Below are 55,952 nucleotides of genomic sequence, written 5' to 3'. Positions count from 1 at the left end.
ATCCAGAAGCCCTATGGCCGCGTTGGAACCGGCCTTTTGGATCAGCCCCGGCAGCATCATGTCATCGGAAACAGCGGCCTGAACCAGCACGGGACGCTGGGTGCCGGCCTCTTCCAACAGATGCAGGCGCGAGGCGGGCGTGCGGATACCCGCGAGGCTGAGGCAATCGATGTAGGCGTCGTGACGACGGGCCAGCGCTTCCTGTACGTCGGGATCGCGGCCGCCACGATACACCGTCAGGATATGGCCCGCCAAAGGGCCGGTCCGCGGGCGCATCGGAACGCCAAAATCCCTTGCTGGCAGCTGGGTCGTACCGTCATCGACCATCGCCGCGCGGATCCAACCGTTCAATTCACTCACGGGTCACCCAATGCAAATCCGTCACAAGACTAACGTGTGCTTTTGGGGGAATTCTGATGTGGGCAATACGCCATTCAAAGCGCATGCAGCCTGTTGCAGCAAAGCCGTTTTCAGCGATTCCCCCAGAATCTCTTTTGGCTTGGGCCGAGCATGACGGGCGCTCTGCGGACCGGGCAAGCGGCGTTAGGGGTTTGTTAACGACATTTGGGCCTAATCTCCTTATGCGTTGCGGAAGCGTCACGGTTTGGGCCCTTGGTGGCTTGGCCGCCCTTGAGGGCGCGCCAGCGAGCGCTGGCCCTTGGGCGCGCGAAGCGGGCGATCTCTTCATCTCATTCCAGATCTCGGCCGAACAAGACCCGTCACAAGTGATCGAACAGGGCCTTTGGGAACCGGAGGCCTACGCCAGCCTTTACACCGAATACGGGCTTGGGCGCAGCCTTACGCTTGGTGCAGATATCGGCCGCGGAGAGGTCAGCCAAAGCGGTGTCGCCTTCCTGCGCTATACGCTGACGCCACCGGATGCGACCTGGCAATGGGCTGTGGACGGTGGTCTCGGCGTGCGGCAGACCGGCGAAGGCCAGTCCAACGGATTGGTGCGCCTTGGTGCCTCGGTCGGGCGCGGGCTTGGCGAACACGATGGCGGCTGGCCGATGCTCCTGCGCCATCAGGGGGGCTGGATCGCGCTGGATGCGGCACTTCTATACGATCTCGAGGTGGAGGATGTGATCTGGCAGACCGAAGGGACGCTTGGCCTGTCGCTGACCGATCGGACGACCGCGATCTTCTCTCTGAAAGCCGAGGAATGGCCCGGCGCCGATCTGGTGGTCACCGCAACCCCGTCGCTGGCCTTCGACATCCTGCCCGACACGACCCTTCGCATCGGCGCGCGCGGTGCGCTGACCGGAAGCTCGGATGTGGGTGTTTTGTTGTCGCTTTGGCACACGTTCTGAGGCACGGGCGGGGCCAGCGGAGTGATTTCGCGATTTCCCGACGCGACGGCGTAGCTTAACCTGCGCCTATGTCCGACAAGAAAATTGACCCGATCCGACCCGCCGATGATGACGCCCGCGCACTGGCCCGCGGCCTGATTGCACAGGCCCGGTTTGCGGCCCTCGCCGTGATCGACCCGGACACGCAAACCCCGATGGTCACGCGCATCGCCTTGGTGCCGGGGCACGACGGCGTGCCATTGACCCTGATTTCGACTCTATCGTCGCACACAGCCGCGCTTGATGCCTGCGCGACCTGTTCGCTTCTGATCGGAGAGCCGGGGCCGAAAGGCGATCCGCTGACCCATCCGCGCCTGAGCTTGCAGGCGACGGCTGAAGTGGCCGACAAGGCTGGCTTGAAGGCGCATTACCTGTCGCTCTATCCCAAGGCGCAGCTGTACTACGATTTCGGCGATTTTCGCCTGTTTCGATTCTCGCCCCTGGGCGGTCTTTTGAACGGTGGCTTCGGCAAAGCCTTTCGCATCACGCCCGACGATATTGTGGCCTGACGGACTCAGGTCGCAGCGCAGCGTGTCAAACCGCGTAGGCAGATCGCGATTTCCGTGCCATTCTGCACCCCATGAGTGAGATGCGTATTGATCCAAACCTCGTTGGTATCTGGCTCTTGCCCGGCCAGCCGCAGACCTACGAGATCACCGAAACCGGCGATTACCTGATTGGTGAGCCGGAGGAACCGTTGCAATTCGAGGATGGCAGCCGGTCGATGACCTGGGGCGCACGCAGGTTCCGACGCGCCGACAAATACGGTATCGGCCTGATCGGCACTTGGATCGAAGAGGGCACGGGAGACGCCTGGGACTTTGCCGACGGGCAGGCATTAACCATTCTGACGGCACAGGAAACGCTGATCACCGGCGTATGGGCCTTGCGGGATCAGGGGCGCTGCTTGTGGCATTGTGAAAAGCGCGCCACCGTGCAGACCGATGGCGCACATCTGGAATTCCGGTTTCTTGCGGGCGATACGGCGCGCTATGGCTACACCGTCACGGGCGATGTCTTGAGCCTGCTGGATCCGGCAAGCTGGACGGAATTGACCCGTTACGTCAGTTCTTCGCTGTATCTCGAAACCGTCGCCAGCTAGGTCGCAATCCCCCACGCGCCCCCTACCAATGCAACGTGCCCACCGCACCCTTGATGCGCCCGGTCAGGTTCGGCGTCACCCATCCGCCATAGAAATCCCCAGGCTGCGGCTGCACCTTGATCGCGCCGACGAAGGCCTCGTCCAGCGATGTCGCATAGAAGGCCAGGTGGTCACGGATCGCCTCGAACCGAGCCGTCGGGGCCGGATAGGACCAGGCGGCATGGGTCGAACGCCGACCGTTGACCACCAGATCGTAGTAAACCGCCCGCCCCTTCCATTCGCAAAACGTTTCGCGTGCGGCGGGGACCAGCGCCGACATCACGACGTCGCCCGGCGGGATGTAATATGTGGGCGCATGATGCGTCTCCAACACGCGGAACGCGGCCTCGCTGTCGGCGACGGGCAGGTCCGCGAAAACGGCGCGCAACCGCTGCGACACGGGCTCAAGCGCGGGTGGACGCGGATAGGACTGGACATCTTCGACAGGCAGCATGGTGTTCCCTTTTGATCGCGACGTAGCCCGCACGCGCCACAAGGAAAAGCCCCCGAACCAGTGACATCTGGTCCGGGGGCAATCGGCCTAAAGCGGCAGGCGCACCTAGTTATCGCAACGCGCCGTCACCATCACCGCCCCGCGCACGGGCTGCGACCACCCGATGTTGAGGCTGGTGCCACCGATCCCCTGCAACCCTTCGGTCCAGGGGGCCTCGAACTGCATCACGTTGGCGGCGTTGCGGATCGGACCGTCGGGCAGCACCGAAAGCCCATATTTCACCGGCGCGCCGAACGGGGTGTAATCCGACATATCCACGACCCAGGTTTGCGCCGCGGTGTTTTCGGTCGCCCGGATATAGCAGGGGTTTTCCGTCCGCTTCGCGATGCCGTGAAACGTGTTGCCGTCAAACTGCAAATCGCCCGTGCGGTCGAGATCGAGCGTCGCGATGGAATCGTCCACGCCCTCGACCTGCTCCAATTGTGCGCCGCTCGTCTTCTTGAACAGGTTGCCGGTGATCGAGAGGCCGTTGATGAAATGATCGTCCCCGTAGGGCTTGATCGAAATGAACCGCATCCAGGGCGCGGTGTTGGTGGCAAAGAAAATGTTGCCCTGCACCGACAGCCCGTGGAACGACAAACCGCCCGTGAAATCCGGCTCGGGATCCTTTTCGTTCGTCCATTCGATATAGCAATTGTCGACGTAATTGCCGTGCAACGTCATCTTCGCGTTGGCGTCGGAAATCACCAACCCGGGCGAGCGTACGCCTTCGACGATGCTGTCGCCCTGGAAGAAGTGGTTGCCGGTGACGATGTTGCCCGGCCCGCAAATCACCCCGAAATGCAGGAACTTGTTGGCCCGGTTGTCGCGGATCTTGCAGTCCGACGAATTGACGTTGAAACAGATCGACTTTCGGTCCGGCACATTGAGCGATTGCTCGTTTGACAGAAACTGACAGCGGTCAATCTGCATCCCCTGACAGCCTTCGTCGGCGGACGTGATCCCCCGGTCTTTCGGGCCGGTGAAGAAGCAATCCTGGATCTGGAACACCAGCCCATCCAGCGGCAACATCAGCGCCGAGCATTGCCCCCCACACAGGAATTCCACATCCGAGACGATGAAGCGCTGCAGGTTCAGCCAGCCCATGAAATCCAGCATGTACTTGAATTTCGTGAAGGTGTAGGTCTGGTTCGACGGCGCGGCACACAACGGCGCCGACAGCGTCACCTTGCTTTGCGCGGCATTCTTGGCGCTGACGTAGATCTCACGGCCGACGCCCTGCGGCGCGGTCACAAGGGCACCGACGGGGATCGCGTCCACATTCGACATCCCCGTGATCTCGCGCGGGTTCGAGGCCACCCATGCGCCATCGCGCGTTGTCACCTCGTCGTCCCAATTGGTCGAGGATGCGGCAGCAAACTGCCCGTTCCGCAGGACGCGACGGTTGGCATATGTGTTGCGGTTGCCAACCACCGCCTGGACGTCCAGCGGCTCGTCCAGAACGATACGCCGCCCACACAGATCGAAGGCTTCGAACTCGGATTGGTTGAAGAGCTGTTGAAGGCCCTTCTTGAGGCCAAGCACCTCATCCCCGAAGCATTCCGCGTAGCCATCGAGATCAAAATTCTGATCCAACGCGACGCGGACATTGTCCGGGGTAACGATGCGCCCTTCGAACCGCGCGGGGTTGGTGAAGGTGACGTTCGAGCCCACGAAGAAATCGCCCGCGGGCACCAGAACTTCGCGCCCGTTGGCGGCCGCGTCGGCGGCGGCAATCGCCGCTCTGGCATCGGTGACGCCATCGCCCACCGCGCCGAAGTCACGGATATCGACCCAATCCATCAGCTTGCGATGGAAAACGGACGTGATGTCTTCGACGGTGATGCTTTCGATACGCACTTGCCCGCCGTTCGCCCCGGTCAGGTCCAGGCCGACATGGGCGTAGGTCGGGTCGGTGCCCCAAACCATATCCACGCCACCCCGGTCGCCGGTGCCGATGATCGCCGAGACGGTCACGACCGAGCCGTAGGACGTCAGGCTGACCGATGGGCCAAACTCATCCAGGCCCGACACATGGGCGTTTGAGGCATTGCCCGGCCAAGCGCCGATCCGCACGTCGGCCAAGTTGCCCGACAGCGCCTTCACCCGCGCCGAGATGCGCAAATACGTGCCCGGCAGGATCGGCGTCTGTGCCATGGACCGAAGGCGCGTTGTCGCCTCGGCCTTGAGGATTTCAAGGCAATCGCCAAAGTCGGCATCCGCCGCCACAAGGGCCGCGTTCGGCGCGCTCGCCCATGTGTCGCTGCCCGGTGTGCCATCTTGGCGCGACCAGGCGTCAAGCCCGTCAGAGAAAGCCGGTGGCATCAGGAGAAGGCCGTCGGTGATCACCTGGTTCATGTCATACCCCTTCGTTCGCGCGGGTCCGGCGTGTCGCTGGATCGCGTCGCGTGTCATGCGTCGACCGAACAAGGGAAACCGAGGCGCCCTGAACGGTCACCTCGGTTGTGTTTGCAATGTCTGTAAACGGCCCGGGACCGGCTGACTGGGGCAGCCACACGTCCCGGATTGCATCGCCATGATTAAGCCCGAAGAGTTAACCAAAGGTTAATGCGACCCGAAGAATTCTCCCGGCTTGGTGCGGTATGGCGCCTAGGGACCCGATATTTGCAAAGGCCAAAGGCCGCGCAGCAGCCCCCGCAATGGCCCCCGCATTGGCCCGTCTCACGCCCCAAGTATCGGCGCCTCCAGAAGCTGCACCCCGTTGATCCGCCAGCCATTTTCCGTCTCGACCATGGCGTAGCCAAGGTAATGCAGCGTGCCGTTCTGGTCGATCACTTCGACCCGTTGCACGATCAATCCGCCGAAAGCCTGCAGGTCGATGAAATTCACCTCTCCGGGGTTCCAGACCATCGGATAGCCCTGCTGCACCATGCTGCCGAACCGTTCGGGACTGCCGAAGAGGCCCTGAATGTTGGGGCTCGCGAATTCCCAGGCTTCCAGCACGTCATCGGCGCGGAACGCATCGAATTGGCCCCCGATCACCGCTTCGATGTCCGGGTTGGGGGGCAGCAGTTCCTGCGCGTGCACAGGGCGAGGCGCGGCAAGTAAGGCGACAAGCGCGAGGCTCATCGCAAGGAAAACCGATGCGGCGACGGCACGGATCATGGGGCGACTCCTTCAGGGCATTTGATCACTCATGCCCTTAGGCACGTAGCCCGCACCGGAAAAGTTTCAGCCCAAAAGTCGACCAGCCAACCCGTCCTCGAGCAGCGCCTTGGTCTCTTCGATGCCATACAGTGCAATGAACCCGCCGAACCGGGGCCCCTGACTTGCCCCCAGCAGCACCTCATAAAGGCCCGAGAACCAGGCCCGCAGCGGGTCAAACCCATGCGTCTTGCCGATGGCAAACACGATGCTCTGCAGGAACTCGTCGTCGTGCCAATTCACTTCGGGCAGGGGCATGTCCTTGCCTTCCTGCGCGTTCTTCCGGGCGATGACGTCCAGCGCCTTGTCCGCATCGCCAAGGCAGGCCACCAGTTCTTCCATCGCGCCGCGTTCCTGATCGGTCGCGGCCCGGAACACCCGGGTCGGCTTGACGAAATCGTTGTAATACCGGATCGCAAATCCCGCCGCCTGGTCCAGATCGGGGTTCGCATCGGGGCTCGCATCGGGCGCGTAGCGGTTGATGAACCCCCACAATTTCGCCTTTTCCTCGGCGCCGGACACGCTCACCAAATTCAACAGCATGGCAAACGGCACCACCATCGTGGAGGCAGGTACATTGTGTCCGTGGATGTGGAACACCGGGTTCGCCAGACGCGCGGCGGCGTCCTGATCCGCATAGGCGCGCAGTTGTTGATGGTATTCATCGACGGCCTTCGGGATCACATCGAAGTACAGTCGTTTGGCCGTCTTCGGCTTGCCGAACATGAAATACGACAAGCTCTCGGTCGAGGCATAGGTCAACCATTCATCAATGCTGATGCCGTTTCCCGAAGACTTCGAAATCTTCTGCCCGGTCTCATCAAGGAACAGCTCGTAATTATATGTCACCGGTGCGGGCGTGCCGAGGATCTCGCAGATCCGGCTATAAATCGGCGTGTTCGTCGAATGATCCTTGCCATACATCTCGAAATCGACCCCAAGCGCGGCCCACCGGGCGCCGAAATCGGGCTTCCACTGCAATTTCACGTTGCCGCCCGTCACCGGGACCGTCCATTCGCGGCCCTCTTCATCGTCAAAGGTGATCGTGCAATCGGAGGCGTTCACGGATTTCATCGGCACATAAAGCACCCGCCCCGTCTCGGGATGCAGCGGAAGGAAAATCGAATAGGTCTGCTGCCGTTCCTCGCGCAGGGACTTCAGCATCACCTTCATGATGTCGTCATACCGCTCGACCGCGCGCTTGAGGGTTTCGTCGAATTGCCCGGTCTTGTAGAACTCCGTCGCCGAGATGAACTCGTACTCGAACCCGAACGTATCCAGAAACCGACGCAGCATCGCGTTGTTGTGCGCGCCAAAGCTGTCATGCGTCCCGAACGGATCGGGCACAGAGGTTAGTGGTTTTTGCAAATGCTCGGCCAACGCGTCCCGGTTCGGCACGTTGCCCGGCACCTTCCGCATTCCGTCCATGTCGTCGGAAAAGCAGATCAGCTTGGTGGGGATGTCCGAAATCACTTCGAACGCGCGGCGCACCATCGTTGTGCGCAACACCTCGCCAAAGGTCCCGATATGCGGCAGGCCCGAGGGGCCATAACCGGTCTCGAACAACACGTAGCCCTTCTCCGGCGGACCCGCCTTGTAACGATCCAGCACGCGCCGCGCCTCTTCAAAGGCCCAGGCCTTGGAATTCATCGCCACGTCCCGCAAATCGCTCATGTCTTTTGTCCTGATACCGGTGGGTTGCGAGGCACCTATTGTTTACCGCCGGTGGCGTCAATAAATGTTGGCTACGGCAAGCAACGGAGCACGACCCATGACAGATCATCCCTTCACGCCCGAAGATTCGCTGGTGGCCGTCATGGTTGGCATTTCGGTGTCTGACGAAACGATCCGCACGTCCGAGCTTCTGTCGATCGAACAGATCGTGAATTTCCTACCGGTGTTCGGAAATTACGATGCCGACCGGATGCGCCGCATCGCCAATGTCGTGTTTGAGCTGTTCGAAGATGAAGACGGTCTCGATGCGCTGTTTGGATTGGTCAAAGAAGACCTGCCCGAGACGCTTTTCGAGACCGCCTATGCACTGGCGTGTGACGTGGCCGCCGCAGATGGCGCGATTGCACAAGCCGAATTGCGCTTCCTCGAAGAATTGCGCCATGTGCTCAACATCGACCGCCTGCATGCCGCCGCCATTGAACGCGGCGCGCGGGCGCGGCATATGACGCTCTGAACCGCGCGTGCCGCGGCGGGTGCCTCAGGCGACTGTCCGCACCACCCGGCGCAGGTTTTCATCCACAAACGCGCGTTCCTCGGAACTTACCATTGTTGCGCGTGGGTAGATCGGGGCGGCGCGGTCATCAAGCACCGGCAAATGCCATCCAGCCGTGGTGTCGAAAAACGCGCACGCGCCCGCTTCGCCGAATTCCGTCAGATACCCCTGAATGACCGTATCCAGGTAGCTCAGAAGGATCGGATGCGCGCCGGGATCCCGATGCACCGGCTCCACCGCATAGATCTGAATCTGCGCCGTAGGGATCAGCCCGTGGTCGCTGGCCGTGACCGGATGCCGCTCGTAGGCGCGCTCACGTTCATCCAGCGCGCCCCAATCCGCACCGGGCACGGCGGCGACCAGACCCGCGATTTCACCGGTCGAATCGGGCACCGCCGTCAGGAAGGCCACCTGGCGCAGGGAGGTGCCCTGCCACGCCCGCCGCCACCCCTGTACACGGGCGCGGCGTGCGTCGGGAAAGTTATGGGTTTGACGGTTCACAAGGCTGCCGTAGCCAAAGAAATAAGGATCGCTCATGGCGCAGCAATGGGGCAATTCAAATACCCTATCAAGCCCTCTTGATCCGCCATTGCGCGCCTGTATGCTTGCGCATGCAACCACAGGGAGACATGCGGGAACGCCGATGGCGCCCCCGTGGGCCGAAGGAGCAACCGCCCCGGTAATCTCTCAGGCAAAAGGACCTGCGGCTGCGCGCAGATACTCTGGAGAGTGAGGGTGACAGCCCCTCCGCCGAAGGGATAACGATCTCAGGCCAAAGGACAGAGGGGGCGTCGTTTCACACCGTTTTCGGTGTGCAAGTGATGCCGGGGTTTCGTCCCGGAGAAGGGATATGATGGACGGGGTTTCCAATCCGAAGGCTTTGCCACTGGCCGCTTTGCATGCGGAATTGGGGGCGAAATTCGTGCCCTTCGCAGGTTGGTCGATGCCGGTTCAATATGGGCTTGGCGTGATGGGGGAACACAATTGGACCCGCGCCCATGCGGGTCTGTTCGATGTTTCGCATATGGGCCAGGTCTTGCTGCCGGGGGATGCGGATGCCGCGCTGGAAGCGCTGGTGCCCGTCGATGTTCTGGGTTTGGCCGAAGGGCGGCAACGCTACGGCTTTTTCACCAATGATACGGGCGGCGTGTTGGATGATCTGATGATCGCACGTGCGCCGGACGGGCTGTTCCTCGTGGTAAATGCCGCCTGTCGTGACGCGGACATCTCGCATCTGCGCGCCCATGTCGAGGGCGTGCACGTGGTGACAAACCGCGCCTTGCTGGCCTTGCAGGGCCCGGAGGCCGAGGCCGTGCTTGCGGCGCTCATCCCCGATGCCGCGGCGATGCGGTTCATGGACAGCCAGCGCCACGGTTGGGCGGGGGCGGAACTTTGGATCAGCCGCTCGGGCTATACCGGCGAGGACGGGTTCGAGATTTCGCTTCCCGAGGCCGCCGCCGACGCCTTCGCGCGTGCCGTGCTCGCCGACGACCGGGTCGAACCCATCGGCCTTGGCGCCCGCGACAGCCTGCGCCTTGAGGCCGGGTTACCGCTTTACGGGCAGGAAATGACACCCGACATCAGCCCTGTGGAGGCCGGACAGGCCTGGGCCATCGGCAAGGTGCGCCGCGATGGCGGTGATCGTGCGGGCGGCTTTCCCGGTGCGGAAGAGATCCTCGGCCACATCGCCAACGGCGCGCCACGCCGCCGCGTCGGCCTGCGCCCCGAAGGCCGCGCCCCGATGCGCGCAGGCGTTGAGGTTTTCACCTCCGAAGATGCGCACACCCCGATCGGCACCGTCACATCCGGTGGCTTCGGTCCATCGGTCGGCGGCCCCGTCGCGCTCGCGCTGATCGACGCGGCCACGCCGCCCGACGCCCGGCTTTTCGGCGAGGTGCGCGGCAAACGCCTTGCCGTCACCCAAACGCCCCTTCCCTTCACGCCCCACGACTACAATCGCTAAACGACGGAGATCACCCATGAAATTCACCGAAGACCACGAATGGCTTGTCGCCGATGGCGATGTTATCACGGTCGGCATCACCCAACATGCATCTGAGCAACTGGGCGACGTCGTGTTCGTGGAACTGCCCGAATTGGAAACCCAGGTCGCAAAAGGCGACGAGATCGTCGTGATCGAATCCGTCAAAGCAGCCTCCGACATCACCGCGCCGCTCGATGGGGAGATCGTCGAGGTCAACGAGGCGCTCGTCAACAAGCCCGCCCTGGTGAACGAAGATCCGACCGGCGACGCGTGGTTCTTCAAGATCAAGGTCGAAGACCCGACCTCAATCGACGATTTCCTGACCGAGGATGAGTACAAAGATCACATCGGGGAGTAAGCCATCGGCACGGGATTGGGGGGCGCCGCCCCCCGTCCTGACGGACTCCCCCCGAGGTATTTCCGACCAATGGAAGACAGGGGTGAACGACCCCCAGCGAGGAGCGATCATGCCCTGGACGACCACCGACTACGACCCGACCGATTTTGCCAACCGCCGCCATATCGGCCCCTCGCCCGCAGAGATGGAAGAGATGTTGCAAGCGGTCGGCGCAGCCAGTCTCGAGGCCCTGATCGACGACACGCTGCCGGCCTCGATCCGGCAGGATCGCCCGCTCGATTGGCCCGCTCTGTCGGAGGCCGAATTGCTCGACCATATGCGGGGGCTCGCCGCCAAGAACAAACCGATGACCTCCATGATCGGCCAGGGCTATTACAACACCCACACGCCGCCGGCGATCCAGCGCAACGTGTTGGAAAACCCCGCCTGGTACACCGCCTACACCCCCTACCAGCCCGAGATTGCGCAGGGGCGGCTCGAGGCCTTGCTCAATTTCCAGACCATGGTGGCGGACCTCACCGGCCTGCCGGTGGCCAATGCCTCCCTGCTCGATGAAGCGACCGCTGCGGCGGAGGCGATGGTGATGGCGCGTCGTGTCGCCAAATCCAAGGCCAACGGCTTCTTCGTCGATGAAACCTGCCACCCGCAAACCATCGCCGTGATCGAGACGCGCGCCGCGCCGCTTGGCATCAATGTGATCACCGGCCCCGCCGATGCCCTGCAACCGGACCGGGTCTTCGGCGCGATCTTTCAGTATCCCGGCACCTTCGGCGCGCTCAACGACCCCAGCGCTTCCATCGCGGCCCTGCATGATGCAAAGGCCCTCGCGATCCTCGCCACCGACCTGCTTGCGCTCACGCTTGTGAAGGAACCCGGCGCGATGGATGCCGACATCGCCATCGGCTCGGCGCAACGGTTCGGCGTGCCGCTTGGCTACGGCGGGCCACATGCGGCCTTCATGGCCTGCCGCGACGCCTACAAACGCTCCATGCCCGGCCGGATTGTCGGGGTCAGCGTCGACAGCCACGGCCACAAGGCGTTCCGCCTGTCGCTGCAAACCCGCGAGCAGCACATTCGCCGCGAGAAGGCGACCTCCAACGTCTGCACCGCGCAGGCGCTTTTGGCCGTTATGGCCAGCTTTTACGCCGTTTTCCACGGCCCCAATGGCCTGCGCGCGATAGCCGAACGGGTGCACCTGCGTGCCAATCGCCTGGCCGCATCCCTTACCACGGGTGGCTTTCCGCCAGAGGCCGACCATTTCTTCGACACGCTCACCGTACCTGTCGGCGACAAACAAAGCCGCATCATGGCCGCCGCCGTCGCGCGTGGCATCAACCTGCGCGATGTGGGCAGCGACCGCATCGGGATCAGCGTGGATGAAACAACCACCGATGTGCAGATCGAGGCCGTCTGCCGCGCCTTTGGCGTCCTTGTCGCCCCGGCCACCAAGACCCCCGCGATCCCCGACGCGCTGTTGCGAACGTCGGATTACCTGACCCACCCGATCTTTCACATGAACCGCGCCGAGTCCGAGATGATGCGCTATATGCGCCGCCTGTCGGACCGTGACCTTGCCCTCGACCGCGCGATGATCCCGCTTGGGTCGTGCACCATGAAGCTGAACGCCGCCGTCGAGATGATGCCGATCACATGGCCCGAATTCGGCGGTCTGCACCCCTTCGCGCCCGCCGATCAGGCCGAAGGTTATGCCAACATGCTCGAAGACCTTTCGGCGAAGCTTTGCGACATCACCGGCTATGATTCCATGTCGATGCAGCCCAATTCCGGTGCGCAGGGCGAATATGCGGGGCTTCTGACCATCGCCGCCTATCACCGCGCGAACGGCGAAGAGCACCGAAACATTTGCCTCATCCCGCTCAGCGCCCATGGCACCAATCCCGCCTCCGCTCAGATGGCGGGGATGCAGGTCGTCGTCGTGAAGGCCGCCGACAACGGGGATATCGACCTTGAAGATTTCCGCGCCAAAGCCGAAGCGGCGGGCGATGCCCTTGCCGCCTGCATGATCACCTATCCCTCCACCCATGGCGTTTTCGAAGAAACGGTGCGCGAGGTCTGCGATATCACCCATGAGTTTGGCGGGCAGGTTTACCTTGATGGCGCCAATCTCAACGCAATGGTTGGCCTGTCGAAACCGGGCGATCTGGGCGCGGATGTCAGCCATTTGAACCTGCACAAGACCTTCTGCATCCCCCATGGCGGCGGCGGTCCCGGCATGGGGCCCATCGGCGTGAAGGCGCATCTCGCGCCGCATTTGCCCGGCCATCCCGAAAGCGGCGGGCGTGAAGGCCCTGTTTCCGCCGCGCCCTATGGGTCTGCGTCGATCCTGCCGATTTCCTATGCTTACGTGCATCTGATGGGCGGCGAGGGCCTGACCCAGGCCACCAAAGTTGCGATCCTGAACGGCAATTACATCGCCAAACGGCTGGAGGCGGATTACGATGTTTTGTTCAAAGGGCGAACGGGCCGCGTCGCGCACGAATGCATCCTTGATACCCGCCCCTTCGCCGGGGCCGGTATTACCGTCGATGATATCGCCAAACGTTTGATGGATCACGGTTTCCACGCCCCAACGATGAGCTGGCCTGTGGCGGGCACGCTGATGGTCGAGCCGACGGAAAGTGAAACCAAGGCCGAACTGGATCGTTTCATCACCGCGATGCAGGCGATCCGTTCCGAGATTGCCGAGGTAGAGGCCGGAGAGATGTCGGCCGAGGCCAGCCCCCTGCACCACGCGCCTCATACGATGGAAGATCTGATCCGCGATTGGGACCGCGCCTATTCCCGCGAACAAGGCTGTTTCCCACCGGGCGCGTTCCGGGTCGACAAGTATTGGCCTCCGGTCAACCGCGTGGACAATGTCGCAGGCGACCGAAACCTCGTGTGTACCTGCCCGCCGGTGGAGGAATACCTCGACGCGGCAGAGTAAGCGCATCGCAGGAAAATGTGGCCAATCGTGGTTAGCCAAATGCAAACAAGATCATCTTTTTCGTTAGAAAGCAGCCGCTTAACCTAGGGTTGCAACCTTGCAACCCTAGCCCTTTGGCCCCGTTCAGCGCGCCCGCCCGAACCGTGTATAGAGCCCATCGAGGGAATAGCTCTCGGCCACCGGACCGTGCTCTTCGGGGAAGAAATTCGGGTCCTCCGGAAGGCACCCGCGCCCGCAATGCTGCGTCATCGTGCCGGTCGTGCCATTGACGAACCAAAGCCGTCCGCCCGGCGTTCCGACCCAGCCGTTCACCCCGAACCGCATGTCGCCTTCGACATCCTGGATCGACGGCACTTCCCCATCGTACCCAAGGCCCCAAGCCGCATGGGTGTGCCAGGACGACACCGCGCGTATCCCCGGCTCCAACGGCATTGACGCGCAGCTCGCCTCCCCACCCCACGACGCTTTCGTGGAAGAATAATTGCCCTCGTTGTCCTGCAACACGAAGCCACAGACCTCGCGGTTGAAGGTGACGGAAAGGCGGTTCATCTGCTCCATCAACCCCATCACAAATTCGGCCTCTGCCACGTCCTGCGCCTTTGCAGTCGGGCTAAGCGTGACGACGAGGGCCAGTGCGGTGAAAGGAATGCGCATGGGTTGGTGGGCTCCGTATCGAAAATGTCAGAAGGAGGTTAGCGTAGACGGCGCATCAGGCAACGCGAAAGATCATGGTGCCGCTCTGGAAAATGCGCGCCGGTGGACTAGGTCTAAAGAAGTCATTTTTTTGGAGGCGTAATATGGCGAGCCTGGAAGAAAAGTTCAAAACTATTACCAACAAGATGGTCAAGGGAACTTCGATCGAGCGCATCAGTGACGATGACGACGTGCGCGAGTGGCTTCTTTTCGGACGCATGGCGATGGTTTTCACCATCTGGGCGGTGATGATTTCTGTCATCGCACTGGTGATTTCGGTCCGCTTCTAAGTTCAAGCTCCGCGCTCAATTGCCAATACCGGCTTTGTGCAAGCTGTGAGCCTGTGACAATCGTATGTTAGATTGCGGCCCAATCGCGGAACCGGAACGGCGCGGGACGTGGCTTTCGCTGATTGTGTGGTGCGGATGGACGTTGTTTCATCGGACACCTCCTTTCGCCGTCAAAGATAGCGGCTCGTCGGCTTCGCGTCTGTGGGCGTTACACTGACTTGACAGTCAAAATATGCCTGTTGCGCGGCGGGTGTTTTGATGTCAAGTCGGTTTCTTTCCCGGTGCTGCCTTTGTTGGAGGCATGTTAAACTCTCGATCATCGGGGCAAGCCGCCTCGGCCAATGACCAAGGGAGTGAACCATGAGTGTAGCCCGCGTAACCGAAATCATCGCGTCGTCGAAGAAGAGCTTTGAAGATGCCACCGAAAAAGGCGTCGAACGCGCCTGTAAAACGCTGAAGGGTGTCCAAGGCGCTTGGGTTCAGGATCAGAAGGTGACGGTTAAAGAGGGCAAGATCGCCGAATTCCGCGTGACCCTGAAGGTGACCTTTGTACTTGAAGACTAGCGTCGACAGGGTTTCTCTGCGCAACGGCATCGCCGCGAGCATCACGAGTAATCGCAACAAAAAAGGCGCGTCCGAAGCCGGGCGCGCCATTCGTTTTTGTACAGCCTGACTTTTCAGACGACTGCGAGGTTCACTGCGCTTTCGCGACCATCACGGCCGGATTCCAGATCAAAAGTGACCTTCTGGTTGTCGGACAGACCGGTCAGGCCCGACCGCTCAACAGCGGAAATGTGCACAAAGATGTCCTTGCCGCCGGATTCCGGTGCAATGAAGCCGTAGCCTTTGGTGGTGTTGAACCATTTGACGGTGCCGTTGGCCATCGTCGTTTCTCCTTCAAAGTAGTCCGCCCGCGTGCGTGCGGCGGCGTGGCGTCAGTTGGGTAGCAGATCGAGACTGAGGCCTTGGTAGAGGAGACAGCGGACGAGATGCGGTAACGGTCGCACCGTGCATATGGGGGAGGCCGGCCTAGAAATCAAGGGGATTGGTTGAGGTGAGCGTAGAGGCGCTTAGTGCAGTGATGGCTTTTATAGGCCAGTTAAATAACTGATGTTAATAATAAATCAGGCTCATTCTGACCGATCCCCATGGTTTCCACGTTGCAGAAAGTCACCTTGCCCTGGGCATTCCGCGCGGTCCTGAGACATTTCTCAGGCCCATAGCTTGCAAACCTGTCGAGATTTGAGGGCAGAGTAGAAGGTGGGCCCGCCTAGCGCGACCGCCAATCAGACGAGACGCTGCGCGCGGGAATGGTCGCCATGGCATGCATGGCCACACTGGCGTCCTTCATGCGCAGGCTACGCGGACGGGAGCGCCGTGCATCCAGCCAAAGAAGGGCGCCGATGGTGACGAACATGACCGCAAAGCCAACGCCGATATAGAGACCAAACGCCCCGAATGCCGAGACGTTGCCGGAAATCCATGCAGTCAACGACACCGCCAGCGCTGCGATCGTGGACATCAAGACACTGACAATGGCCATCATGCTTCTCCATCTAATACCCTTGAAGCTAACGCCTCAAATGTGGCGCAATAAGGGTCCGGTCATGCAAGATTTATGCCGATTTGGTTTACATTTCGTCAACGCGGGCACCCGGCAGGCGCGGAATGGGAGATAATCCGCCGATATCGCACTGAAAATTCACCTCTAGGGCGAGTGAAACGCTGCATTTAGCATCCACAGGTCGTGAGATGTCTGGTTGCGAGGCAACCACCCTGTGGACGTCACTTGATCGGTGTCTTGGACAGGCGATTCTGCCTCTATCGCACAAATTTCTTATACTTTACGCGCTTCGGCTCCAACGCGTCCGGTCCCAACCTACGCTTCTTGTCTTCCTCATAGGCCGAGAAATCCCCTTCAAACCACTCGACATGAGCCTCGCCCTCAAACGCCAGAATGTGCGTGCACAGGCGGTCCAGGAAAAAACGATCGTGCGAGATAATCACGGCGCAGCCGGCGAAATCGCTCAGGGCGTCTTCCAGCGCGCGCAGCGTTTCGACATCAAGGTCGTTTGTCGGCTCGTCAAGCAACAGGACGTTGCCGCCGGACTTCAACAACTTCGCCATGTGGACGCGATTGCGTTCGCCGCCGGAGAGGAGGCCGACTTTCTTTTGCTGATCGCCGCCCTTGAAGTTGAAGGTGGAGCAATACGCGCGCGAATTGATCTGCGCATCGCCAAGTTCGATGATCTCGGCGCCACCGGTGATTTCTTCCCAGACGGTCGCATCGGGATTGAGCGCATCACGGGACTGGTCGACATAGGAGAGATCGACGGTATCGCCGTATTCCAACGTGCCGTCGTCAGGCTGCTCTTGCCCGGTGAGCATGCGGAACAGAGTGGATTTGCCCGCGCCATTGGGGCCGATGACGCCGACAATGCCCCCGGGCGGCAGCGCAAATGTCAGATCTTCGATCAGCAGCCGATCACCGTAGCCTTTTTTCAACCCCTGAACCTCGATCACTTTGGATCCTAGGCGCGGACCGTTGGGAATGACGATCTGGGCGCGGGTGAGTTTTTCACGCTCGGATTGCGCCGCGAGATCCTCGTAGGCATTGATCCGGGCCTTTTGCTTGGCCTGCCGGGCCTTGGCACCCTGCCGGATCCATTCGAGTTCGCGTTCGAGGGTCTTCTGACGCGACGAATCTTCCCGCGCTTCCTGCTCAAGGCGCTTTGCCTTTTGTTCAAGCCAGGCAGAGTAATTGCCTTCGTAAGGGATGCCGCGACCCCGGTCGAGTTCGAGGATCCAACCGGTAATGTCATCAAGAAAATAACGGTCGTGCGTGACAATCAGAATGGTGCCCTTGTAGTCGATCAGATGCTGCTGCAACCACGCGATGGTTTCGGCGTCGAGGTGGTTGGTAGGTTCATCAAGCAGCAGCATATCGGGCGCTTCGAGAAGCAGTTTGCAAAGCGCCACACGGCGCCGTTCGCCGCCGGACAGGGTTCCAACGGGCGCGTCATCGGGCGGGCAGCGGAGCGCCTCCATGGCGACGTCGATCTGGCTGTCGAGATCCCAAAGGTTGTTGCTGTCGATCTCATCCTGGAGGGCCGCCATTTCATCGGCGGTCTCGTCGGAGTAGTTCATGGCCAATTCGTTGAAACGGTCGAGCTTGGCCTTTTTCTCGGCGACGCCGAGCATGACGTTTTCACGGACGGAAAGGGTTTCATCGAGCTGCGGTTCTTGCGGCAGGTAGCCGACTTTGGCGCCCTCAGCCGCCCAGGCTTCGCCGGTGAAGTCAGTGTCGAAGCCCGCCATGATTTTCATAAGCGTGGATTTTCCCGCGCCATTGACGCCGACGACCCCGATTTTTACGCCCGGCAGGAAACTCAGTCTGATGTTTTCAAAGCATTTCTTGCCACCGGGGTAAGTCTTGGAAACCCCATCCATATGATAGACGTATTGGTAGGCTGCCATCGGTCCGCTCCGTCCTGGGAATTGCGTTTGGCCTTGCATACGCGGGCCAGGCGGGATGGGCAATCAGCCTGCGGCGCGCAGATCCACAGGCCTTGCGTGTTCGGAGGGGAGCACGAAGTCGCCGCTGCGTTCGACCGTCTCTATCAAGGCCGCGCGCGACATCGGCTTGGCGATACCGAAGCCTTGCTGACGGAAACAGCCGTGTTTGTAGATGAACTCGGCCTGTTCGCGGGTTTCGATCCCTTCGGCCAATGTGCCGACACCAAGGGCGTGGCACAAGCGCAGGATTGATGTGGTGATGATCCGCGCCGAGCGGTCGCGCGTGACGTTGGCAATAAGGCTGCGGTCAAGTTTCACACCGCTGACGTTCAGCTGTCCCAGATGCGCTAAGCCCGCATAGCCGACGCCAAAATCGTCGAGATAGACGGTATAGCCGCGCTCACGCAGTTCATTGATGCGGGCCGCCGCGACGCTGTCGGTGGTGTCGGCACCGAAAAACGTGGTTTCGAGCACTTCGGCGATCAGGCGGTCGGAGGTAAGGCCCGCGGCTTTGGCTTCTTCCTCGAGGCGGGTGAGGAAGTCACTGTGGGCCAACGCTTCGGATGAGGTGTTGAAGGCGCCAAGAATCCTGTGACCGCGTGCCTGCAATTCCGCCACGAGTGATGCGGTCGCGCGCACTGCTGCGATATCGATGTCGGTCATTCGGTTGACGCGCGCGGCGAAGGGCAGGAACCGGTCCGGTGAGATGACTTCTCCGTTTGCGCGGGTCCAACGCGCAAGCGTCTCGAATGAGCGGATCTTGCCGCTGCGCGCATCCAGAATCGGCTGATGTTGAAAGGTGATGCCGTCGTTGTCGAGCGCGCCGATGAATTCCTCCATCATCGCATTCTCGCGCTCCTGCCGTTCGTGCAGTTGGGCGTCGTAGCGGGCGATAGCGGGCGCGCCGGGAACCTTCGCTTCGTAGAGGGCGAAGTCGGCCGAGCGGATGAGATCTTCGGCGGTCGTCTCGCCACCGTCACTGAACGCCATGCCGATGGACGCATTGCATTGCAGCGTTGTGTCGAACACCTCGATCGGCGTTCGGATGCGGTCGAGCACTGCATCCGCAAGGAATTGCAGCGCTTCGAAATCCGCAATGCCAGGCAGCGCCATTACGAATTCGTCACCCCCGATCCGGCAGCAAATGCCATCGGACCCTGCGGTTTCCTTCATGGCTTCAGCGATGTGGATCAGGATTCGGTCGCCCGCCGCGTGGCCATTGCTATCGTTGATGGCCTTGAAATGATCGAGGTCGATATAAACCAAGCCCATCCGCCTCTCCGGCGATTGTTCCGCCGAAGGAGAATCGCCGGAGAGAGCCGCATTGACGCCGCGCAGGAAGGCCGCGCGGTTCAGCAAACCCGTCAAGGCGTCATGGTCTGCGGCCTGCGATAGGAAGACCTGTGCCGCTTGAAGCTCCTCCTCGCGGCGCACCTGCGAGGTCACGTCGCGCGAGACGAGGATCATACGGTGAACGCCTGGCTGAGGCTCGACCATTGCCTGACTGAATTCGATCCAGAAGGGTTCCCCGTTGCGACGGATATTGCGATGCCTCTGGAAGGATTGGAGCGTGTCGGCCGAGGGGTCAAACCGAAATGCCGCGATTTCGGCATCGGTCGGTCGAAGCTCGGGCGGGAAGCAAAACTCCTGCGGTTTGCGCCCAATGATCTCATCAAGTGCCCATCCCAAACTCTGGCAATAGGCGCTGTTGGCCCAGAGAATATGCCCCTCCATATCCTGATACAAAAGCCCGTCACTGGCGTGCTGCGCCACGGAACGAAAGATCATTTCCTGCGCGCTGACGTCGTCGAGTCTGCGTTTGGTTTGTTTCAGGACGGCCTGCGCGCGCTGCGCGGCGCGAATTTTGATGTGGAGAAGGCAGAAAGCGATCAACAGCGTCAAGATCAATGCAGCTTCGATGGCCACGAAGGTATTGAGCCAGTGTCTCGCGAGAAACTGGAGCGCTGCGAAGTCGCCGAATACCATCTCGATCCTGTGCACTGAAATCAGTCCGCTAGGTTGCCGTCCTTCAAACCCTACGGCACGCACCACAACCGACTGTTAACGACCTGGGCGCATTCGCTCTCTTTTCGCTTGGTCTTTCATTCAAATCCGATGCAATTCACGCCGCTCGGGGCGATGCCGTTGCTGTCGACACGCGCCCTCAGGCCTCCGATTGACACCCCTACCAAGCCACACCATCAAGGCACGAGACCTTTCGGAGCGCGGGAATAATGCGCCACGACTTGCCTTTTGCGATGCCTGGCCAGGTGATTGGCCTGTTCGGCGGGTCCTTCGATCCGCCGCATGAAGGCCATGTTCACGTTAGCCGCGAAGCGCTGAAACGCTTCGGCTTGGATCGGGTCTGGTGGCTGGTATCGCCGGGCAACCCGCTGAAGAGGCGTGGACCGGCGCCGCTGGACCGGAGGATGGCGGCGGCGCAGGCGCTGATCCGACATCCGAGGGTCTTGGCCACCGACATCGAAGCGCGCATCGGGACACGCTATACCGCCGCGACGCTGGAAGCGTTGATGCGGCTTTATCCAGGCGTACGGTTCGTTTGGCTGATGGGGGCGGATAATCTGGCGCAATTCCACCGCTGGCAGCATTGGGATTGGATCATGGACCATGTGCCGATCGGCGTTTTGGCCAGGCCCGGACAACGGATTTCGGCCCGCACCAGCGTGGCTGCGCAGCACTACCGAGATGCGAAACTGCCGGCGTCGGCGGCGCGGCTGTTGGGCAAGGCGGATGCGCCCGCCTGGTGCTTTTTGAATGTGCCGATGCGCGATGTTTCTTCATCTGAAATCCGCGCGCGGGGCGACTGGAGCTAGGGTTGATCCGCGCGGGCGAAAGAGCCGCGCAATGCCGCCAATCCAACGTTCTATCGCAGTCCGCCGTCACAAAATCGCCCCGCGAACACCGCGAAGCCGGGGACCCGCGCCATGTCACCGCCCGGTTTCACCAGAAGGATCAGCGCAGCAAACCCGAGGCAGACAAGCCGCAGCGCAGGATCGAAAACGGTTCGTGCCGCGGCGGAACAGACTGGAACGAAGAGGCGATGGGCCCTATCGAGACCGCATGTCAGATAGTTGCGATGGGACCGGCTAGCGGTGCGGTTCATACGCTGCTCGCTGCGACCCCTGCCGACAACCACGCTGCGGCTATCCATACTGCGCAATTGGGGCACGAAATCTCTGTGTCGCGCAGTGCGACACACCGCAGAGGTCGGCAAAGCGCGAAATTTTGCGCCGCTGGTCACAAAAACCTGTCCTTACGAGGGCTTGAGAGTAAGGCGCGACGCGCGCTATTCTACCAGCAACTGCCAAACGACACGACACCATGATTTCCAGACGGACCTTTGCCAGCGGGCTTCTTGCAAGCACTGCCACAGCCGCTTGGGGCGCTGCGCCGGAGCGGTCCCTGAGGCCACAGGTGCGCCCGAATGGATTCCTGATCCGGACGATCCCCGAGGCTTCCGATCTGATCCGCGATGCGGGCCTTGGCGGGCGCGTTGGGTTTGCCGTCGCCGATGCCGCCACGGGCGAGATGTTGGAGGTCGTGAACCCCCTCTATCCCCTGCCCCCGGCATCCGTCGCCAAGGCGATCACCTGCGCCTATGCGCTTGACCGCGTGGGCCCGGCGCACCGGTTCCGTACCCGAGTGGTTTCCGACGGCGTTTTGGCCGACGGCCGGCTTGATGGAGATCTCTGGTTGGTCGGATCGGGTGACCCGATTTTCGATACCGATGCGCTCGCTGCCATGTGCGCGCAGCTGACCGAAATGGGGGTGCGCGAGGTTACGGGACGGTTCCGTGTTGCAACCGGAGCACTGCCCGAGATCTGGCAGATCGACCCGGCACAACTACCGCATGTAGGGTATAATCCGGCGATTTCTGCCCTGAACCTCAACTTCAACAGGGTGCATTTTGAGTGGGAGCGCGTGGGCGAAGACTACACGATCTCGATGGACGCGCGGTCCGAGAATCTGAGGCCCACGGTCCGCGTGGCTCGGATGCAAATCGCCGAACGGACGGTGCCCGTCTACACCTACACCGACGCGGACAATCACGACGCTTGGACCGTTGCGCGGGGGGCCTTGGGCGAGTCGGGCGCACGGTGGTTGCCGGTGCGTCGGCCCGCTGCCTACATGGCCGATGTTTTCAAGACGCTGATGGCCGAACAGGGCGTGCGCCTACCGTCCCCGGATTACGCGCATGCGGCCCCCGAGACAGCGTTGGTCCTGGTTGAGCATAGCTCTGATCCACTGGACGATATCCTGCGCGGAATGATGCGGTGGTCGACCAACCTGACGGCCGAGGTGATGGGGCTGATGGCGACGCAGGCGGGCGGCCAACAGCCCGGCGGCCTAACCGAATCAGGCAATGCCATGGCGCGTTGGATGGCGGAGCGGCTTGGCGCGCGGAACGTGCATTTCGTCGATCACTCGGGCCTTGGCGTCGGGAGCCGCATCCGACCCCAAGACATGACCCGCGCCCTTGTCGCCTCTGGGCCGGACAGCCAGCTGCGCAGTCTGATGAAAGACATCCCCATGCGCGACCGCGACGGCAATGTGGTGCAAGATCACCCGGTTGAGGTTGTCGCCAAGACCGGGACGCTCAACTTCGTCTCAGCGCTGGCGGGATATGCGCGGGCGCCTTCGGGGCGTGATCTCGCGTTTACAATCTTCTGTGCCGATCTCGACCGGCGCGACGCGATCCCCGAGGATCAACGGGAGCGACCGCAAGGATCGCGCAGTTACAACCGGGCTGCCAAACGCCTGCAACAGGCGCTTGTGGAACGGTGGAGCACCGTATACGCGTGAACGGCGCACGGTACACGTTTCAACCCGTCACCTTGCCCGACCTGCCCCTTTTAACCGCGTGGCGCGACCTGTCACATGTCGCGCGATGGTGGGATGCCGGGCCGCTTTTCGATGCCGATGATCTGACCGATCCGCGCCTGTCGCTAAATCTTGTAAGCTGTGATGGAGCGCCATTCGCCTATCAGCAGACCTACAGCGTCAAGGGATGGGATTTTCAGCACCATTTCGGCGCCTTTCCGGATGGCGCACGCGGCATTGATCAATTCATCGGCCCTCCAGAGTTCCTTGGGAAGGGGCACGGACCCCGGTTCATCAAGGCGGCTCTTGCGCGGCTGTTCGCGGACGGTGCCCCGGCAGTGGTCACGGATCCGCACCCCGACAATAAACGCGCCATCCGCGCCTATGAAAAGGCAGGGCTCCATGCCCATGGACCGGTTATGGAGACAAAGTGGGGCCGCATCCTGCCGATGAGCATCTGGGCACCTTAGCGACGCATGTGGAACAATGCGTGCAGGCGCCCCTCCCGTGCGAAAGGCTCGCGCGGGGTTGGCAAGGCCGCCTGCGCCATGATGCGGCGAACGAGGACAAAGGACAAAAGGCCGAAAAGCACGCCTCCGACGGCTTGCCCGATCAACACGCCCTCCGCGCCGAACCACATGGAAAAGAGGATCACGAAGGGAATCGTACCAAGCGTATGTCGACCCCAGTTCACAAGGGTCGATTGGTAGGGATGACCGAGGTTGTTGAAGCTCGCGTTCGAGACGAAGATCATACCGTTGAAAAAGAACAAAAGCGCCAACGGTCCACAGAACAGGAACACAAGATCGCGCGCCGTTCCCGTCGCCTCGAACAGCGCGGCGATGGGGCCGCGAAGGCCGAACAGCACCCCTGAGACCAAGGCAACCACGATGGCGCAGAACAGGAGCGCCTCGGTGTAGGTGCGCCGCACGCGGTCCTGTTTTCCCGCGCCGAAATTCTGGCCGACGATGGGGCCCACGGCCCCGGACAGTGCAAAGAGCACGCCGAACGCCACGGGCGTCAACCGGCCCACGATGGCCATGCCTGCCACGGCGTCCTCCCCATAATCCGCCATGGCGCGAGTGACATAGGCCTGCCCAACAGGGGTCGCCAGTTGGGTCATTATGGCGGGCGCGGCAAGCGCGAGAATCGGGGTCAGGTCAATCCGCAAATCCGGCAGCGCAGGGCGGTCGAAGCCACCGTGATGACGGATGATGGGAATGATCGCCATGACGCAGATCGCAATGCGCGCGCAAACCGACGCGATGGCGGCCCCGGTGAGTTCGAGGTTCAGGCCGAAGATCAGAATCGGGTCGAGAACCGCATTCACGACCCCGCCCCAGATCGTCACCATCATGGCGCGCCGCGCATCGCCATGGGCGCGCAGGATCGCCCCGCCAACCATGCCCACGAGCAGCAGCGGCAACGACGGCACGATGATGCGCAGATAAGACGTGGCGAGCGGTTGGGTGGTTTCAGAAGCGCCAAGCAGGCTCACGAATGTGGGTACATAGACCCAGACCAGTGCGGCAAATAGGGCGCCGAAGATTACACCGAAGGTCAATGTTGTGCCCGCACGGCGGCGGGCCAGCGCCTCATTCCCTGCCCCCAACGCCCGCGCCACCAGCGCGCCCGCCGCGATGGCCATTCCAATCCCGAAAGAGGATGTAAAAAATAAAATTGCACCCGCATAGCCTACGGCGGCGGCCAGTTCCTCTTTGCCAAGCATCGAGATGAAGACCATGTCGACGAAATCGACCAGAAAGACCGCCATCAGCCCGAGCGAGGAGGTCAGCGACATCACCGAGATGTGGCGGAAGAGAGATCCTTCAAGGAAGACGGCTTGAGACTGGGCCATGGCCGAAGCGTTGCACGCAACACGTGGCGGGCGCCAGCGGCTTTTGGCAGGTGTCTCAGGTCAGGCGCGTCTGCCAGCCCACCTTTGTTCCAAGAACATGAAAATTCAACGCCACCAATAGGCTCCACATGTTGGCGGAACACTGGCGGGCATCAACGAGTCTGACACACCGACATTTCATATTTACGGTCGTCCACCGCCGGTCGGGCTGACCTGATCGGAATGGTCTTGGATCCGGATCAGACCTGCCTCAGCCGCCTCCTGAGCGGAAGCGAGGGCCGATCTCAGAGCGTCGGCTTGACCTGCAACAAGCGCATGACATCGACCATCTCCGGACCCCGCTCGCGGCCGGTCACTGCTTTGCGCAAAGGCATGAAAAGGCCTTTGCCCTTGCGCCCTGTGGCGTCCTTCACAGCGCTGGTCCAAGTGCCCCAAGTATCCGCGTCGTAGGGCGCGTCGGGCAGCATGGCGAAGGCCTCGGCGATGAAATCACGGTCTTCGTCGTCGACCAGCGGGGTCGCACCATGACGGAACAGCGCCCACCAGTCCGCCATATCCGCCTTACGGGTGATATTGGCGCGCGCGACGTCCCAGAAAGCAGGTGCGATGTCGGCGGGGACGCCGAGCGCCGCGATGTCGTCGGCGACCAATTCGAACGGCGTTTCATGAAGGACACGTGCGGTCAGGGGCCAAAGGTCCTCGACGTCGAATTTCGTCGGAGCCGAGCCGAAATGCTCCAGGTCGAAACCTTCGGCCAGCGCGTCGATGCTGTCGACAAGCTCCACCGGCTGCGACGACCCGATGCGTGCCATATGCGACAGAAGGGCCATCGGCTCCATCCCCTGCTCACGCAGATCGCGCAATGCCAGCGTACCCAGGCGTTTGGACAATGCCTCGCCCTGTGGACCGGTCAGAAGCGAATGATGCGCGAAAGCGGGCGTGGTCTTGTCGAGCGCTTCGATGATCTGGATCTGCGTCGCGGTGTTGGTGACGTGATCGGAGCCGCGCACCACATGGGTCACGCCCATGTCGGTGTCGTCTACCACGGAAGCAATCGTATAAAGCACCTGCCCGTCGGCACGGATCAGGACGGGGTCCGAGACCGAGGCCGCATCGATGGACAAATCTCCCAGAATGCCGTCGGTCCATTCGATCCGCTGGTGGTCGAGCTTGAAGCGCCAGACGCCCGCACCGCGCTCGGCCCGAAGCGCGGTCTTTTCGTCGTCAGACAGGCTCAGAGCGGCACGGTCGTACACCGGCGGCTGCCCCATGTTGAGCTGCTTCTTGCGTTTGAGATCCAACTCGGTGGGCGTTTCCCACGCCTCATAGAAACGGTCCTTCGCGCGCAACTCATCGGCGGCGGCGGCATATCGGTCGAACCGGTCAGATTGCTTTTCCAGCTGATCCCATTCGATCCCCAACCATTCAAGATCGCGCTGGATCGCATCGGCAAATTCCTGCGTCGAACGCTCCGGATCGGTATCATCTAGGCGCAGGATGAACCGCCCCCCCGCCTTGCGCGCGATCAGAAAGTTGAACAGCGCCGTGCGCAGGTTGCCGACATGCAGAAATCCGGTGGGCGACGGGGCGAAACGGGTGACGACTGTCATGGGGCGCGGCCTCTGGGTAGCGAATGCGGCCCTTCCTCTTTCACGGAGCGCGCGTTTTGTCCATATCGGGCACATGGACCACGCCGATCACACCGCCCCAAGCCTCGCACAACTGGAAGAGTTGGCATATGCCGCTCGCGATGCGTTGGCCGATCCATGGAAGGCACCTGCGGCCGCGGTGGTGATACGGATCGAAGAGGTGGCCGAACCGGCAATGCTGGCCGACTTGGGCATGGACGATCCATTCGAATTGACCGGGCTCTATGACGGCATTCCGTTGACACAGAAATCGGTGATGGACCAACCCGAAGGACCAGATCAGATCTGGTTGTTCCGGCGTGCCATTCTGGATGAATGGGTGGATCGTGGGAATGTCACCTTGGCGGAGTTGGTCACGCATGTGTTGATCCACGAATTCGCGCATCATTTCGGCTGGTCGGATGACGACATCGCCTCGGTCGATCGCTGGTGGGAATAGATTGCGTGGAAACCGATTGTTAATCTTGGTGATCTAGCAGGGATCGCGTCGGATTAGTGCCGACCTGATCAACGAGGACGACAGGATGGACGACCCTACACCACATCCGCACGCGCGCGCACTTGAGCAGCTTGTGATGTGGCTGGACGGGATTGACCTTCCAATGTTCCTCCTGATCCAACGCCCCGACAAGCGGATCGAATTCGTCCATGCCAACGCGGCCCTTGGACAGGTTGCGGGGTTGCCCGTCTCGGTCTTTGCCGGACGGTCCGCGCAGGAGATCTTTCCCGCCCGTCTGGCGGCGCACCTGACCGCGAATTATACCGCCTGCCTAACCGGCGATGAGCCGGTTTCCTACGAAGAATGCCTTTTGATCGAAGGGCGGGAGACCTGGTGGCAGACGACCCTGTCCAAGCCGGAAGGGTTCGACGGACAGGTTGTGCTTGGCATCGCCGTCACGACGACAGAGGCCAAGCAACGCGAATTTGCCGCCGCGGAGGCCGTAGCGGAAATGGCGGCCCGCTTCGACGATTTGCGATTGTTCTCGACAATGGCGGCCCACGACGCCCGCAGCCCACTGGCCACCGTGTCGAGTCTTGTGGACCTGATCCTCGACGGGTTTGAAGATATGGGCGACGGCAAAACGGAATTGCTGCGCCTTGTCTCGAATACCGTCGACGAGGCTTTGGTTCAGATCTCTGATACGCTGGACCGCGGCAGACAGTACAAGGGGCAGGTCTCCCGGCCAACCCATGTCGATCTGGGTCGTCTGGCCAATGATATCGCGGCAATGGTGGACCCGGAAATGACACTTGAATTCGACCTGCCCGAGGTGCGCGTGGAATGCGATGCGGTTGTGGTGCAGATGGGTCTGCGCAATCTGATGTCGAATGCGGCGCGCTTTGCCGGTGAGCGGATCAGTGTTTATTTGAGCGAGGATAAGGTCCGTGGCCTCCTGCTCTTGGATGTGGCCGACGACGGCCCGGGCCTGGCACCCGGCACGCAACTTCAGGATCTGACCGCGCGCGGGTCCGAGCGGATGGGCAATCACGGGTTCGGACTTCGCTCCATCGCGCAACTTCTCAAAAGCCGAGGTGGATCGCTGGACCTGCGCCCACCGCTGCATTCGCAAGGCCTGTCGGGGGCACGGTTCCGCATGGAATTGCCGGGGCATCTGCTTGGCGGAAAAGGGTCGGTTCCCCCCGGGGAATTTTCGGCAGTTCAGGATTGGGAGAAGGCAAGTTGACGATGCCCTGACTTGGGTTGAGCCTCAGGACGCACTCACTTTGCACGCTATCGACGCGAAAACGCAGGTCTGACCTTCGCATCACCTGTGATCAGACCGGATGCACCACCCATTTCGCACTCAGATCGCGCAAGCCCGCGCGGATCAACTCCTCCAGAACCGCGGCATCAACATCAGCCAATTTGTTGATGTAAAGACACGATTTTCCCATTTTGTGCTTCCCAAGGCGCGCCAAAATCTCAGAGTAGTCCTGATATCCGGGCATGATGTAGATCGACAAGTTCGCTTTACGCGGGCTGAAGCCCGTGGCGAGAAATGACCCTTCCCGCCCGCTGTCATAGACATAATCGTAGCGCCCATACCCCACGATCGTTGGCCCCCACATTCGCGGCGTGAAGCCGGTGACGGCGCGAAACATCGCATTCAACATCCGCGCATCGGCCCGGCGGGTCGGGTGCTCGACCGACTCAAGAAATGCGGTGACGTCCGCCGCGGTAAATCGGGTCTTGTTGTCGGCTCTGGCCATGCTCGCTACTCGGATCACGCGGCGCTTTTAATCAGATCCTAACATGATACGCGCCGGTCCCAAAATCGGGGCGGACCATACGCCGTTCAAACCCGCACTCCCCTGTCCAGACGGTCGAGAAAAGCCTCTGCGCTTTGCAGGGTATCGGCCCGTTTTTCTTCAGACATCCGCATCCAGGTTCGGTACATCTGAGCCATACGGGGGTTCTTGCCAAACCGCGCCTTGTGTCGGTCCAGAAACGCCCAGTACAGATAGTTGAACGGGCACGCCCCCTCCCCGGTCTTGACCTTCACGTCGTAGGCGCAGCCCTTGCAATAATCGGACATCTTGTTGATGTAATTCCCGCCCGAAACATAGGGCTTGGATCCCACGACACCGCCATCTGCGAATTGGCTCATCCCGATAACATTGGGGGCCTCGACCCATTCGTAGGCATCCGCGTAAACGGCAAGGTACCATTCGTGCACCTCGTGCGGGTCGATCCCGGACAAAAGCGCGAAATTGCCTGTGACCATGAGACGCTGAATATGGTGGGCGTAGGCCTCATCGCGGGTTTGGGCCACGGCCTCGGACAGGCATGTCATGGAGGTGTCCGCATCCCAGTAAAAACCGGGCAGCTTGCGGTCATGGTTCAGCGTGTTGCGTCGCGTGTATGCGGGGCCCTCCCTGAAGTAGATCCCGCGCATGTACTCGCGCCATCCGACGATCTGCCGGATGAAGCCTTCGACCGCGTTCAGGGGCGCGTCGCCATCCTTGTAGGCCTGCTCGGCGGCGGCACAGATCTCCGTCCAGCTCAGCAATCCCGCGTTGAGATACATCGACAGGATCGAGTGATAGAGGAACCGCTCCCCCTCCATCATCGCATCCTGAAAATCGCCAAATCGCGGCAGGGCCGTCTTGATGAAATGGCTCAGGGCGCGGCGGGCCTGCGCGGTGTCAGTGGCGAACCAGAATGGACGCAACGCGCCGAAATTGTTCCCGAAGCGCGCCTCGACCAGCGTCAGGACCTCTTCCACCGTTTCATCCGGCGTGAATTGCATCGGCGCGGCATCGATTGAACCGGGGGGCGGCTTGCGATTGTCGTGGTCGTAATTCCACTTGCCACCCTCGGGCTTGTCGCCATCCATCAGAAGCCCCGTCTTGCGCCGCATCTCACGGTAGAAAAACTCCATGCGGAGTTCCTTGCGGCCCTCGGCCCAAGCGTCGAATTCGCCATGCGAGCACAAGAAGCGATCGTCGGGAAAGATGTGGACCGGGATGGGCATCTCTTCCAATGCGTCGATCAGACGGAATTCTCCGGGCTCGGTGGCAAGGCACTCTTCGGCTCCGGTCTCCTCGCAGGCGCGCAGGATTTCACCGGGGATTGAGCCGGCATTATCGGAATCGTCGAGTTTGGTGTAGCGCAGGGTCCAGCCATCACGGTGGAGGCTTTCGGCGAATTTGCGCATCGCGGCAAAAAGAAACGCAATCTTCTTGGGGTGGTGGGGTACATAGGTCGCCTCGTCACCGACCTCGGCCATAAGGATCACGTCGCGGTCCTTGTCGGCCTCGCGGAGCGCGCGGATTTCGGGCGACAGCTGGTCGCCCAGAATTACGACAACGCGCGGTTTCACCACGGGACCTCGGCCCCCGAATAGTCGTAGAAGCCGCCCGATTGCTCGGGCTTGAGGCGCTCCATCACATCGCACAGCAGGCGCGCCGTTTCATCGGCCGGCGTGGTCTTGTTCTTGGCGGCATAGTCCGCCGTGAACGGCGTGGCGACCGTTCCCGGGTGCAAAGCCACGGCGATGGCGTCACGGTGGGTACGTTTCAATTCCACGGCCGCCCCATGGACCAACATGTTGGCGGCCGCTTTGGACGCGCGGTAGCTGTGCCAACCGCCGATCTTGTTGTCCCCGATGGACCCAACGCGCGCGGTCAAAACGGCACTGACCGAGCGACCCGTTTTGGGCAAAAGTCGCGGCAAGTGGCGCAGGACATTTGCCGTTCCAAAGGTGTTGACCGAAAAAACCTCGGCCATGGCACGCGGATCCATTGCGGAGAGCTGTTTTTCGGGCGTGTGGCCAGACGCCGCGAGGATACCGGTGGCCACAAAGACCGTGTGAAATGGACCAGGCAATGCACCAAGGATATCGTCTACGGCGTCCACATTGGTCACGTCAAACCCATCCGCGCGACGCGACAGGCCCGTGACGTTGCCGCCCCGCGCGCGCATTTCGGCCACCATGGCCTGCCCGATCCCGCCGGACGCTCCGATGACAAGTGCGTTGATCATGGCGTGGGCAGGTAAGGCCATGCGGGCTTGCGTCAAGCGCAGGGCGCGTTAGACGGGGCGGCAAAAGAGGAAAAGCGTCATGGGTGAATTGATCCTGGTCCGGCATGGGCAAGCAAACTCCGGGGCCACGACGGAAGAGGATTACGACCGCCTTTCGAAGCTTGGGCACCAACAAGCCAAGTGGTTGGGAGACTGGTTTGCGGACCAGGAAGCGCCGTTTGATCAGGTCTACCGCGGCACCATGCGGCGGCATCGCGAAACCGCCGAGGGGCTGCGATTTGGCCAGGCCGATGCCGATGATCGCCTGAACGAGTTGGATTATTTTGCGTTGGCCCGCGACATGGAAATCACCCACGGCGTCCGCATCCCAGCGACGCAGCAGGACTTCGCGGATCACATCCCCCAGACATTAAAAGCCTGGCACGCGCAAGAAATCGACGGGGCGGAGCCGTTTGCCCAGTTCGAAGCGCGGATTGCCACGGTCCTGGCCGAGGCGGCGGTGCCGGGGCGGCGGGTGATGTGCGTGACCTCCGGCGGGGTAATCGCGATGTCACTGCGCATCGCATTGGGATTGGACATGGACCGGCTGGCGCAAGTGTTGCTGCCGATTTTCAACTCGTCGGTGCATCGGTTTCGAGTGGTGGAGCGGGGCACGTTCCTGACCAGCTTCAATGCGATCCCGCATTTGGAGGGCTCGGAGCGCACGGACGCGAGGACCTGGGTGTAGTTAACGGGCGAGCAACCGCGCGTCCGTTCCCGAATTCCAGGAGAAACGCTCGGACCCAGCTCCAAGGGCTTTTCATTTCCGATTTCCGGTGTATCGTGCGATCCATGTTGACCAAGCAGCCTCATATTCCCACCCGCGCGGCCCCGGCCTGCGCGCGCCTGCTTGGCCTTCTCCTCCTTAGCCGCCTCTGAGCGTGCCATTCGGCGCGACCGCTCAGGGGAGGGATAGCGCCGGAGACACATTTCACCGCTAAGGAACACGACATGACCACCGACCAAAACCGCGTCTTGATTTTTGACACCACCCTGAGGGACGGCGAGCAATCGCCAGGCGCCACGATGTCCCACGACGAAAAGCTGGAGATTGCCGGCCTGCTCGACGAGATGGGTGTCGACATCATCGAAGCAGGTTTCCCGATTGCCTCCGAGGGCGATTTCGCTGCCGTATCGGAAATTGCCAAGAACGCCGCGAATTCGACAATTTGCGGGCTGGCGCGCGCCAATTTCAAGGATATCGACCGGGCGTGGGAGGCCGTCAAACACGCTAAATCCCCCCGCATTCACACCTTTATCGGCACCTCACCGCAGCACCGGGCCATCCCGAACCTGACGATGGACGAGATGGCCGACCGCATCCACGAGACGGTCACCCATGCCCGCAACCTGTGCGACAACATCCAATGGTCGCCCATGGATGCGACGCGGACCGAATGGGATTATCTGGCGCGCACCGTGGAGATCGCGATCAAGGCGGGTGCCACCACGATCAACATCCCCGACACCTGCGGCTACACAGCGCCGGTTGAGTCCGCCGATCTGATCCGTCGCCTGATCGCCGAAGTTCCGGGTGCGGATGAAATCATTTTTGCCACGCATTGTCACAATGACCTCGGCATGGCGACGGCCAACTCGCTGGCTGCGGTCGCAGGCGGCGCGCGGCAGATCGAATGCACGATCAATGGGTTGGGCGAACGGGCGGGCAACACCGCGTTGGAAGAGGTCGTGATGGCCATGAAGGTGCGTCACGACATCATGCCCTACACCACCGGCATCGACTCGACCAAGATCATGCACCTGAGCCGCCGGGTTGCGACTGTCTCGGGCTTCAACGTGCAGCCCAACAAGGCGATTGTCGGCAAGAATGCCTTTGCCCATGAGAGCGGCATTCACCAGGATGGCATGCTGAAAAGCGCCGATACGTTCGAAATCATGCGCCCCGAAGACGTGGGTCTGACTGAGACGAATATCGTCATGGGCAAGCACTCGGGACGCGCCGCGTTGCGGTCGAAGCTGAAGGATCTGGGCTATGACATGGCCGACAATCAGCTCAACGATCTGTTCGTGCGGTTCAAGGCGCTGGCGGATCGCAAAAAGGAAGTCTTCGACGATGACCTGATCGCGCTGGTCACGGATGCGGGCAGCGACGGCGAGGGCCATCTGGAGGTCAAGTTCCTGCGCGTGATCTGCGGGACGGAAGCGCCGCAATCGGCCGACCTGACGTTGCGGGTCGGCAATGACGACATGCAGGCGACGGCGCAAGGCGACGGCCCGGTGGATGCGGCGTTCAACGCGGTCAAGGCGCTGTACCCGAACGAGGCCGTCTTGCAGCTGTATCAGGTGAGCGCCGTGACCGAAGGCATGGACGCGCAGGCGACCGTGACCGTGCGCGTCGCGGAAGACGGGCGCATCGCCACGGGCCAGTCGGCGGATACTGATACCGTGGTGGCGAGCGTGAAGGCCTATGTGAACGCGCTGAACCGGTTGATCGTGCGCCGCGAGAAGACCGGCGGCGATGTGAAAGAGGTCAGCTACAAGGATGTGGGATAGGGCCTTGTGCGCGCGTGGGTCGACGGCAAGGCGTGCCCATGCCCTCTGAATTCGGGGGAGGAATCGAGGCCGACGTCGCCGCGCAATACAACGTGCTGCGGCGGCGGATCGAACGGTGCCGCAGCATCGTGATAGCCGACGACGCCGCCCCGCGCGACCCGGTCACGTTCCATGACCGCCCCTTGGGCATGGAAGCGCAATTGTTCGTCGGCCTGCTGCAAGACCTCGACCGGCTCGGGCTCTGGCATAAGGCGCTGGCCGGGGTCGGGGTCGTCGAAGAAGGTGACCCCTGCCCCTATGGGTTTGTGTTGCAGGACCTATCGACATTCGACAGCGGCGTGACGGGATTGGCGATCATGGCCACGGACTTCGATGGCGGGACGCGGTCGGTCTTCGCGCTTGATCCCGAAACCATGTTCAAGGCGCGCGGCGGTCTGCGGGTCTACACCCACATCCGCCGCAAGCAGACACTGTCAGTGCCCGCGTTTGCGTCACGGCATGCCTCGATGCTGTCGTTTGGCGTGCGGATGTTCGCTGATCCGGTTGCGCCGCAAGGCAGCGGACTAGGGCTGGAGGTCCGGGACCCTGAGGTGTTCTTCGAGGAGATGGACAAGGCGTTCGGGCCGCCTGCGTCGCTTGGGGGTGGGGCCCTGCATTATGACGCGGGCAATGTGGCTTGTGTTTATGAACCCTATGGCATCGTTCATGCGCATTTTCGCATACGCGACATCGACGCCCCGGTCCTGCTGTCGGAGCGCTTGTTGGAGGCCGTGGATTTCAGCCGACGCGGCTTGGAGGCCACGTTGGACCGGGACCGCGCACGCCGCGCCTGACCGCCCGTCCGATACCGCGCCCCTTGCGGCGTTAAGGGTCTAACGTCTATATGCCTGAGACTCTGGTGGGCATCCTCGTGAAGGGGAGGCCCTTTTTTGAATTGACGAACGGACGACGCTTCATGGTCGGATTTCTTGGCAACCTCTTCTCGTCCGACATGGCGATTGACCTCGGGACGGCGAATACGCTCGTGTACGTGCGTGGTCGGGGCGTCATCCTGAACGAGCCCTCGGTGGTCGCCTATCAGGTCAAGGACGGCGTGAAAAAGGCGCTGGCCTTCGGTGAAGACGCGAAACTGATGCTGGGTCGAACGCCCGGGTCCATTCAGGCCATCCGGCCCATGCGCGACGGCGTGATTGCCGATTTCGACGTGGCCGAGGAGATGATCAAGCACTTCATCCGCAAGGTCCATAAGCGCACGACGTTCAGCAAGCCGAAGATCATTGTCTGCGTCCCGCACGGCGCGACCCCGGTAGAGAAACGCGCCATTCGCCAATCGGTCTTGGGCGCGGGTGCGCGTAAAGCGGGCCTGATCGCGGAACCTATCGCGGCGGCCATCGGCGCAGGCATGCCCATTACTGATCCGACCGGGTCCATGGTTGTGGACATTGGCGGCGGGACCACCGAGGTGGCGGTTCTCTCACTGGCCGATATCGTCTACGCACGTTCGGTGCGCGTGGGTGGTGACCGGATGGACGAGGCGATCATCAGCTACCTGCGGCGGCAGCATAACCTGTTGATCGGTGAGTCGACGGCGGAACGCATCAAGACCTCTATTGGCACCGCACGAATGCCCGACGACGGGCGCGGCGCGTCGATGCGCATCCGGGGGCGCGACCTTCTCAACGGTGTGCCCAAGGAAACCGAGATCAGCCAGGCGCAGGTTGCCGAAGCGCTGGCCGAACCCGTGCAGACGATCTGCGAGGCCGTTATGGGCGCGCTGGAGGCGACCCCGCCCGATCTGGCCGCTGACATCGTGGATCGCGGCGTGATGCTAACCGGTGGTGGCGCACTTCTGGGCGAGCTGGACCTGGCCCTTCGTGAGCAGACAGGTCTTGCCATCAGCGTGGCTGACGAAAGTCTGAACTGCGTGGCGCTCGGCACCGGCAAAGCGTTGGAGTATGAGAATCTCCTGCGTCATGCGATAGATTACGACAGTTAATCCAAGCCAACCCCCGAGAGGCATCCTTTGGCCCGGGACAGTTACGACGATTCCTACACGCGACCCGTCCGGCGTTTGCTGTTGGCGGTTCTGGTGCTTTTGCTTGTCTCGCTGGTCCTGATCTGGCGTATCGACAACCCGCGGATGGAACGGATGCGGGCCGCCATCGTCGACCGCTATGTGCCCAACATGGAATGGGCGATGGCGCCGATCACCGGCATCGCGCGCATGGCCGAAGACTTCCAAAGCTATACCCGTCTTTTTGAGCAAAATCAGGAACTTCGCCGCGAACTGCAGCAAATGCGCGCTTGGCGCGAAGCGGCCCTGCAACTGGAACAGGAAAACGCGCGCCTGCTTGATCTGAACCGTGTGCAACTGGACCCGGAGTTGACCTTCGTGACCGGCATCGTGCTGGCCGACAGCGGCTCGCCGTTCCGCCGCTCCGTCCTTCTGAATGTTGGCGCGCGCGACGGCATTCTTGACGGATGGGCGACGATGGACGGGCTCGGCGTGGTCGGCCGCATCTCTGGCGTCGGCGATAGCACGTCGCGGGTGATGCTTCTGACCGATGCCGCCAGCCGCATTCCTGTGACGATCATGCCCTCGGGTCAACAAGCTCTCCTGATGGGTGACAACAGCGCGAACCCAGTGCTGGATTTTGTCGAAGACCCCGAAGATATCGCCGCCGGTGATCGGATCGTGACCTCCGGAGATGGTGGGTTGTTTCCACCGGGTTTGCTGGTCGGGCAAGTGGTTTTCACCTCTGACCGTCGCCTGCGCGGGCGCCTGTCTGCGGATTTGCAGCGCTTGAATTTCCTGCGCGTGATGCGCAGCCATCCCGGCACGACACTGGATGATCCCGCCGACCTGATCGGCCCACCCTGGCCGCCCGTCGGCATGGTCGTGGATCAGAGCGGGGCCCTTGTACCCGATCCCTCCGCGCGTGCAGAGGCGCCGGACCCGGACGAAAGCGAATGACATGAGTGCGCTTTCAACCCGCCATGTCTGGACCTACCGCGCGCTCTTCGTGGTGGCGGCATTGACTTTGATCACGCTGAAGCTGTTGCCCCTCAACCTCGCCGCTGTCGGCGTGCCGGGCCCGGATCTTCTGCTGCTTTTGGCTTTTGCATGGATGTTGCGGCAACCGGCGGTGGTGCCGCTTGGCTCGCTTTTGTGCGTGTTCCTGCTGGCCGACTTCCTGTTCGAGCGTCCGCCCGGTCTTTGGACCCTGCTGGTGCTTCTAGCCTCCGAAAGCCTACGGCGCAGACGACTGACGATGTCGGAATTTCCGTTCCTTCTGGAGTGGGGCGGCGTGGCGGTCACGATCATGGGCATGGTTTTGCTCAACCGGCTGGTTTTGTGGATCTTGCTGGTGGATCTCGACCCGCTCGGGCTTACGTTGGTGCAGGGGATCGTCACGATTGTGACCTACCCGATCGTCGTTGCCGTCTCGAAATTTGTGTTTGGTTTGCGTAAACTTGGCCCTGCCGAGTTGGAAGCCCTTTGAAAATCCGTCATCACCCATGAAACGCACGCAACGTGAAATTGAAGACAGCGCCCGCACGGTCACGCGCCGTGGTCTTGTGGTGGGCGGTCTGTTTGTGGGCACAGCCGCGATTCTCGCGGGACGGATGCGCTATCTTCAGGTCGAGCGCGCCGATGATTTCCGATTGCTGGCCGAAGAAAACCGCATCAACCTCCGGCTCCTGCCTCCGGCTCGCGGCCTGATCTTTGATCGCAACGGCGTCCTTCTTGCCGGAAACGAGCAGAATTACCGCATCACCCTGGTGCGCGAGGATGCCGGCGATGTGGACGCGGTCCTCGACGAGGTGGCGCGGCTCGTGAACCTCGACCTCGTGTCGCTGGAAAGGGCCCGGCAAGAGATCCGCAATCGCCCCTCTTTCGTGCCGGTGACCATCGCCGACCGCCTGAGTTGGGAGGAGCTGTCGGCGGTGGCCGTCAACGCACCCGCGCTTCCCGGTGTGAACCCCGAAGTGGGGCTCAGTCGGGTCTATCCGCTGGGTGCGGATTTCTCGCATGTTGTGGGCTACGTCGGCCCGGTCTCGGATTGGTATCTGGAGCAGACGGGGGACACGGACCCGGTGCTGCAAATTCCTGATTTTCAGGTCGGTCGCTACAATATCGAAGACAAGGCCGAAGCGATGCTGCGCGGGCGCGCCGGCACCAGCCGGGTGGAGGTCAACGCCTCGGGACGGATCATGCGCGAGGTCGACCGCGACCCGGCCACGCCCGGAAGCGATGTGCAACTGACCGTCGACGCAGGGCTACAGAACTATGTCGAGGCCCGCATGTACGGCGAAAGCGCGGGTGCCGTGATCATGGATTGCGAAACCGGCGATGTGCTGGCCTTGGCTTCCGCACCGACCTTTGACCCCAACCTGTTCGTGCGCGGCATCTCTCAGACGCAATGGAACGGCCTGAACGAAGACCCCTACCGCCCGCTGGCCAACAAGGCGACCCAAGGCCTTTACCCGCCGGGCTCGACCTACAAGATGGTTGTGGCTCTGGCCGCGTTGGAAGGCGGCTTCATCACTCCGGACGAAACGGTTGCCTGCCCCGGCCATATGGAAATCGGCAATCGCCGCTTCCATTGCTGGCGGCGCGGCGGGCATGGGCGGATGAACCTGCTCGAAAGCATCAGCCAATCCTGCGATGTTTATTATTACGAACTCGCGCAGCGGGTCGGGATCGAGAATATCACCGCCATGGCGTTACGGCTTGGTTGCGGCGTGCGCCATGATCTTCCGATGAGCGGGATCGCCGAAGGGCTTGCCCCGACGATGGATTGGAAGCGCCGCCGTTTCTCGGAGGATTGGGTTGTCGGCGATACGCTGAACGCCTCCATCGGGCAGGGCTTTGTCCTGGCTTCGCCGCTGCATCTGGCCGTGATGACGGCGCGGCTGGCCAGCGGCAAAATGCTGGAGCCGAACTTGATCCGCTCGGTGGAAGGCGTTCCGCAGCTCCGGCGCACACCCGAGGATCTGGGCGTAAACCCCGACCATCTTGCCCTGATCCATCAGGGCATGTGGCAGGTGAACAACGACAATCGCGGCACCGCCTTCCGCAGCCGCGTGACGAACGATGCCTATTCGATCGCGGGAAAAACCGGCACCAGTCAGGTGCGCAACATCACTGCCGCCGAACGTGCCGAGGGTGTGATCCGCAACGAGGATCTGCCGTGGGAACGGCGCGACCATGCGCTCTACGTGGGCTTCGCACCCTATGACAATCCGCGCTATGCGGCGGCCGTGATTGTCGAGCATGGCGGCGGCGGCTCAGTCGCGGCGGCGCCGATCGGGCGTGACATCCTTCTGCGCGCACAGGTCGGCGATGTGCCCCCGGCCGAGCTCTACCCGGTCAGTCAGCGCCGCGACATCGAAACCATGCACCGCACACTCCCGATCTTCGAGGCCCCGCCACAGCCGTCGGGCCGCACGCCGGGACGGGGGGGGCAGGACGCGTGAGCTTTCTCGAATACAACGTCAAATCCGCGCCCACCGGCTGGTCAAAGATCCTTCACCTGAACTGGGCGCTGGCGCTTTTGTTGATCAGCGTGGCCTGCGTCGGGTTCCTGATGCTCTATTCTGTTGCGGGCGGCTCGTTCCAACCCTGGGCCGAGACGCAGATGCAGCGTTTCGGCATGGGCTTTATCGCGATGATCATCGTGGCGCTGGTGCCGATCTGGTTCTGGCGCAACATGTCGGTGCTGGCCTACGCCATATCGATCCTGTTGCTGATCTATGTGGAGTTCTTCGGGGCCACGGGCGGTGGCGCGCAGCGTTGGATCGATCTTGGGTTCATGCGGCTGCAACCCTCAGAGATGGCCAAGATCACCGTCGTGATGATGCTGGCGGCCTATTACGACTGGCTCGATCTCGAAAAGGTCTCGAACCCGCTTTTCGTGGCGATCCCCTTGCTGATCATCGGCGTGCCGGTGGGTCTGACCTTCATCCAGCCCGACCTCGGCACCTCGCTTTTGATGCTGATGGGCGGCGGTGCCGTGATCTTCATGGCAGGCGTCCATTGGCTCTATTTCGCCTCTGTCATAGCTCTGGCTGTCGGAACGGTGACCGCAGTTTTCGCCAGCCGTGGGACGGATTGGGCGCTGCTTGCAGATTACCAATACGCGCGGATCGACACGTTCCTTGACCCGACCCGCGACCCCCTTGGCGCGGGCTACCACATCACCCAAAGCCAGATCGCGCTTGGCTCCGGCGGGTGGACTGGGCGTGGCTTCATGCAAGGTACGCAGATCCAAGGCGACTTCCTGCCGGAAAGCCACACGGATTTCATCTTCCCGACCTTGGCCGAGGAATTCGGCTTTGTCGGCGCGGCCTCTCTGCTGCTGCTCTACGTGCTGATCCTGGTGTTCTGCATCGCCACCGCGTTGATGTCGCGCGATCGCTACGCGTCATTGATGGTGATGGGGGTGGCGGTGACCTTCTTCCTCTATTTCGCGGTCAACATGGCGATGGTCATGGGGCTTGCCCCGGTCGTCGGGGTGCCATTGCCCCTGGTCAGTTACGGCGGCTCTGCGATGCTGGTGTTGATGGTGGCCTTCGGTCTGGTCCAATCGGCCCATGTCCACCGCGCGCGCTGAGGGTTTTCCATGTCCGATCCAGTGATCCTTTTCGCTGCCCGGCCTGAGCGGTGGGCCATCTACGAAGCCCCCTTGCGCCGTGCTCTGGCCAAGGCTGGCGTCTCGGACGCAGGCCTGACGCTGGAGGCCGCGCCATCCGACGTCGATTACATCGTCTATGCGCCCAATTCGACGGTGCAGGATTTCACCCCCTACACTCGGCTGAAGGCTGTCTTGAACCTCTGGGCGGGGGTGGAGCAGGTGGTGGGCAACGACACGCTGACCGTCCCGCTCGCGCGGATGGTTGATGTCGGGCTCACCGACGGGATGGTGGAATGGTGCGTGGGCCATGTGCTGCGCCACCACCTCGGGATGGACGATCACATCCATGGGCAGGACGGGGTCTGGCGCAATGGCAAGGTGCCGCCGCTTGCGCGGCACCGCAAGGTGGTTGTGTTCGGGCTTGGCGAATTGGGCCGCGCCGTCGCACAGGCTCTGGTTCCGCTTGGCTTTGACGTGAGCGGTTGGGCGCGGTCGGAAAAGCAGATCGAGAGCGTGCGCTGCTTTGCCGGGCCCCAGGGTTTGGACGGGGCATTGCAGCGCGCCGAAATCGCGGTGCTGCTCCTGCCTGACACGCCCGCAACCACGGATCTGTTCGATGCGGCCCGTCTTGCACGGATGCCGAAGGGGGCCGTCCTGATCAACCCCGGGCGCGGTCCGCTGATTGATGACGCGGCTCTGTTGGCCGCGCTGGATCGCGGGCATATCGGCCACGCGACGCTGGACGTGTTCCGCGAAGAACCCTTGCCGCCCGAGCACCCCTATTGGGGGCATCCGTCGGTGACGGTCACGCCCCATATCGCCTCGGAAACCCGGCCCGATACCGCGTCAGAGGTGATTGCCGAGAACATCCGGCGCGGGGAAGCGGGCTTGCCGTTTGTCCATCTTGTGGACCGCAAGGCCGGGTATTAGCGTAACCGTGGTGGGGTGTCGGGGTCTCTGCCTGGGGCTTTGAGGGGCGTGGCCTCGGTTGGTTGCGGCAAATCAAACCGCAGTCCAACGCGTGCAAGCTGCGCGCAGAACGGATCGGACGCCCGGAAAAATCCGACATCAAGGCTGGCAGCTTCGAGGCCGGAAAAGGTCAGCGCTTCGGCCACCAGTTGCGCCAAGGCTCCTTCCGCGCCGGGGGCCGGATCGACGAAGGCCAGAAGGTGGCTCTGGCGCCCGTCTGCGAAGCTGGTCGCCACAAGATAGGCCATCGCGGCGCGGCCCGTTGCCGTGGCGAGGCGCAGGTCGAGTGCGGTCAGAAGCGCTTCGGGCAGGTTGGTCGGAGGGCGGACCTCTTCGGGCTGATCCTCAACTTCGGCGGGCTGTTCCGACAGGACACCCGCAAGCCAGCCCATGGCCTCATGCTCAAGAACCGTCTCGGAGGGCGCGCCGAGGTTGATGCCGAGGCCAAGGCCCGCATCGTTCAACATGTCCGCCAATGCCCGGCCCGACATCGCGGCATAGGGGGCCTCGGCTCCCGCAAAATCGGCGAGGCGTTCGTCGCGATCGAAGGCCAAAACCAGATCGGCACCCTCAACGGTGAACACGCGGGGCTTGATGCGGTCGCCGGTGGCGTCCTCCTCCAGCAGCAGGACCAGCTCGGACGCGGCGAGGCGGTCGAACCATCCAAGGCGCGCGGCGGTATCGTCGGGATTTGCGGCCATCGCGGCAAAGGCGGTGTCGAGTGGCGTCATTCGGCAAGGACCTCAGCGATGCGGGCGCGCAGAACCGGGAGGAGTTCGGCGTCGAACCACGGATTTTTCTTCAGCCACGCGGTATTGCGCCACGAAGGGTGAGGCAAGGGGAAGACGGCGGGCGCATGGTCGCGCCAGTTTTGGACGCGGGCCGTGACGCTTTCGCGGCCACCGAGATGCCAGTTCTGAGCGTAGGCGCCGATCAGGAGGGTCAGGCGGATATCGGGGAGACCCGCAAGAACATCGGCGCGCCAGGTCTCGGCGCAGATCTTGGGCGGCGGCAGGTCCGAGCCTTTCGCGTCGTAGCCGGGAAAACAGAAGGCCATGGGCACGATGGCAATGCGGGAGCGGTCGTAGAAGGTCGGCTCATCAACGCCCATCCAAGCGCGCAGACGGTCGCCGGAGCGATCCCAGAAGGGGGTGTTCGCTTCATGGACGCGCAGGCCGGGGGCCTGACTGGCGATCAGAATGCGGGCGCCGGGGGCGAACCAGGCGACCGGGTTGGGGCGATGCGCAGTCCTTGTCTGCGCGAATCTATCAGCGCAGATCCGGCAGGATTTGAGGCGAGTGTGCACGGGCTGTGCACGCGTGATCAAAGGCTTCATGGCCGTTGAATTACGATTAACCACCAACAAAACAAGGGGCTTGCATCATTTCTATATTTCTATAATAATAGAAATATTATGAACATGGTTAACAACACCCCCCGCCCCCTGCCCGACGCCCCCTCCGACACGGATGGCGTCAGCCCCGAAGAGGAGCTGACGATTGTGTCGAGCGCGTTTGCAGCGCTGGGGTCGGAAACCCGGCTTGCCATCGTCCTGCGCCTCGTGCGCGCGGGCCACAGCGGAATTGCGACAGGGGAACTGGGCGAAGCGGTGGGTGTCACGGGCTCGGTCCTGACGCACCACCTGAAGCACCTCAAGGCGGCTGGCCTGATCTATCAGGAAAAAGACGGGCGGCGGATCATGTGGTTTGCGGACCATGATTTCGTGGGCGACATCTCGCATTTCATGGTGAAGGAATGCTGCGTGGACGATCAATGGGTGATCAAGAATGGCTGACCAATCGCTGAACCCCTGGACACTGCCCGCGCTTTGGAAGCGGATCGACAAGGCGTGGGCCGTTGTCGTTTTGATTCCGTTGGTGGTGCTGATCCTTGATGCGCCGATGGCGGGACCGGTCATCACAACGGCGGCAAAGGCCTTTGCGGGCACGGTGCCGATCATCTTGTTCGCGATCACGGCGGTGGCCTATATCAAGGCCTCGGGCGCAGAGACACTGATCGCCAAAGCCTTTACCGGCAACCCGGCGCGGATGATCTTCATGGCAGCCCTGCTTGGCGGGCTGTCGCCGTTTTGCTCGTGCGAGGTGATCCCGTTCATCGCAGCCCTTCTGGCGGTGGGCGCGCCGTTGGCGGCGGTGATGGCGTTCTGGCTGGCCTCGCCGTTGATGGATCCGGCGATGTTCTTTGTGACGTCGGGCGAATTGGGGCTGGCCTTTGCCGTCGGCAAAACGGTCGCGGCGGTGGGCCTTGGCCTGTTTGGGGGCTTTGCAACGCTGGTCTTCGCGCGATCCCCGGTGTTCGCCGACCCTTTGCGGGCAAAGCCGAAGGTCGGCGGATGCTGCGGCGTGAAAGAGCCGTTTCAGGGCACGCCGCTTTGGGCGTTCTGGCGCGAGCAGCCCCGGCGCGCGGCCTTCCGGGACTCGTGGATCGACAACGCGCTGTTCCTCGCGAAATGGCTGATGATCGCATATCTCTTCGAGGCGCTGATGATTGAATACGAGACGACGCAATATGTGGCGCAATTCCTTGGCGGCGAAAGCGTCTGGACCGTGGTGGTGGCAGCGCTTGTGGGCATGCCCGCCTATCTCAACGGCTATATGGCCGTGGGGTTGATGGGCGGTCTGGTGGAGCAGGGCATGAACCCGGGCGCGGCGATGAGTTTCGTGATCGCCGGGGGCGTCAGCAGCATTCCGGCAGCGGTCGCGGTCTGGGCGTTGGTGAAGCCGCGGGTGTTCGCGGCCTATCTGGGCTTTGCGCTGACCGGGGCGATTGTGGCGGGCATGGCATGGAGTGTCGCGGCCTGAACGACGCACCATGCGTCGGATCGGCACCGGGCACCACCTGTGCGTTTCGCGCCGTACAGGCCAACTAACCCGCTATGCAGGCACGAAAAAGCCGCCCGGCGGACTGCTTTTCTCTTCCTGATGCAACTTTTGCGTGTTTATGATGGGGTGTGATCGCCTGTCCCATGGACGCCCCTCGTTGGTTTGGCTAATCACCACAAAACGAGAAGCGGGAGGGACGGCATGTACCGCGTTTGGAATTTCATAACGGGATATTCAATCCTGTTGATCAGCGGTGCGATCATCGCGTTGATCTGGGCCAATCTGGACCTGATCGCGCCGGTGGCCGGAAACAGCCATTACTGGGCCGATCTCTACCATGATTTCGTGGAATTCGTGATCTGGCACGACGCGCCGATCGGGCATTTGCATGATGACGGACACGGCCACGTGGTGCGCGATCTGACGCTGCATTACCTGGTCAATGACGTGTTGATGGCCCTGTTCTTCGCGATTGCCGCGAAAGAGGTGTGGGAGGCCGTGATCCTGAAGAACGGCAGCCTGCGCGGCAAGAAGGCGGCGACGCCGCTGGTGGCGACGGCGGGCGGCATGTTCGGGCCCATCGCGGTCTACCTTGGCCTGGCGTATTTCCTTGGCTCCGACACCTATGACGCGGTGGCGAACGGGTGGGCGATCCCGACGGCGACGGATATCGCGTTCTCCTATCTGGTCGGGCGGCTTGTGTTCGGCGCAGGCCATCCGGCGGTTCGGTTCTTGTTGTTGCTGGCGATTGCCGATGACGCGGCGGGGCTTTTGATCCTGGCGATTTTCTATCCGTCGGGCGATCTGGCACCGGTGTGGTTGTTGTTGTCGCTGTTTGCGTCGGTTGGGGTGTTTGTGGTGTTCAACTGGTTGCCGCGGCGTCTGGACCGTGGCGATCAGGTGCGCCGCCGGTCGACCTGGGTGCGGCAGACCTTGTCGTTCTGGCCCTATCTTCTGGCCGCTTGCGCAAGCTGGTACGGGTTCATGATGTCGGGCCTGCACCCCGCGCTGGGATTGTTGCCGATCGTGCCGACGATCCCCCATGCGGACCGGGCGTTTGGCCTGTTCTCGGCGGCGGAAGAGCATTTGCATGACCTGTTGAACCAGATCGAACATGCGTTGAAATACCCCGTCGAAATCATTCTGGGCCTGTTCGGATTGATGAATGCGGGCGTCGCGTTCAGCGCGATGGGCGATGCGACGTGGTTGGTTCTGGCGGGGCTGTTGATTGGCAAGCCGGTGGGGATCTTCCTGTTCGGTTGGGTCGCGGTGGTTCTCTTGCGGCTTGGGTTGCCTCAGGGCATGCGGATGGTCGATCTGGTGGTGATCGGGTTTGTCGCGGCGATCGGGTTCACCGTGTCGCTCTTCGTGGCCTCGGTCGCGTTCGAGCCGGGCGCGGTACAGGATGCCGCCAAGATGGGCGCTTTGTTCAGTTTTGCAGCGGCGGCGGTGGCCATCGTGGCAGGCCAGGTGACGCGGGTTCAGAAACAGGAATTGTGAACGCGCGGGTCTCCGCTGCTCCATTCAAATTGAAGAAAATGCCCTGTATTATCTATGCCGTATCGGACATAATCTGGCCCTAAAGGTGGGGTATGTTTCCGAAATGGTGACGTGACGCCGGTAAGAACGCACGCGCCACTGGGCAGAATTTGGGCGGCAGACGTATGTTGGAGTTTTCAGGGGTTTCGAAATCCTTCTGGACGGGTGAGCGCCGCAAGGTGATCCTTGACCAGGCCTCGTTTCGCGTCGACATCGGCTATTCGATGGGCATTCTGGCCCCCAACGGCACCGGCAAGACCACGCTGATCAAGATGATGTGCGGGCTGGAAAAACCCGATGAGGGGCTGATCACGCGCGATGCGCGGATCTCGTTCCCGCTGGGGTTCATGGGCGGGCTGATCAACAAACTCTCGGCGATGGAAAACTGTCGCTACATCGCGCAGCTTTACGGCCTCGACCCCGATTATGTGGAGGCGTTCTGTCGCTGGCTGTGCGGGATCGAGGAATATTTCGACATGCCACTGGGGACGTATTCCTCGGGCATGCGGGCGCGGTTCAACTTTTCGCTCCTGCTGGCGTTGGAATTTGATATCTACCTGATCGACGAGGGGATGCCGGCCTCAACGGACGCCAATTTCAACCGGCGCGCGGGCAACATCCTGGCGGAACGGCTGAAGAATGCGACGGTTGTGATCGTGTCGCACCAGGCCCAAACACTCGAAAAATTCGCGCGGCGTGCAGCCGTTCTCAGAGACGGGAAACTGCACTCGTTCGACACGCTGGAAGAGGCGAAGCAGCTTTATGACTACGAAACCCAAGGCTAGAAAATTCCGCATCCGGCGCAATGATGGCGTGGCCCCGACCGGCGAGACGCGCCAGGCGGAGGCCAATGACGCGCGTCAGGATGCCGGCCAGGCAGCCGCGAGCTCCGCTGCTGCGGTCACGGACGCCGATTACACCTTGCCGGAGGTGACAGAGGACGGTTTTGGCGATGAGCCGATGCCGGGGTCTGCGGCCTATGAGCGCGCCGCACGGCTAAAGGCCAGTCAAAACAGCGGCAAGGCCGCAGCGCAGCCCGCAGCGCAGCCCGCGACGCAGGGCGGCGCAGAGGCCGGCGCAGCGGACGCAGGGGCCGGCGCGGTCACCGGCGCCGGAACCGGCGGGGCGAATGGTGGACCGCAAAGCGTGGAACAACAGCTGGCCGCGATCCGTGCCGAAGGGCTGACGGGGCGTCAATTGCGCATGGCGCGGCGGCTGGCCCAGAAACAGGGCTTGCAGCCTTCGTCGGATTTCGATGCGGTACGCCTTCTGCGCAACCGTGGGATTGATCCGTTCAACCAATCCTCGATGCTGGAACTGGTCGTTGATGATCCCGGCACGGGCGGCGGCACTGCGGCGGCGGGTGCCGCGGGCGCGGCTGCGGCCACGGGCAATACCCTGCCGGTGCGCGCAGCCACGGCGAAACTGCCCTCGACCGAGGTCAACGCCCCTCCCCCGCCGCCCGGTGCAGGCGCGGCCCTTGGATCCGAGGACAGGGCCGCGGAAATCATGCGCGTGCAGCGCGACATCGCCGCGCGCCGTCGCCGCAAGCTGGTGCAACTGGCCGCGCGGCTGGCTTGCTTTGTGCTGCTGCCGACGATCCTGGTGAGCTACTATTTCTATGCGGTCGCCACCCCGCTCTACGTCACCAACACGGAATTCGTGATCCAGAAAGCCGAAGCGCCGACCAGTGGCGGCGGCGGCCTGGGCAGCCTTCTGGGCGGGGGCGGATTTGCCACCACACAGGAATCGATCACTGTTCAAAGCTACCTTGAAAGCCGCGAGGCGATGCTACGGCTTGACGAAGAGCTTGATTTCAGGGGGCATTTTTCGGGGGATAACATCGACCCGCTGACACGCCTGTCGCCCGATGCAACGGTCGAACAGATGTATGACACCTATCTGCGCAACCTTGTGATCAGCTATGATCCGACCGAGGGGCTGATCCGCATGGATGTGTTGGCCGCCGATCCGGTTGTCAGCCAGCGGTTTTCCGAAGCGTTGATCGGATATGCAGAGGAGCGGGTCGAAGAGATGTCGGCACGCGTCCGGGCCGATGGCATGGCCGGCGCGCAAGAGGCCTTCAGCGATGCCGAAACCCGCGCCGCAGTGGCACAAGCGCGGGTTCTCGAGCTGCAACAGCAGCTTGAAGTGGTCTCGCCAGAGGCGGAGCTGAACCTTGTGTTCACGCAGATCTCAAGCCTTGAAGCGCGGTTGACCGAAGAACGCTTGCGCCTTGCGGAAATGAACGCAGCCTCGCGTCCGAATGCCGGTCGTGTGGCCGCATCCGAGGCGCAGATCGAGCGCTTGGAAGCGCAGGTTGCGGAGATGCGGACAGCGCTGACCGGGGGCGAAGTGTCTTTGGCACAGGTGCAATCGGAGCTGGTCGTGGCGCAAGCCGACCTGGAAACCCGGCGTCTGATGCTGACCGAAGCGATGCAGGCGCGCGAAGCCGCCCGGATGCAAGCCAACCGGCAATCGTTGTATATTTCTATGGGCGTTTTCCCTGTGCCCCCCGATGAAGCGGCGTTCCCGAAGGCCTTCGAGAATACCCTGCTTGCCTTCGTGGTCTTTTCTGGCATCTACCTGTTGATATCGATGACCGCCTCGATCCTGCGTGAACAGGTCAGTTCCTGACCCCATCCAACGCCGTTCGGGGCCACATGGCCCCGGAGGGTTTACAGCATGTATGACGTTGAGATTGGTGCGCTGACAGTGTCGAACGCGGCGCCTTTGACGGTGATTGCGGGGCCGTGCCAGTTGGAAAGTCTCGACCATGCGCGCAAGATCGCGGGCCATATGGCCGAGGTCTGCGCAAAGGCGGGTGCGCAATTCATCTTCAAGGGCAGCTACGACAAGGCCAACCGTACGTCCTTGGGCGGCAAGCGCGGGCTTGGCATGGACGCGGGCCTGCGCATCCTGTCGGCGATGCGGGAGGAATTCGGCTGCCCTGTGTTGACCGATGTGCATGCGCCCGAGCAATGCGCGCCGGTGGCGGAGGCGGTCGACGTCCTGCAGATCCCGGCGTTCCTGTGTCGTCAGACCGATCTTTTGCTGGCGGCGGGGGAAACGGGGGCAGCGATCAACGTGAAGAAGGGGCAGTTCCTGGCCCCGTGGGACATGGCGAATGTGGCCGAGAAAGTCGCGAGCACCGGCAATCGGCGGATGCTTTTGACGGAACGCGGCGTGTCCTTCGGGTACAACGCCTTGGTGGCGGACATGCGGTCGTTGCCGGAAATGGCGAAAACGGGCTACCCGGTGATCATGGACGCGACGCATGCCGTGGCGCAGCCCGGGGGCCTGGGCGGATCGAGCGGCGGGCAGCGGGAATTCGCGCCGGTTCTGGCGCGCGCGGCGGTGGCCGTGGGCGTGGCGGGCGTGTTCCTCGAGACGCATGAAGACCCGGACAATGCGCCGAGCGACGGGCCGAACATGATCCGGCTGGACGACATGGAGAGCGTGATCGGCGTGTTGATGGCGTTGGACAAGGTCGCAAAGGCGGCCCCGGTGGCGGTGTGATGCGGCGGCTCAAGCTCCTCGGGCCGTTGGCCCTTCTCGCCTGTATTTTGTGCGGGCCGGTGGCTGCGCAATCTGACGGCACGCAGCCCGACGGGACGATCACGGTCGAAAGTGACCGGGCGCAGGATTTTGCGACGCGCGACCGGATCATGGCGATTCTGGGCCAGTTGGACGGCTACGGGGATGTGCGCGCGACGGTGTCCAATGGGATCGTGACGTTGCGCGGCACGGTGGTGGATGCGGGGCGGATTGAGGATCTGAACGAGCTGGTGGCGCGGGTCGAAGGCGTTGTGGCCATCGAGAACGGTGTGACGGAAAGCACCGATGTGGTGGAGCGTCTGAACCCGGCGCTGGAGCGGATGCGGGAGCGGACAGAGCAGGCGATTGCGTTCTCGCCGCTCATCCTTGTGGCACTGTCGGCGGCGGTGGCGATGTGGCTGTTCGGCTTCTGGCTGGCGCGGCGGCATTGGCCGTGGGAGCGGTTGGCGCCGAATGCGTTCATAGCGGACATTTACCGGCAGGTGGTACGGTTGGCCTTCGTGGTGCTTGGCGTGGTTCTGGCTCTGGATCTGCTGAACGCGACGGCGCTTTTGGGGACCATTCTGGGAGCGGCAGGCATCGTGGGGCTGGCGATCGGGTTCGCGGTGCGTGACACGGTGGAGAATTTCATCTCGTCGATCATGTTGTCGATCCGGCAGCCGTTCCGGCCCAAGGATCTGGTCGAGATCGAGGGGGATCTGGGCCATGTGATCCGGCTGACGAGCCGGGCGACGATCCTGTTGAGCCTGGACGGGAACCACATCCGCATCCCGAATGCCACGGTCTTCAAGGCGCGGATCATCAATTACACCCGCAACGATGAGCGGCGGTTCACATTTCTGCTTGGCGTGCAGGCGGATGCGGATATCGCCGAGGCACAGCGGATCGTTCTGGCGGCATTGACCGAGTTGCCATTTGTTCTGGACGCGCCGGGGCCGGCGGTCTGGGTGGAAGGGCTTGGCGCATCGACGATCGACATCACGGCAGCGGGCTGGATCAAGCAGCACGAGACCGGGATCGGCATGGCCAAGGGTGAAGCGGTGCGCGTGGTCAAAGCGCGGCTGGAGGAGGCGGGCATCACCCTGCCGGAGCCGACCTATCGTCTGGCGGGGATCGGCGGGGCTGCACTGGGCGGATCGACCGCACCAAAGCCCGGCGCAAAACCCGCGCCGGTTCCGGTGCAGGCACAGGATGTGGGCATCGCGGAAGTCACCGCGCTGGAAGAGATTATCGAGGCCGAGCGCGAGGCGCTTCCCGAGGACGATCTGCTGCGCCGCGAGGCCCCGCAGGAATAGCGCAAATCGCCGTACAGAAATCGCATCCGAGGGCTTGATCCTCGCGCCCGTGCGTCGTATCTGCACCGGCACGGTTGGGGTGTAGCCAAGCGGTAAGGCAGCGGTTTTTGGTACCGTGTACCGTAGGTTCGAATCCTACCACCCCAGCCAGTCACCTGCCCAGATCGATACGGTGCGAGGTACTATGCAGATAGTGCCGTGGTGTCCGTCGGTCACGGGTATGCGTGCGTTATGCAGACCGTGAACGGCCCTATTTGTGCGCGAGGAACCGGCCCACGTCTGCACTTGGCAATTTCACAATATGAAGTGTGAGATTGCGGCAATCAGAGTGTCGCGCGTAAAGCGCGTTGATCTGTCCAGCCGGACGGCAGGTCGTGGGACTTGCACCAGTCCGAGGTGAACTCGCTCGGCTGTTGGCCGTCCAGCACATCCCGAACGATGTCAGCCGCGCGGAAGGCAAGGTCGATCATCTTGTGCATGCGTCGCCGGGAGGTACCCGCGGCCACAGCAATCTGTGCAAAGGTTGCGCCCGCCTTGATGCGCTCGTACCGGTCCAAGCAGGATCTGCGCATCGTTGTCGGCCGCCATGCCCGACAGTGCCGTGAAAACCCTTGACGATCGTCTCAGCGGATCCGCCCGGCACAAGCGATGCTCCAAAACCCGGCGTCGCCAACCGGCCATGAACAAGGCCTGCATTCGCCGCTCCGGTTCGTCAGTTGGCAGACGCGCCAAGCACCGGGGTGCTGTTTTCCGCTCTGCGCCACAAGACGCGAGTGCGGTTGAGAACGCAATTGAATTGACGAATTGACGAATGAGGCGGCGATGCGCGGTCAAAAACGTCTCCGGGGATCACAGGAACATCGGCTCGCTCGGCCACGTGCGTCTCCAGAATCTGGTGCAGGATGGCCTACTGATCTTCTTCGAGGCTCAACCCCATGAACTGCCGCCCCGGATGCAGATCTGCCGTATGCCGTGTTTTTCACCCTACACCATCACATAATACACGCGCAAAAATTCTATGGCCGGTGTGTCTGACGTCAGCGCTGATGGGACCACTTAGGGCCATTTGCCAGGAGAGGGTTTGTTGCTCATCGTAGCCACTGAGGAGTGGACGATGAGAAGGACACCGAAGCGCGTGGCGAGAAAATCGACAAAGATATCAAGCGCGCCACGCGGTGTCCGGATCGAATTTGGGTTCACGTCAGATGTGCTTGAGGCCAGAACCCGGAAGGCCCTTGAGTGCTCTACGGTACGCCGATGGGGTCTTGAGCAAAGGGAGCCTCGTCTTGAACGGGTCTCTGTCGAATATGTTGCGATGAGTGAGGCGGAGATCGATGCAAATTGCGATCCGCCTTATAGAGACAGCCGTGTGGCCTGCGACTGCAGAAGGTCCAAACCCTGCTCAGGGGCGGCTCTGGACTGTCAAAACGACTGTTTGTCAGAAAAACCCTAAGTGGTTTGAACCAAATTGCTGATCGGGCACCAATCCTACCGCTGCGTTCCGCTCCGATAATAGTGAACCACCACCAATACGCACGCCAGCACAGCCCCGGCTCCCATGACCACCGGCGTCTTCCAGAGAATGAGTATCGCGGCGAAAATCCGCAGTGACATTTCCCACGCGGAAAGTGCCGAACGGTCGTAACGGGCCAGTGCGGAAGCCAACAGGTATAAGGCTAAGGAAAGCCGGACAAGGAGCAGCGCAAGCGCACCGAATTCAATTTGGCCGGAATACCCGTCCATCAACACACGCCGCCCGGCCTCGTCGGTGATCGTGACGGCCTCCGGGATCAGCAGCAATTCGGGGTACCAGGCAAAAACGAAGGGGATTGTGAACATGACTATGCCCACCCGTACGGCCGAAAAAGCCGTGCGCATGGGTTCCGATCCCGTAATCGAGGACGCGGCGAAGGCCGCCACCGCGACGGGCGGCGTGATGGCCGATGCCACGGCGAAGTAGAAGACGAACATATTCGCAGTGAAGAAGCTGACTCCGAGCTGCGCCAGAAGCGGCCCAAGCAGCAAAGCGACGTTCACATATGCCGGAACGGTTGGCATCCCCATGCCCAGAAGGATGGCGCAAAACATGGCGCAAATCAGGGCAAGCATCAGATAAACGCCGCCTGCAATCGCGATTTCATAGCCCAGAATGCGGATCGACGTGACCTGTTCCAGCCATGTCGTGACGGCGCGGGTCAGCTCCCCTGTCAGCCCACTTTCGTTCAGGAACGCCGCAATAATTGACACCGCGAAGAGCAACAAGAACAAGCGCGAGATAAGGATGCCACCCTCGCCGAGCGCGATTGCGATCTTGCGGGGATATGCGCGCGTTTCCGGATCCAGAAGCATTAGCGGCAGCAAGACCGCCACGGCCCACCACCCCGCCGATACGGCATCGCCTGTCGCATTGACGATGGTCTGGACGACCGCATCCGGAAGCAAAAAGGCGATCCAGCTTTCACCGACCGCGTCCTTGTTTCCCAGAAGCAGGAACAGGATCACCAGAATAGGCAGGAAGATGATCCAGAGGTTGCGCCAGTCCTGCCGCTCCATGATCAGATCGTCAGGGATTGTCCGCATCGGCGCCACCCTTTCGCGGCGGGCCTGGAACATGACGGCGAGGAAGATCGAGAAGAAGAAGGCAACGGCCGGGATGAAGGCCGCCGTAATCACCTTGGTGTAGGGCACAGCCGTCAGCGCGACGAGGACGAAGGCAGCGATCCCCATGACCGGTGGCATGATCTGCCCGCCTGAGGAGGCGGCTGCCTCAACCCCGCCGGCAAATTGCGGCGAAAACCCATTGCGCCGCATCATCGGGATAGTGAGCCGTCCAGTCGACAGCACATTGGTGACGGGCCCACCGGTTATTGTGCCGAACATGGCGGAGGAGACGATGGCCGCATGCGCCGGCCCGCCGCGCAGGTTCCGCGTCAGACGCACGGCGAGTTTGATCAGCGACGTGCCGCCCGCCGACGACCCGAACAGCGCGCCAAGAACAACATAAGGGAAGACCTGGTTGATGATGATGTCCATGAACCGGCCCATGAACCCGTCGGGCGTGATGAAGACGTTCGTCGCCTTCTGGATCGCAGCGGCCAGCGCATCGCCCCCGTCAGCGCCCAGTTTGGTCAGAAAGAAGTTTTGCTCGCTCAGGTCGAAGACCCAGATCAGGGCCGTTGCCACGGTGTAGAGCACAACGATGCTGGCCACGATCACCAGCGGCAGGCCCCAGACCCGCACGTTGTAGAGAAAGAACAATAAGATGATCGTGAACAGCAACGGTAGAACCCAGATGCCCAGGCGGGCCTGACAGGCCGGCACCTCGGCGTCGAGGGTCATACCGGGGATCAGATCGGCGGACCGCTCCAGCGCGTCTTCGATCAAGCGCGCCCGTTCGCCGGTGATCTGGTCGATCAGGCAGACGGAGTCGATTTCGATCCAGAACCCCAGCGCGCCTGCCAATGCGGCCAAGACCAGACCCACATCCAGGGCAAGCCCCAACCAGGCGCGGGCAGGACGCGTCGTGCGCCATGTGCGGTAAAGGCTCGCGTCGAGCGCGACGATCACCATCATCAGCACAAATATCGGTGGAAAGAAGAATTCCGTGGGAAAGCCGGAAATGCGGAAGAACCGGATGCCCGTGCCCTCGCGCGCCCAATCCTGCAGCCCGGGGATCTCGGGCAAGGTGTTGAGCATACCGACACACACCAGAACAAACGAAAGGAACAGCGCAATGCGCTGTCCCCTTGGTTTCGTGATCTGTGCGTCGGTCACAGAGTTTTACCGGTTACGCGGCTGTCCCTCAGGGCCGCACGCAATCGGCGACAGTGTGCCCCGCATCCTCATAGGCGCGGATGGCACCGGGATGCATGGTCAGGGTGACCGCCCCACAAACGCCCTGGGTCGGCCCATCAATGTCGCCAAAGCTGAGGAACAGATAAGGGCCGCGTGGCGATCCGGTCAGGAAACGCTCCTGCCCCGCGAGGTAAGCGCTGGTGATTTGATAGGCCAGCTCTTCATCCATCGAGGCCGGAACGATCTGCGCGAATGCCAGCGCAAACGTGTCGAACGTGTCATCATCGGTGACGATCGTGATGTCATTGCCTTCATAGGCCGCGCGATACTCATCAACCGGGATGGAGTAGGCGACGTTGCCGGGCGCATTCAGGATCTGCTGCCCAAGCTCGCTTTCCAGGATGTCCGATGGAATGTCGTAAAGTGTCGTGCCGCCCGCTGCCGCGATGGCGATCTGGCGACCGGAGGGCAAGCCCTCGGGCAGCGTCCAGCCATCAACCGCACCGCCGGTGATCGTGGAAACCGTATCCGGCCACGGTGTCTGCACGCCTTCATAGCCTTCGCCGTCCTGCAAACCGCTGAGCAACTGGATCGCCGCGCGCCCCGTCGTCAGCGCCGCGCCCCGTGGCGGGCCGTTGTAGATCCGCATGCCTTCGATGTCGTCTGGGCTTTGAATGGCGCCGCTGTTGTAGTGACCAAAGAGTTGGGCGGACGGCGCAGAGAAGAATAGCGCCCGCAGGTTCCCGGCCAGCTCGGCCCCCTGTTCTTCCCCAAGGCCGGAATAGGGCCCTACCCCTCGCGACAGGAGGAACGGCAGGATCAGGGGTGCCGGTGCCATGTCCAACTGGCCTTCCGCGACGGCCTGCACCGAATTCGTGAGTGTGGCCCCTTCGGTAATCTGCATCGTGGCAACGCCGGCAGAATCCAGAACAGCCGCAAGGGTTGTATCGATGTAGTGCGGGGTCGACCCGGGCGACGTTGTCTCAGCCGTAAGTGTCGCCTGTGCAAACACGGCGGTTGGCAACGCGGCCAAAATCGCCCCGGCGATGGTCTTTCTGATCATGGCTTCCTCCCATTGCAGCGCCGTGGCGCAGGCAAATGACCCGCTTCCTGCGGGTTTCCCACAGGCACCGTTACAAAGATAATGTGACTTGTCACGTAAAATTTTCCTGCTCTTATCCAGGGAGGGAGAACACATGGCAAACCAGATCAGAGCCAAGCCAAACACGATCAAAGCGCCCCTGCTTCGACATATCCGCAATCTGTTCGCCCGCCTGTCTGCGGCGTCCCTCACCTCCCGCGTCAAGGCGCACCGGGTGCCGAAATCTGCCTTTGAGCTTCCCTTCACTGAATGGCCGAGCCTCTGGGATCTGGAAGAAGCAGGCCCGCTGAGCGTGACGGAAATGGCGGCCATTCAACGGACCGATCATGCCCTGATCAGTCGCGCAATCCACGGAATTGTCCGCTGGTGATGTCAAAGGAGCTTCGCATGAGCGGGGCAGTGCGGACCCGGCCTCAACCGGTCCAAACGCGAGATGGGACGGACGCCATGGATGTCGGGCTATGCGTCTGCTTCGATGAGCAGCGAAAGCTCGGACGCGGCGTCGCGCAGGGCGTCAAGATGGGTCAACGCGCGGTCGATGTCGAAGCGTTGCGTCGGTGCGTGAAACGACAAGGTGGCCATGAGGCGGCCGTTGCCCTCAACAATCGGGACGGCGAGGGCGATCATGTCTTCCATGAACTCCGCCCGGTCCAGCGAGAACC

At 62.0% G+C, this 55,952-nt stretch carries 54 protein-coding genes, 1 tRNA gene, 1 pseudogene and 1 riboswitch (2 of these 57 cut by a window edge); of the genes and pseudogenes, 33 read left to right on the top strand and 23 right to left on the bottom strand.

The genetic code is table 11. The features are described 5' to 3' along the window. On the bottom strand, nt 1-360 hold the 5' end (the start) of the coding sequence (locus tag V8J83_RS13705; RefSeq protein WP_339986970.1) for a DUF6206 family protein. 477 nt of this gene lie to the left of the window's left edge; the window shows 360 of its 837 coding nt (coding positions 1-360); it begins with the start codon at nt 358-360; the stop codon falls past the left edge of the window. Nucleotides 361-620: 260 nt separating this feature from the next. Between V8J83_RS13705 and V8J83_RS13700 the strand changes: the two genes are divergently transcribed. From V8J83_RS13700 to V8J83_RS13690, 3 genes are all read left to right on the top strand, one after another. After that, nucleotides 621-1,310 (top strand): hypothetical protein, encoded by a 690-nt coding sequence (locus tag V8J83_RS13700; RefSeq protein ID WP_339986969.1) that lies wholly within the window; start codon nt 621-623, stop codon nt 1,308-1,310. Between the two features lie 68 nt (nt 1,311-1,378). After that, nucleotides 1,379-1,858 (top strand): pyridoxamine 5'-phosphate oxidase family protein, encoded by a 480-nt coding sequence (locus V8J83_RS13695; protein ID WP_339986968.1) that lies wholly within the window; start codon nt 1,379-1,381, stop codon nt 1,856-1,858. A gap of 71 nt (nt 1,859-1,929) precedes the next feature. Further along, complete coding sequence (locus V8J83_RS13690; RefSeq protein WP_339986967.1) at nt 1,930-2,451, top strand: hypothetical protein; 522 nt, start codon at nt 1,930-1,932, stop codon at nt 2,449-2,451. A gap of 22 nt (nt 2,452-2,473) precedes the next feature. On the opposite strand, the gene V8J83_RS13685 is transcribed toward V8J83_RS13690, so the two are convergent. The 4 genes from V8J83_RS13685 to V8J83_RS13670 form a co-directional block, all read right to left on the bottom strand. Further along, a complete protein-coding gene (locus V8J83_RS13685; RefSeq protein ID WP_339986966.1) occupies nt 2,474-2,944 on the bottom strand; it encodes a DUF427 domain-containing protein in 471 nt (156 codons plus the stop codon). A 105-nt stretch (nt 2,945-3,049) separates the two neighbouring features. Next, complete coding sequence (locus tag V8J83_RS13680; protein WP_339986965.1) at nt 3,050-5,341, bottom strand: glycosyl hydrolase family 28-related protein; 2,292 nt, start codon at nt 5,339-5,341, stop codon at nt 3,050-3,052. Between the two features lie 324 nt (nt 5,342-5,665). Further along, nucleotides 5,666-6,109 (bottom strand): DUF4864 domain-containing protein, encoded by a 444-nt coding sequence (locus V8J83_RS13675; protein WP_339986964.1) that lies wholly within the window; start codon nt 6,107-6,109, stop codon nt 5,666-5,668. Between the two features lie 66 nt (nt 6,110-6,175). After that, nucleotides 6,176-7,822, bottom strand: coding sequence for a lysine--tRNA ligase (locus V8J83_RS13670; protein WP_339986963.1), 1,647 nt, complete (start codon nt 7,820-7,822; stop codon nt 6,176-6,178). A 97-nt stretch (nt 7,823-7,919) separates the two neighbouring features. Here V8J83_RS13670 and V8J83_RS13665 point away from each other — a divergent pair, with 97 nt between their 5' ends. Next, the gene (locus tag V8J83_RS13665; RefSeq protein WP_339986962.1) at nt 7,920-8,336 is read left to right on the top strand and encodes a tellurite resistance TerB family protein; all 417 of its coding nucleotides are present in this window, start codon (nt 7,920-7,922) and stop codon (nt 8,334-8,336) included. A gap of 24 nt (nt 8,337-8,360) precedes the next feature. Here V8J83_RS13665 and V8J83_RS13660 read toward each other — a convergent pair whose 3' ends face one another. Further along, nucleotides 8,361-8,912, bottom strand: a complete 552-nt coding sequence (locus V8J83_RS13660; RefSeq protein WP_339986960.1) for a gamma-glutamylcyclotransferase family protein — start codon at nt 8,910-8,912, stop codon at nt 8,361-8,363. A gap of 74 nt (nt 8,913-8,986) precedes the next feature. Then, nucleotides 8,987-9,088: riboswitch (glycine riboswitch) on the top strand. 140 nt (nt 9,089-9,228) lie between these two features. Between V8J83_RS13660 and gcvT the strand changes: the two genes are divergently transcribed. The 3 genes from gcvT to gcvP all read left to right on the top strand — a co-directional run bounded on the left by gcvT (nt 9,229) and on the right by gcvP (nt 13,664). After that, nucleotides 9,229-10,338, top strand: coding sequence for a glycine cleavage system aminomethyltransferase GcvT (gene gcvT / locus V8J83_RS13655; protein ID WP_439649791.1), 1,110 nt, complete (start codon nt 9,229-9,231; stop codon nt 10,336-10,338). A gap of 16 nt (nt 10,339-10,354) precedes the next feature. After that, entirely contained in the window at nt 10,355-10,717 is a 363-nt protein-coding gene (gcvH, locus tag V8J83_RS13650) for a glycine cleavage system protein GcvH (RefSeq protein ID WP_339986957.1), read from the top strand. A gap of 109 nt (nt 10,718-10,826) precedes the next feature. After that, nucleotides 10,827-13,664: an aminomethyl-transferring glycine dehydrogenase gene (gcvP, locus tag V8J83_RS13645; RefSeq protein WP_339986956.1), complete on the top strand. Its 2,838-nt coding sequence runs from the start codon at nt 10,827-10,829 to the stop codon at nt 13,662-13,664. A gap of 123 nt (nt 13,665-13,787) precedes the next feature. On the opposite strand, the gene V8J83_RS13640 is transcribed toward gcvP, so the two are convergent. Further along, nucleotides 13,788-14,318, bottom strand: a complete 531-nt coding sequence (locus V8J83_RS13640) for a DUF4329 domain-containing protein (RefSeq protein WP_339986955.1) — start codon at nt 14,316-14,318, stop codon at nt 13,788-13,790. Between the two features lie 143 nt (nt 14,319-14,461). Here V8J83_RS13640 and V8J83_RS13635 point away from each other — a divergent pair, with 143 nt between their 5' ends. Further along, complete coding sequence (locus V8J83_RS13635) at nt 14,462-14,647, top strand: hypothetical protein (RefSeq protein WP_339986954.1); 186 nt, start codon at nt 14,462-14,464, stop codon at nt 14,645-14,647. A gap of 360 nt (nt 14,648-15,007) precedes the next feature. Further along, nucleotides 15,008-15,211, top strand: a complete 204-nt coding sequence (locus tag V8J83_RS13630) for a dodecin family protein (RefSeq protein WP_339986953.1) — start codon at nt 15,008-15,010, stop codon at nt 15,209-15,211. A 113-nt stretch (nt 15,212-15,324) separates the two neighbouring features. On the opposite strand, the gene V8J83_RS13625 is transcribed toward V8J83_RS13630, so the two are convergent. The 5 genes and pseudogenes from V8J83_RS13625 to V8J83_RS19075 form a co-directional block, all read right to left on the bottom strand. Further along, a complete protein-coding gene (locus tag V8J83_RS13625) occupies nt 15,325-15,531 on the bottom strand; it encodes a cold-shock protein (protein WP_339986952.1) in 207 nt (68 codons plus the stop codon). A 386-nt stretch (nt 15,532-15,917) separates the two neighbouring features. After that, on the bottom strand, nt 15,918-16,190 hold the full coding sequence (locus V8J83_RS13620; protein ID WP_339986951.1) for a hypothetical protein: 273 nt from the start codon (nt 16,188-16,190) through the stop codon (nt 15,918-15,920). A 278-nt stretch (nt 16,191-16,468) separates the two neighbouring features. After that, complete coding sequence (gene ettA / locus V8J83_RS13615; RefSeq protein WP_339986950.1) at nt 16,469-18,124, bottom strand: energy-dependent translational throttle protein EttA; 1,656 nt, start codon at nt 18,122-18,124, stop codon at nt 16,469-16,471. Between the two features lie 63 nt (nt 18,125-18,187). Continuing rightward, a complete protein-coding gene (locus V8J83_RS13610; protein WP_339986949.1) occupies nt 18,188-19,630 on the bottom strand; it encodes a putative bifunctional diguanylate cyclase/phosphodiesterase in 1,443 nt (480 codons plus the stop codon). Between the two features lie 6 nt (nt 19,631-19,636). Then, nucleotides 19,637-19,951: pseudogene (locus tag V8J83_RS19075) on the bottom strand (PAS domain S-box protein); the annotation flags it as partial. Between V8J83_RS19075 and V8J83_RS19070 the strand changes: the two are divergent. The 4 genes from V8J83_RS19070 to V8J83_RS13590 all read left to right on the top strand — a co-directional run bounded on the left by V8J83_RS19070 (nt 19,925) and on the right by V8J83_RS13590 (nt 23,475). Beyond that, complete coding sequence (locus tag V8J83_RS19070) at nt 19,925-20,167, top strand: hypothetical protein (RefSeq protein WP_439649789.1); 243 nt, start codon at nt 19,925-19,927, stop codon at nt 20,165-20,167. The pseudogene V8J83_RS19075 and the gene V8J83_RS19070 overlap by 27 nt on opposite strands. Before the next feature lie 230 nt (nt 20,168-20,397). Next, nucleotides 20,398-20,997 (top strand): nicotinate-nucleotide adenylyltransferase, encoded by a 600-nt coding sequence (locus V8J83_RS13600; protein ID WP_339986947.1) that lies wholly within the window; start codon nt 20,398-20,400, stop codon nt 20,995-20,997. 601 nt (nt 20,998-21,598) lie between these two features. Further along, the gene (gene dacB / locus V8J83_RS13595; protein ID WP_339986946.1) at nt 21,599-22,987 is read left to right on the top strand and encodes a D-alanyl-D-alanine carboxypeptidase/D-alanyl-D-alanine endopeptidase; all 1,389 of its coding nucleotides are present in this window, start codon (nt 21,599-21,601) and stop codon (nt 22,985-22,987) included. Next, nucleotides 22,984-23,475, top strand: coding sequence for a GNAT family N-acetyltransferase (locus tag V8J83_RS13590; RefSeq protein ID WP_339986945.1), 492 nt, complete (start codon nt 22,984-22,986; stop codon nt 23,473-23,475). Before dacB ends, V8J83_RS13590 begins: the two co-directional genes overlap by 4 nt. On the opposite strand, the gene V8J83_RS13585 is transcribed toward V8J83_RS13590, so the two are convergent. Both V8J83_RS13585 and gltX read right to left on the bottom strand, forming a co-directional pair. Then, a complete protein-coding gene (locus V8J83_RS13585; protein ID WP_339986944.1) occupies nt 23,472-24,863 on the bottom strand; it encodes an MATE family efflux transporter in 1,392 nt (463 codons plus the stop codon). The two genes, V8J83_RS13590 and V8J83_RS13585, sit on opposite strands and share 4 nt — an antisense overlap. A gap of 284 nt (nt 24,864-25,147) precedes the next feature. Then, nucleotides 25,148-26,473, bottom strand: coding sequence for a glutamate--tRNA ligase (gltX, locus tag V8J83_RS13580; RefSeq protein WP_339986943.1), 1,326 nt, complete (start codon nt 26,471-26,473; stop codon nt 25,148-25,150). Nucleotides 26,474-26,546: 73 nt separating this feature from the next. Here gltX and V8J83_RS13575 point away from each other — a divergent pair, with 73 nt between their 5' ends. Next, nucleotides 26,547-26,951 carry a metallopeptidase family protein gene (locus tag V8J83_RS13575; protein ID WP_339986942.1) on the top strand — a complete coding sequence of 135 codons (405 nt, stop codon included), beginning with the start codon at nt 26,547-26,549 and terminating at the stop codon, nt 26,949-26,951. A gap of 85 nt (nt 26,952-27,036) precedes the next feature. Continuing rightward, nucleotides 27,037-28,197, top strand: a complete 1,161-nt coding sequence (locus V8J83_RS13570) for a sensor histidine kinase (protein ID WP_339986941.1) — start codon at nt 27,037-27,039, stop codon at nt 28,195-28,197. 91 nt (nt 28,198-28,288) lie between these two features. On the opposite strand, the gene V8J83_RS13565 is transcribed toward V8J83_RS13570, so the two are convergent. From V8J83_RS13565 to V8J83_RS13555, 3 genes are all read right to left on the bottom strand, one after another. Beyond that, on the bottom strand, nt 28,289-28,723 hold the full coding sequence (locus V8J83_RS13565; protein WP_339986940.1) for a DUF1801 domain-containing protein: 435 nt from the start codon (nt 28,721-28,723) through the stop codon (nt 28,289-28,291). A gap of 86 nt (nt 28,724-28,809) precedes the next feature. Next, nucleotides 28,810-30,336 carry a cryptochrome/photolyase family protein gene (locus V8J83_RS13560; RefSeq protein ID WP_339986939.1) on the bottom strand — a complete coding sequence of 509 codons (1,527 nt, stop codon included), beginning with the start codon at nt 30,334-30,336 and terminating at the stop codon, nt 28,810-28,812. Next, nucleotides 30,333-30,998: an SDR family NAD(P)-dependent oxidoreductase gene (locus V8J83_RS13555; RefSeq protein ID WP_339986938.1), complete on the bottom strand. Its 666-nt coding sequence runs from the start codon at nt 30,996-30,998 to the stop codon at nt 30,333-30,335. Before V8J83_RS13555 ends, V8J83_RS13560 begins: the two co-directional genes overlap by 4 nt. Nucleotides 30,999-31,077: 79 nt before the next feature. Here V8J83_RS13555 and V8J83_RS13550 point away from each other — a divergent pair, with 79 nt between their 5' ends. The 9 genes from V8J83_RS13550 to V8J83_RS13510 all read left to right on the top strand — a co-directional run bounded on the left by V8J83_RS13550 (nt 31,078) and on the right by V8J83_RS13510 (nt 41,119). Further along, the gene (locus V8J83_RS13550; protein ID WP_339986937.1) at nt 31,078-31,725 is read left to right on the top strand and encodes a histidine phosphatase family protein; all 648 of its coding nucleotides are present in this window, start codon (nt 31,078-31,080) and stop codon (nt 31,723-31,725) included. Nucleotides 31,726-31,988: 263 nt separating this feature from the next. Next, nucleotides 31,989-33,551 (top strand): 2-isopropylmalate synthase, encoded by a 1,563-nt coding sequence (locus V8J83_RS13545; RefSeq protein ID WP_339986935.1) that lies wholly within the window; start codon nt 31,989-31,991, stop codon nt 33,549-33,551. Nucleotides 33,552-33,589: 38 nt separating this feature from the next. After that, complete coding sequence (locus tag V8J83_RS13540; protein WP_339986934.1) at nt 33,590-34,384, top strand: hypothetical protein; 795 nt, start codon at nt 33,590-33,592, stop codon at nt 34,382-34,384. A 122-nt stretch (nt 34,385-34,506) separates the two neighbouring features. Then, the gene (locus tag V8J83_RS13535; protein WP_339986933.1) at nt 34,507-35,547 is read left to right on the top strand and encodes a rod shape-determining protein; all 1,041 of its coding nucleotides are present in this window, start codon (nt 34,507-34,509) and stop codon (nt 35,545-35,547) included. A 27-nt stretch (nt 35,548-35,574) separates the two neighbouring features. Then, nucleotides 35,575-36,525 carry a rod shape-determining protein MreC gene (gene mreC / locus V8J83_RS13530; protein ID WP_339986932.1) on the top strand — a complete coding sequence of 317 codons (951 nt, stop codon included), beginning with the start codon at nt 35,575-35,577 and terminating at the stop codon, nt 36,523-36,525. Between the two features lies 1 nt (nt 36,526). After that, nucleotides 36,527-37,054, top strand: a complete 528-nt coding sequence (locus tag V8J83_RS13525; RefSeq protein ID WP_339986931.1) for a rod shape-determining protein MreD — start codon at nt 36,527-36,529, stop codon at nt 37,052-37,054. A gap of 16 nt (nt 37,055-37,070) precedes the next feature. Beyond that, the gene (gene mrdA, locus V8J83_RS13520; protein WP_339986930.1) at nt 37,071-39,032 is read left to right on the top strand and encodes a penicillin-binding protein 2; all 1,962 of its coding nucleotides are present in this window, start codon (nt 37,071-37,073) and stop codon (nt 39,030-39,032) included. Next, a complete protein-coding gene (gene rodA / locus V8J83_RS13515; RefSeq protein WP_339986929.1) occupies nt 39,029-40,168 on the top strand; it encodes a rod shape-determining protein RodA in 1,140 nt (379 codons plus the stop codon). The genes mrdA and rodA overlap by 4 nt, the downstream gene beginning before the upstream one ends. A 9-nt stretch (nt 40,169-40,177) precedes the next feature. Then, nucleotides 40,178-41,119, top strand: coding sequence for a 2-hydroxyacid dehydrogenase (locus V8J83_RS13510; protein ID WP_339986928.1), 942 nt, complete (start codon nt 40,178-40,180; stop codon nt 41,117-41,119). On the opposite strand, the gene V8J83_RS13505 is transcribed toward V8J83_RS13510, so the two are convergent. Together V8J83_RS13505 and V8J83_RS13500 are read right to left on the bottom strand one after the other, a co-directional pair. Continuing rightward, nucleotides 41,116-41,889 carry an SseB family protein gene (locus tag V8J83_RS13505; RefSeq protein WP_339986926.1) on the bottom strand — a complete coding sequence of 258 codons (774 nt, stop codon included), beginning with the start codon at nt 41,887-41,889 and terminating at the stop codon, nt 41,116-41,118. The two genes, V8J83_RS13510 and V8J83_RS13505, sit on opposite strands and share 4 nt — an antisense overlap. Then, on the bottom strand, nt 41,886-42,494 hold the full coding sequence (locus V8J83_RS13500; protein ID WP_339986925.1) for a uracil-DNA glycosylase family protein: 609 nt from the start codon (nt 42,492-42,494) through the stop codon (nt 41,886-41,888). Before V8J83_RS13500 ends, V8J83_RS13505 begins: the two co-directional genes overlap by 4 nt. An 84-nt stretch (nt 42,495-42,578) precedes the next feature. Here V8J83_RS13500 and V8J83_RS13495 point away from each other — a divergent pair, with 84 nt between their 5' ends. The 8 genes from V8J83_RS13495 (at nt 42,579) to V8J83_RS13460 (ending at nt 50,543) form a co-directional block, all read left to right on the top strand. Next, a complete protein-coding gene (locus V8J83_RS13495; protein ID WP_339986924.1) occupies nt 42,579-42,953 on the top strand; it encodes an ArsR/SmtB family transcription factor in 375 nt (124 codons plus the stop codon). Further along, on the top strand, nt 42,946-43,980 hold the full coding sequence (locus V8J83_RS13490) for a permease (protein WP_339986923.1): 1,035 nt from the start codon (nt 42,946-42,948) through the stop codon (nt 43,978-43,980). Before V8J83_RS13495 ends, V8J83_RS13490 begins: the two co-directional genes overlap by 8 nt. Nucleotides 43,981-44,202: 222 nt before the next feature. Continuing rightward, on the top strand, nt 44,203-45,501 hold the full coding sequence (locus V8J83_RS13485; protein WP_339986922.1) for a Na+/H+ antiporter NhaA: 1,299 nt from the start codon (nt 44,203-44,205) through the stop codon (nt 45,499-45,501). Between the two features lie 164 nt (nt 45,502-45,665). Continuing rightward, complete coding sequence (locus V8J83_RS13480; protein WP_339986921.1) at nt 45,666-46,325, top strand: ABC transporter ATP-binding protein; 660 nt, start codon at nt 45,666-45,668, stop codon at nt 46,323-46,325. Further along, complete coding sequence (locus tag V8J83_RS13475) at nt 46,303-48,177, top strand: KpsE/RkpR family capsule polysaccharide export protein (RefSeq protein ID WP_339986920.1); 1,875 nt, start codon at nt 46,303-46,305, stop codon at nt 48,175-48,177. Before V8J83_RS13480 ends, V8J83_RS13475 begins: the two co-directional genes overlap by 23 nt. Before the next feature lie 48 nt (nt 48,178-48,225). Next, a complete protein-coding gene (kdsA, locus tag V8J83_RS13470; RefSeq protein ID WP_339986919.1) occupies nt 48,226-49,059 on the top strand; it encodes a 3-deoxy-8-phosphooctulonate synthase in 834 nt (277 codons plus the stop codon). Further along, nucleotides 49,059-50,393 (top strand): mechanosensitive ion channel domain-containing protein, encoded by a 1,335-nt coding sequence (locus tag V8J83_RS13465; protein WP_339986918.1) that lies wholly within the window; start codon nt 49,059-49,061, stop codon nt 50,391-50,393. Before kdsA ends, V8J83_RS13465 begins: the two co-directional genes overlap by 1 nt. Nucleotides 50,394-50,468: 75 nt before the next feature. Then, nucleotides 50,469-50,543 (top strand) — tRNA-Gln (locus V8J83_RS13460). A 173-nt stretch (nt 50,544-50,716) separates the two neighbouring features. On the opposite strand, the gene V8J83_RS13455 is transcribed toward V8J83_RS13460, so the two are convergent. From V8J83_RS13455 to V8J83_RS13445, 3 genes are all read right to left on the bottom strand, one after another. Continuing rightward, on the bottom strand, nt 50,717-50,872 hold the full coding sequence (locus V8J83_RS13455; protein WP_339986917.1) for a hypothetical protein: 156 nt from the start codon (nt 50,870-50,872) through the stop codon (nt 50,717-50,719). Nucleotides 50,873-51,881: 1,009 nt separating this feature from the next. Then, on the bottom strand, nt 51,882-54,167 hold the full coding sequence (locus tag V8J83_RS13450; RefSeq protein WP_339986916.1) for a TRAP transporter permease: 2,286 nt from the start codon (nt 54,165-54,167) through the stop codon (nt 51,882-51,884). Nucleotides 54,168-54,195: 28 nt separating this feature from the next. Next, the gene (locus V8J83_RS13445; RefSeq protein ID WP_339986915.1) at nt 54,196-55,251 is read right to left on the bottom strand and encodes a TAXI family TRAP transporter solute-binding subunit; all 1,056 of its coding nucleotides are present in this window, start codon (nt 55,249-55,251) and stop codon (nt 54,196-54,198) included. A gap of 133 nt (nt 55,252-55,384) precedes the next feature. Here V8J83_RS13445 and V8J83_RS13440 point away from each other — a divergent pair, with 133 nt between their 5' ends. Continuing rightward, entirely contained in the window at nt 55,385-55,660 is a 276-nt protein-coding gene (locus tag V8J83_RS13440) for a hypothetical protein (RefSeq protein ID WP_339986914.1), read from the top strand. Between the two features lie 89 nt (nt 55,661-55,749). On the opposite strand, the gene V8J83_RS13435 is transcribed toward V8J83_RS13440, so the two are convergent. Continuing rightward, nucleotides 55,750-55,952: the 3' portion of an IclR family transcriptional regulator gene (locus tag V8J83_RS13435; RefSeq protein WP_339986913.1), read on the bottom strand. It continues 580 nt past the right edge of the window; 203 of the gene's 783 nt are visible here — the last part of the coding sequence; its start codon lies off the right edge, out of view — the gene reads right to left on this strand; its stop codon occupies nt 55,750-55,752.

It is taken from the genome of Gymnodinialimonas ulvae (assembly GCF_037543845.1).
Taxonomy (GTDB): Bacteria; Pseudomonadota; Alphaproteobacteria; order Rhodobacterales; family Rhodobacteraceae; genus Gymnodinialimonas; species Gymnodinialimonas ulvae.
Note: the sequence above shows the minus strand (reverse complement) of the source record. Positions and strands in the feature narration are given on the sequence as shown.

What these genes read in the sequence shown, in the direction of transcription:
- V8J83_RS13490 (WP_339986923.1), top strand. Translation starts at nt 42,946, where the DNA reads ATGGCTGACCAATCGCTGAACCCCTGGACACTGCCCGCGCTTTGGAAG.
- V8J83_RS13675 (WP_339986964.1), bottom strand. Translation starts at nt 6,109, where the DNA reads ATGATCCGTGCCGTCGCCGCATCGGTTTTCCTTGCGATGAGCCTCGCG.
- V8J83_RS13445 (WP_339986915.1), bottom strand. Translation starts at nt 55,251, where the DNA reads ATGATCAGAAAGACCATCGCCGGGGCGATTTTGGCCGCGTTGCCAACC.
- V8J83_RS13600 (WP_339986947.1), top strand. Translation starts at nt 20,398, where the DNA reads ATGCGCCACGACTTGCCTTTTGCGATGCCTGGCCAGGTGATTGGCCTG.
- V8J83_RS13475 (WP_339986920.1), top strand. Translation starts at nt 46,303, where the DNA reads ATGACTACGAAACCCAAGGCTAGAAAATTCCGCATCCGGCGCAATGAT.
- V8J83_RS13690 (WP_339986967.1), top strand. Translation starts at nt 1,930, where the DNA reads ATGAGTGAGATGCGTATTGATCCAAACCTCGTTGGTATCTGGCTCTTG.
- V8J83_RS13665 (WP_339986962.1), top strand. Translation starts at nt 7,920, where the DNA reads ATGACAGATCATCCCTTCACGCCCGAAGATTCGCTGGTGGCCGTCATG.
- V8J83_RS13640 (WP_339986955.1), bottom strand. Translation starts at nt 14,318, where the DNA reads ATGCGCATTCCTTTCACCGCACTGGCCCTCGTCGTCACGCTTAGCCCG.
- V8J83_RS13545 (WP_339986935.1), top strand. Translation starts at nt 31,989, where the DNA reads ATGACCACCGACCAAAACCGCGTCTTGATTTTTGACACCACCCTGAGG.
- V8J83_RS13680 (WP_339986965.1), bottom strand. Translation starts at nt 5,341, where the DNA reads ATGAACCAGGTGATCACCGACGGCCTTCTCCTGATGCCACCGGCTTTC.
- V8J83_RS13625 (WP_339986952.1), bottom strand. Translation starts at nt 15,531, where the DNA reads ATGGCCAACGGCACCGTCAAATGGTTCAACACCACCAAAGGCTACGGC.
- V8J83_RS13485 (WP_339986922.1), top strand. Translation starts at nt 44,203, where the DNA reads ATGTACCGCGTTTGGAATTTCATAACGGGATATTCAATCCTGTTGATC.
- V8J83_RS13570 (WP_339986941.1), top strand. Translation starts at nt 27,037, where the DNA reads ATGGACGACCCTACACCACATCCGCACGCGCGCGCACTTGAGCAGCTT.
- V8J83_RS13635 (WP_339986954.1), top strand. Translation starts at nt 14,462, where the DNA reads ATGGCGAGCCTGGAAGAAAAGTTCAAAACTATTACCAACAAGATGGTC.
- V8J83_RS13610 (WP_339986949.1), bottom strand. Translation starts at nt 19,630, where the DNA reads ATGATCCTCGTCTCGCGCGACGTGACCTCGCAGGTGCGCCGCGAGGAG.
- V8J83_RS13540 (WP_339986934.1), top strand. Translation starts at nt 33,590, where the DNA reads ATGCCCTCTGAATTCGGGGGAGGAATCGAGGCCGACGTCGCCGCGCAA.
- V8J83_RS13535 (WP_339986933.1), top strand. Translation starts at nt 34,507, where the DNA reads ATGGTCGGATTTCTTGGCAACCTCTTCTCGTCCGACATGGCGATTGAC.
- V8J83_RS13550 (WP_339986937.1), top strand. Translation starts at nt 31,078, where the DNA reads ATGGGTGAATTGATCCTGGTCCGGCATGGGCAAGCAAACTCCGGGGCC.
- V8J83_RS13565 (WP_339986940.1), bottom strand. Translation starts at nt 28,723, where the DNA reads ATGGCCAGAGCCGACAACAAGACCCGATTTACCGCGGCGGACGTCACC.
- V8J83_RS13500 (WP_339986925.1), bottom strand. Translation starts at nt 42,494, where the DNA reads ATGAAGCCTTTGATCACGCGTGCACAGCCCGTGCACACTCGCCTCAAA.
- V8J83_RS13585 (WP_339986944.1), bottom strand. Translation starts at nt 24,863, where the DNA reads ATGGCCCAGTCTCAAGCCGTCTTCCTTGAAGGATCTCTCTTCCGCCAC.
- ettA (WP_339986950.1), bottom strand. Translation starts at nt 18,124, where the DNA reads ATGGCAGCCTACCAATACGTCTATCATATGGATGGGGTTTCCAAGACT.
- kdsA (WP_339986919.1), top strand. Translation starts at nt 48,226, where the DNA reads ATGTATGACGTTGAGATTGGTGCGCTGACAGTGTCGAACGCGGCGCCT.
- gcvP (WP_339986956.1), top strand. Translation starts at nt 10,827, where the DNA reads ATGCCCTGGACGACCACCGACTACGACCCGACCGATTTTGCCAACCGC.
- mrdA (WP_339986930.1), top strand. Translation starts at nt 37,071, where the DNA reads ATGAAACGCACGCAACGTGAAATTGAAGACAGCGCCCGCACGGTCACG.
- gcvT (WP_439649791.1), top strand. Translation starts at nt 9,229, where the DNA reads ATGGACGGGGTTTCCAATCCGAAGGCTTTGCCACTGGCCGCTTTGCAT.
- V8J83_RS13555 (WP_339986938.1), bottom strand. Translation starts at nt 30,998, where the DNA reads ATGATCAACGCACTTGTCATCGGAGCGTCCGGCGGGATCGGGCAGGCC.
- V8J83_RS13685 (WP_339986966.1), bottom strand. Translation starts at nt 2,944, where the DNA reads ATGCTGCCTGTCGAAGATGTCCAGTCCTATCCGCGTCCACCCGCGCTT.
- V8J83_RS13455 (WP_339986917.1), bottom strand. Translation starts at nt 50,872, where the DNA reads ATGCACAAGATGATCGACCTTGCCTTCCGCGCGGCTGACATCGTTCGG.
- V8J83_RS13695 (WP_339986968.1), top strand. Translation starts at nt 1,379, where the DNA reads ATGTCCGACAAGAAAATTGACCCGATCCGACCCGCCGATGATGACGCC.
- V8J83_RS13660 (WP_339986960.1), bottom strand. Translation starts at nt 8,912, where the DNA reads ATGAGCGATCCTTATTTCTTTGGCTACGGCAGCCTTGTGAACCGTCAA.
- V8J83_RS13480 (WP_339986921.1), top strand. Translation starts at nt 45,666, where the DNA reads ATGTTGGAGTTTTCAGGGGTTTCGAAATCCTTCTGGACGGGTGAGCGC.
- gltX (WP_339986943.1), bottom strand. Translation starts at nt 26,473, where the DNA reads ATGACAGTCGTCACCCGTTTCGCCCCGTCGCCCACCGGATTTCTGCAT.
- V8J83_RS13575 (WP_339986942.1), top strand. Translation starts at nt 26,547, where the DNA reads ATGGACCACGCCGATCACACCGCCCCAAGCCTCGCACAACTGGAAGAG.
- V8J83_RS13525 (WP_339986931.1), top strand. Translation starts at nt 36,527, where the DNA reads ATGAGTGCGCTTTCAACCCGCCATGTCTGGACCTACCGCGCGCTCTTC.
- gcvH (WP_339986957.1), top strand. Translation starts at nt 10,355, where the DNA reads ATGAAATTCACCGAAGACCACGAATGGCTTGTCGCCGATGGCGATGTT.
- V8J83_RS13505 (WP_339986926.1), bottom strand. Translation starts at nt 41,889, where the DNA reads ATGACGCCACTCGACACCGCCTTTGCCGCGATGGCCGCAAATCCCGAC.
- V8J83_RS13670 (WP_339986963.1), bottom strand. Translation starts at nt 7,822, where the DNA reads ATGAGCGATTTGCGGGACGTGGCGATGAATTCCAAGGCCTGGGCCTTT.
- V8J83_RS13620 (WP_339986951.1), bottom strand. Translation starts at nt 16,190, where the DNA reads ATGGCCATTGTCAGTGTCTTGATGTCCACGATCGCAGCGCTGGCGGTG.
- V8J83_RS13440 (WP_339986914.1), top strand. Translation starts at nt 55,385, where the DNA reads ATGGCAAACCAGATCAGAGCCAAGCCAAACACGATCAAAGCGCCCCTG.
- V8J83_RS13630 (WP_339986953.1), top strand. Translation starts at nt 15,008, where the DNA reads ATGAGTGTAGCCCGCGTAACCGAAATCATCGCGTCGTCGAAGAAGAGC.
- V8J83_RS13465 (WP_339986918.1), top strand. Translation starts at nt 49,059, where the DNA reads ATGCGGCGGCTCAAGCTCCTCGGGCCGTTGGCCCTTCTCGCCTGTATT.
- V8J83_RS13495 (WP_339986924.1), top strand. Translation starts at nt 42,579, where the DNA reads ATGGTTAACAACACCCCCCGCCCCCTGCCCGACGCCCCCTCCGACACG.
- V8J83_RS13510 (WP_339986928.1), top strand. Translation starts at nt 40,178, where the DNA reads ATGTCCGATCCAGTGATCCTTTTCGCTGCCCGGCCTGAGCGGTGGGCC.